Raw genomic sequence first — 55879 nt, forward strand, 5'->3', positions numbered from 1 at the left:
GTACGCCACCGTGCAGGTGGAGAACACCGGCCCGGTCGTGCCCGCCTACGAGGTGGACCGCCTGTTCGAGCCGTTCCGCAGGCTCAACGCCGACCGGGTCGAGTCGGCCAAGGGCGCCGGGCTGGGGCTGTCGATCGTGCGCTCGGTGGTGCTGGCCCACCGCGGCACGGTGTACGCCGCGCCGCGCACGGGCGGCGGCCTCATCGTGACGGTGCGCCTGCCGCTCGGCTGACCGGCCCCGCCCGCGACGGCCCCGTTTCCGCGGCGGGGCCTATGGCCGAGACGGGGCCCGCTACTTGCGGGCGGCGGTGGCCACGGTCGGGTCGCCGTCGGGGTCGAGGCCCAGGCCGGTGAACCTGTCGGACACCAGGGCCCCGTCCATGTCCGTCAGCACCGGGATGATGGCCATGTCGTCCAGGGCGCGCTTCTCGGAGGCCAGCATGCCGCGCGTGCGGCTGGCCTCGTCGCGGGTGGTGATGGCCCTGGCCAGGGTGGCGTCGAACGTCGCGTCCTTCCAGCCGCCGTAGTTGGTCCGGCCGTTGTCGGCGGTGGCGATCTGGTCGCCGCCCAGCAGCGGCTGCAGCATCGTGTACGCCGACGGGTAGTCGGGCTGCCAGCCCAGCGCGATCAGGCCCTCGGCGTCCTTGGCCGTGATCTCCTTGGTGAACTGCCGGTAGTCCTCGATCGGGACGGCCCGCAGGGTCACCTCCCAGCCCAGCACCTGCTTGAGCTGCTCGGCGACCGCCTGCGTCCAGACCCGGTAGGTGCCGGTCTCGCGGAAATAGATGTTCAGTTCGGTGCCCGGCCCCAGCCCCGCCGCCTCGGCCAGGCGCCTGGCCTCAGCGGTGTTCTGGCGCTCGCACGCCGGGCAGCGGCCGCTCTCCGCGAACCCGGGGACGGCGGGCGACACCAGCCCGATCGCCGGGCGGCCGAGCCCGTGCATCGCGGTGTCGCCGATCCGCTTGCGGTCGAGCGCGTACGAGACGGCCTGGCGCGCCCGGCGGTCGCGCATCGGCCCGCGCGTGGTGATCGGGATCAGCAGCCGCTGGGACATGGCGGGGCGGACCTGGAGGTTCCGCTCGGTCCGGGCCGAACGCGTCGTGTCGGTGCCGACGGGGATCCAGTCGACCGAGCCCGCCGCGAACGAGGAGATCCGCAGCGCCGGGTTCGCCGACAACTGCACCCGCACGCCGTCGAGTTTCGTCCTGCCGAACGCCCACCGTTCGTTGCGGACCAGAACCGCCTCCTGGTTCGCCCGGTAGGACTGCAGCTTGAACGGGCCGTTGCCGATCGGGTTGAGGTTGTAGGACCGGTTGTCCTGCTTGCCCGCGTCCTTCGGCGCCGGCGCGAAGACGGGGTCGGCCAGGCGCTCGTCGAACTCGCAGTCGGCCCCGTCGAGCTCCACCTGCAGCAGGTTGCCCGACGCCCGCACGCCCTCGAAGGTCTGCGACCGGCCCCCCGACACCGCCACGTACCCCTTGATGCCGGACATCAGGAACCCGTTGGCCTGAACGCTCCTGGCGTTACGGGCCCAGCCGCGGGCGAACGCCTCGGCGTCCACCGGCTCCCCGTCGGAGAACGTGGTGCCCGGCTTGATCTCGATCTTCCACTGGCGGCACGCGTCGTCGGGGGTGATGCTGCGGGCCAGGCGCAGCCGGCTCGTGCCGTCCCGGGTGACCTCGGTGAGCCCGGTGAACAGCTGCTTGGACAGGAAGCGCTCGGTGCCGAGCCCGGCGTGGGAGGGGTCGATCTCGCCGTTGGTGGACGTCGGCGTGGCCAGCGCCAGCCGCGCCTCGCCGCCCTCCTGGGGCGCCGGGGGCCGGTTCTCGTCGCCGTTCATCTGCGTGAGGACCACGCTCGCGCCGACGACCAGCGCGACGAGCGCCGCGCCGCCGCCCGCGGCCAGCACGCCGATGCCGCGCCGCCGGGACCGGCCGCCGGAGCCGCCTGGGGACGTCGCCGACGGCAGCTGCTGCCAGGAGGGATGGGCGACCGGGCCGTTGCCCGGCCGGCCGGGCGCGGGCGGCGGCGTCCACGCACCGCCCGGCGTGCCCGGTGCCCGCGGCCCCGGACCCGCCGGAGCGCCTTGCGGGAACCCCTGCGGCAGCGCAGGCGGCGCGAAGGCGCCCTGCGCGGGCTGAGGCGTCGCCTGCGGGCCGCCCGGAGCGTACGCGGAGTCCGGCGGCGCCAGGCCCAGACGGGTGTCGGTGGCGGCCGCCTCGGCGCCCTGGTTGAGCATCGCGGCCGGCGCCTCGGGCGCCGCCTCGGCGGCGGGCCCCGGCAGGCTGCCGGCCAGCACCAGCAGCTGCATCAGCACCTGCTGCGACGACGGCCGCGCGGCCGGGTCCTTGCTCAGGCAACGGGCGACCAGGCCGCGCAGCGGCTCGGTCAGCGCGCCCAGGTCCGGCGGCAGGTTGAGGATGCGGTGCATGACCGCGGGGATGGAGTCCTGGCCGAACGCGGCATGGCCGGAGGCGGCGTACACCATCGTGGCGCCCCAGGCCCACACGTCGGCCTGCGGGCCGATGCGGCCGCCGGTGATCTGCTCGGGCGCCATGTAGGCGGGGGTGCCGACAGCGGTGCTGGACATGGTGCCGGTGGCGTCCAGCGCCCGGGCGATCCCGAAGTCGATCACGCGCGGCCCGTCCGGGGCGACCAGCACGTTGGCGGGCTTGAAGTCGCGGTGCACCACCCCGGCCTGGTGGATGGCGGCCAGCGCGGTCATCGTGCCGATCGCCAGCCGGTCCAGGTCGCCGCCCGAACGCGGACCCTTGGTGGCCAGCACCTTCGACAGCGACGGCCCGTCGATGTACTCGCTGACGATGTAGGGCCGGTCGCCCTCCACGTCGGCGTCCAGGATGCGCGCGGTGCAGAACGGCGACACCCGCCGCGCCACCTGGAGTTCGGCGGCGAACCGGGACCGGGCCTTGGCGTCGCCGCTGAACCGGGCGTGCAGCAGCTTGATCGCCACACGGTCGCCGCCGTCGCCCTCGGCCAGGTACACCGAGCCCTGGCCGCCCTCGCCGAGCAGCCCCGTCAGCCGGTAGGCGCCCAGCCGTTCGGGATCGCCCGGGCGCAGCGGGGCGATTTCCGCCATCGCGGACCTACTGCCGGAACACGGTGCCGTACGCCGCCGCGTTGTCGCTGGTGTCCGACGTCTCGCGCCACTCCCAGCGCAGGTACACGCCGGTCGACGACGGCTGGAACGTCACGTAGCCCGCCGCGCACTCGGTCGCCGACTGCCCGCTGATGGGCGACTCCCGGTAGACGATCTTGCTGTCGGTGCTGATGCTGCGCTGCAGCGACAGCATGGTGCGGCAGGTGTTCGAGCCGTTGCTGTAGGTGTAGGTGGCGTTGCCCGCGCTGCGGATCAGGAAGAACCGGGTCTGGAAGGTGGTGCGTCCCGAGCCCGCGCCGGGCTGGTACCCGGTGCCGGTGTAGGTGCCGGTGATGCCGTTCTCGGCGCTGATCGACGCCGACGAGCTCGGCGACGGCAGCGAGTAGGTCGGCGGCGTGTAGGTCGGCGTCGGGTCCGGGTCGTCGTCACCGCTGGACGCCAGCGCCACGATCACCACCACCACGACCACCAGCAGCACCAGCACCACGCAGCCGACACCGATGATCACCGGCGCGGACGACGAGGACGACCGGGGGGCGGGCGGCGGGTAAGGCCCTCCCGGCCCCTGCGGCCGGGGCGGCGCCCCCGGGCCGGCGGCCGGCTGGTACATCGGCATCGGCGGCGGGGTGATCGGCTGCGGCGGCGGCGTGGTCGGCCCCGCGTGCCCGGGCCCCGCGTTCATCGGCATCGGCGGCGGCGTGATCGGCTGCGGCGGCGGGCTGTGCCGCGGCGGGGCGGGCGGCACCGGCGGCGGCGCCGGCAGCTGCGCGGCGATCCGGGTGCCCTGGTCCAGCAGGTCCTGGCGGCCCGCCGCCGCGCCCGACGGCGCCGCGCCCACGTGCCCCAGCAGGTTCAGCAGCAGCTGCGCCGCCGGGGGACGCAGCCCCGCGTCCTTGGACAGGCAGCGGCCCACCAGGTCGCGCAGCGGCCCGGCGGGCAGCGCCGACAGGTCGGGATCGTCGTTGAGGATCCGGTTGATGATCACCGGCAGCGTGTCGGCCTCGAAGGGCGACTGGCCGGTGGCCGCGAACACCATCGTCGCGCCCCAGGCGAAGATGTCGACCGCGGGCGTCAGCGGCGCCCCGGTGAGCTGCTCGGGCGCCAGGTAGCCGGGGGTGCCCACCACCATGCCGGTGGCGGTGACGGCGCTCTCCTGGGAGTTGACGGTGCGGGCGATGCCGAAGTCGACCACCCGCGGGCCGTCCGGCGCCAGCATGACGTTGTTGGGCTTGAAGTCGCGGTGCACGATGCCGGCCTCGTGGATGGCCGCCAGCGCGGTCGCGGTGCCGATCGCCAGCCGCTCCAGCTCCTCCGGCCCGCGCGGGCCGTTGTGCGCCACCACGTCGTGCAGGGACGGGCCGTCGATGAACTCGCTGACCACGTACGGCTGGTCGCCGTGCAGATCGGCCTCCAGCACCCGGGCGGTGCAGAACGGCTCGACCTTCTGCGCGGCCGACACCTCCCGGGTGAAGCGGGCCCGCGCGGACGGGTCGCCGGCCATCGCGGCGTGCAGCAGCTTGACCGCCACGTACTCGCCGCCCGGGGCGCGGCCGAGGAAGACCGACCCCTGTCCGCCCGCGCCGAGGCGCCCGACGACCTCGTACCGTCCCAGTACCCGGGGATCGCCTGGCTCCAGGGGAGCGGCATCCGGCATCTGACCCTCCAGTGACCCGCAGTGATGTGCCGCGTGGTGAACGCCGGCCCCGTACCGGCCCTCCCGACGGTGGCCGGGCGGCCCGCGACGCGGCGCGCCCCAACCTCGGCGGGCACGATATCGCGTTAGGTCAGACGTTTCACCGCAGCTTCCGGTTCGCTCCGGACCGATCAAGATGCCACGTCCGGCGCGGACGGCCGGACACGGCCGCGCGCCGCGCGGTGCGGCCGGTGCGCACAAGCCCTACGGGACAGGTATGATCCGGCCGCCGCGGGGTGCCCCGCCGGGGGTCCCGGTACTGATGGACGCCGTGACGCCCGGCCGGACATGTGACCGACGACACACATATGGGATCGATCCCGGTGACCGGTGTCACGACTGGGACCGGTCGCGTCTTGCGTGTCAGGGGTCACTACCCGTGACAGAATTTCCCGCCCGGATCGGGCACAAGACGAGTCCCCCGAGCGTTAGATCCGCGCGACGGGGCGCATAAAGGACTGAGGGGGATGGAGATAGAAGATGGCGACCGACTACGACAGCCCGCGTAAGACAGACGACGAACTGGGCGAGGACAGCCTGCAGGAGCTCCAGGCCCGCCGCGCCGACAAGGCCGCGAGCATCATCGACGAGGACCTGGACGCCGGCGAGGTCGCCGAGCTTCCCGGTGCCGACCTGTCGAACGAGGAGCTCACCTTCCGGGTGGTGCCGCGCCAGGCCGACGAGTTCACCTGCAGCCGGTGCTTCCTGGTGCACCACCGCAGCCAGCTGGCCACCGAGAAGAACGGCCAGCCCGTCTGCCGCGAGTGCGCCGCCTGAGGTGTTCCGGCGGCGTGATGGGCAGGAGCGGCCGGTGACGGGAGACCGCGGGCGCGAGCACGACGACGATCGCGCGGCGCACGAGGCGCCGCGCGACGACGCCGTCGCGCCGAGCGACGGGGCGGCCGTCCCGCCGGGCGACCCGGATGGCGGCGGCGAGGCCGCCGGGCCGGGCGACCGCGCCCCCGTCCGGCCGGGCGAGGCCGGTGCCGAGCGCGCCACCGACTCCTCCGCCGAGATCGGCACGCTGATCGGCCGCCTGTCGGCCGACGAGGACATGGACGGCGAGACCCGCGGCCGCCTGCTGGCGCGGCTGACCCACCTGCTGGCGGGCAGCGTGCGCAGGGCGGGTGCCGCGGGTCTGGCGCGCGGCCGGCTGCTGGCCGACGCGCTCACCGCGGCGGCGCCGCACATCCCCGTCCGCGACCTGGAGACCCTGCGCGCCCACCACAGGGGGCTGGAGGGCGAGGAACTGGCCGACAGCCTGGTCCGGGTGGCGTGCAACGCCACCACGGCGGTGGGCGCGGCCGGCGGCGCGCTGGCCGCGGTCGAGTTCGCCGCCCCGCCCCTGCTGCTCACCGCCCCCGCACAGCTGGCCGCCGAGACGCTCGTGGTCGCGGCGATCGAGGTCAAGCTGATCGCCGAACTGCACGAGGTGTACGGGCTGCGCGTGCAGGGCTCGGGCGCCACGCGGGCCGCGGCGTTCCTGACCGCCTGGGGCAGGCAGCGCGGCATCCATCCCATGGAGAGCGGGTCGTTCACCAACGCGCTGGGCTCGGCCGCCAAGGTGGCCCTGCGCAAACGGCTGATGCGCTCCTTCGGCCGCAGCATGAGCACGCTGGGGCCGTTCCTCACCGGCGCCGCCGCCGGGGCCGCCCTCAACCGGACCGCCACCAGGCGTGTCGCCGAGGCCGTGCGCGCCGACCTGCGACGCCACACCCCCGCCCAGCCGCCCGCGTCGCCGTTCACGCGGTCCGTGCCGCCCCCGCGGGCCGGGCTGGACGCCCCCGCCCGGCAGGCGGCGGACGACGGCTCCCCCGGCCGGTTGCCGCCGCCCGGCCCCGCGCCCGGCTCCGGGCAGCTCCCGCCGCCCGCTCCGCCTCCGCCCGGCGACTGACCCCCTCCCCGCCGGGCCGGCCCGCCGAGGCTGGTGACCGAACGGGCCGACCCTGGTCGTGATGCGGTGGTTCCCGCCATCGGCCGCCGCACCGCCAGGGTCCACGGCCCGGTCGGCGCCGCCGTTGACCGGCCGGGCGCCGCCGCTGACCGGTAGGGCGGCGCCTGTGACCGGCCGGGCCGGAGCCGCGGGCCGCGGGCCGGTCAGACGAACTCCAGTTCCCCCTTCACCGAGTCGCGTCCGGCCAGCCACATTCCCAGCGCCTCCCGCGTGCCGCGCACCTCCGGGCCCCGCCCCACGGGACGGTGGCCGTCGGTGGGCACGAGGCGGTGGCGCAGCACGCGACGGTTCAGCCACAGGCTCAGCTGCAGCCCCTCACGGAAGATGGCGGTGGCGACCGTGTCGGGCACGGTCCGTTCGTGGCCCAGTCCGCGCAGGACGTCCTGGTGGTGCATGCCGAGGTCGCCGAGCAGGAACGCGGCGCCGGCGCGGCTGGTGACGCTGGGCCGGTCGGCCCAGTGCGCGGCCCACTCCATCAGCCGGTCCCGCGACAGCCGGCGGGCGCGTTCGACCTGGGCCTGGTTGGCGGCGTTGATGCGCGGGCCGTGCGGCAGGTAGGACGCCAGAGGGTAGTCCAGCAAGATCACGTGGGCGAGGACGTCGCGAGGCGCCCACCGGGAGCACAGCGTCCGCCCCGACTGGAACTCCTCGTCCGACAGCTCCGCCATCGTCTCGATCATCCTGCGGCGCTCGGCGCGCAGTTCGTCCTCGTGCGGGAAGCTGATCGCGTCCAGAAAAGGCATCGTGGCCGGTCCCTTCCGACGGTGCGGGACCGACCACGATACGCGGGCGCTGGACCCCCTATCCAATAGGGGTGCGTCAGACGTCCACCTTCAGGTGGGAGGGCAGCTCGCCGGTGCCCTTGGCCCACTGCCGCGCCGCGGCCCGGGTGGCCAGCAGCCGGGCCACCTCCATGCCCACGCCCATGATCACGGCCCAGCCGACGGCCTCGCTCAGCGCGACCTCGGGGGACTCGGGATTGGTCGGCGGCTCCTTGCCGGTGGTCTTCTTCCAGGCCAGCGTGATCACCTTTCTGGCGGCGAAGCCGCCGGCGAAGGCGGCGGCCCCCGCCACGATCCGCCAGCCGATGTCGCCCTTCTCGGCCATGCTCGTCCTCCCGTTGTCCTGACTCGCCCCGACGCTACCGGAAGCCCCCTACCGGGCACGGGAAGTCCGTCCTGCGACCGGGAGCGTCCCCCGGGACGGGGCGTTAATTCACGCGCGGACCAGCGGCGTTGTTCCTACCATTGGTGCATGACCGGACAGCCGCGCATCCCCGACGTTCCCGCCAGGCCCTCACTGGACGGCCTGGAGGACAAGTGGGTACGCCGCTGGGACGCCGACGGCGTCTACCGGTTCGACCGCGACCGCCCCCGCGACGAGGTCTACGCGATCGACACCCCGCCGCCCACCGTCAGCGGGTCCCTGCACGTCGGCCACGTCTTCTCCTACACCCACACCGACACGATCGCGCGGTACCAGCGCATGCGCGGCCGCGCGGTGTTCTACCCGATGGGGTGGGACGACAACGGCCTGCCCACCGAACGCCGCGTCCAGAACCACTTCGGGGTGCGCTGCGAGCCCTCGCTGCCGTACGAGCCCGACTTCGAGCCGCCCGCCGAGCCCGACCCCCGCCGCCCGATCCCGGTCAGCCGCCGCAACTTCATCGAGCTGTGCGAGCGGCTCACCGCGATCGACGAGCGGGTGTTCGAGGAGGTCTGGCGCCGGGTCGGCCTGTCGGTCGACTGGAGCCTGCTCTACACCACCATCGGCGACCGCGCCCGCGCCGCGTCGCAGCGCGCCTTCCTGCGCAACCTGGCGCGCGGCGAGGCCTACCGGGCCGAGGCCCCCACGCTGTGGGACGTCACGTTCCGCACCGCCGTCGCGCAGGCCGAACTGGAGGACCGCGACCACCCCGGCGAGTTCCACCGCCTGCGCTTCCACGGCGGCGACCGGCCCGTGTACGTGGAGACGACGCGTCCCGAACTGCTGCCCGCCTGCGTCGCGCTGGTCGCGCACCCCGACGACGAGCGCTACCGGGAGCTGTTCGGGGGCACCGTCCGCACGCCGGTCTTCGGCGTCGAGGTCCCCGTCGTGGCGCACCGGCTGGCCGACCCCGGCAAGGGCTCGGGCATCGCGATGATCTGCACGTTCGGCGACGTCACCGACGTCACCTGGTGGCGCGAGCTCGACCTGCCCACCCGGGCGATCATCGGGTGGGACGGCCGGCTGGCCGCCGACCCGCCGGCCGGGGTGCCCGCCGCGCCGTACGCCCGGCTGGCGGGCCGCACGGTCGCCGCGGCCAGGCAGGAGATCGTCGGGATGCTGCGCGAGTCCGGCGACCTGGACGGCGAGCCGCGCCGCGTCGTGCGCCCGGTCAAGTTCTACGAGCGGGGCACCCGGCCGCTGGAGATCGTCACGACCCGGCAGTGGTACCTGCGCAACGGCGGCCGCGACGCGGCGCTGCGCGAGCGGCTGCTGGCACGCGGCCGGGAGCTGAACTGGCATCCGCCGCACATGCGCGTCCGCTACGAGAACTGGGTCGAGGGGCTCGCCGGCGACTGGCTGGTCTCCCGGCAGCGGTTCTTCGGCGTGCCGGTCCCCGTCTGGTATCCGCTGGACGGCGACGGCGAGCCCGTCCCCGGCGAGGTGATCACGCCGCCCGAGGACGCCCTGCCGGTCGACCCGTCCGCCCAGGCCCCGCCCGGCTACACCGAGGACCAGCGGGGGAAGCCCGGGGGCTTCGCCGGCGATCCGGACGTCATGGACACCTGGGCCACCTCCTCGCTCACCCCGCAGATCGCCGGCGGCTGGGAGGACGACCCGGAGCTGTTCGCCCGCGTCTTCCCCTACGACCTGCGCCCGCAGGCGCACGAGATCATCCGTACCTGGCTGTTCTCCACGGTCGTGCGCGCGCATCTGGAGCACGACTCGCTGCCGTGGACCGACACCACGCTGTCGGGCTGGATCCTGGACCCGGACCGCAAGAAGATGTCCAAGTCCAAGGGCAACGTCGTCACGCCCCTGGGGCTGCTGGAGCAGCACGGGTCGGACGCGGTGCGCTACTGGGCGGCGAGCGGGCGCCTGGGCACCGACACCGCGTTCGACACCGGCCAGATCAAGGTGGGCCGCCGCCTCGCCATCAAGATCCTCAACGCGTCCCGGTTCGTGCTGGGCCTGGGCGAGCCGGGCGGGCACGCCGTGAGCGAGCCGCTCGACCTGGCGATGCTGGCCGCGCTCGCCGACGTCGTCGAGGACGCCACCGCCGCGTTCGAGGACCACGACTACACCCGCGCGCTGGAGCGCACCGAGCGCTTCTTCTGGGAGTTCTGCGACGACTACCTGGAGCTGGTCAAGGCCCGCGCCTACGGTGACGGCGCCGCGGCCGGGTCCGCGCGCGCGGCGCTGCGCACCGCCCTGTCGGTGCTGCTGCGGCTGTTCGCGCCGATCCTGCCGTTCGTGACCGAGGAGGTCTGGTCGTGGTGGCGGGACGGGTCGGTGCACCGCGCCGCCTGGCCGGTCGCCGCCGAGCTGCCCGGGGGCGGCGACCCGTCGGTCCTGGCGGCCACCGCCGCGGCGCTGCGGCAGATCCGCAAGGCCAAGTCGGAGGCCAAGGCGTCCATGCGCGCCGACGTGGCCCGCGCGGTCGTGCGCGGTGCCGCCGCGTCCGCGATCGCCGCCGCCGACCTGGCCGCCGCGGGCCGCATCGCCGACCTGACCGTCGAGGACGGCACCTCCCCCCTCACCGTCGACGTCGACCTGGCCCCCGCTCCTTGACCCGCGCCGCACGGGGTACACCGAATGGCGTTCCGTTTCGGAGGGGCACGCGCTAGCGTAAGTGAGCGCTGACAACCTTGGGAGGAGCCGCCCTGTGACGGACCTGCAGGAGTACGGCCGCCGGGCGCGTGCCTGGCTGGAGGCCAACACCCGCGAGCTGCCGCCCGATCCGGACCTGGCCACGGCCCGCGCGTTCATGGCGCGGCTGTACGACGCGGGGTACTCGGGCATCACCTGGCCCGCCGCGTACGGCGGGCAGGGCCTGTCGGCGGCCGAGGAGCGGGCCTTCCAGCAGGCCGCCCGCGACTTCACGCTGCCGATCGGGGTGTTCGGCATCGGCCTCGGCATGTGCGGGCCGACGATCCTGTCGCTCGGTACCGAGGAGCAGAAACGGCGTCACCTGCCGCCGCTGCTGCGCGGCGAGGAGATCTGGTGCCAGCTGTTCTCCGAGCCGGGCGCCGGGTCGGACGTGGCGTCGCTGCAGACCCGGGCCGTCCGCGACGGCGACGGCTGGGTCGTCAACGGGCAGAAGGTGTGGACGTCGGTGGCGCGGCAGGCCGACTTCGGGCTGCTCATCGCGCGGACGGACCCGGACGCCACCAAGCACCGGGGCATCACGATGTTCATCGTGGACATGCACGACCCCGGCGTGACCGTCCGGCCGCTGCGCGACATGACCGGCGAGGCGCACTTCAACGAGGTGTACTTCGACGACGTGCGGGTCCCCGCCGACCGGGTGGTGGGGGAGGTGAACGGCGGCTGGCAGGCGGCCGTCACCACGCTGCTGCACGAGCGGGTGTCCATCGGGATGGGCGCCGCCCGCACCGAACGGCCCGCCTCGTTCGACGCGATGTCGGCGGCGGCGCGCGACCGGGGGCTGCTCGCCGACCCGGCCGTCCGCGACCTGCTCGTCGACCTGTACGTGCGGGAACGGGCGTTCGACCTGTTCAGCGCGCGGCTGTCGCAGGAGGTCAAGGCCGGGATCGACCCGGGGGCGCGCGGGTCGGTCGCCAAGCTGCTGCTGGCCGAGCTGACGCTGTCGGCCGCCGACACGGCCAGTGAGATCCTCGGCCCGGAGACGGTCGCCTACGCCGGGCCCGGCGAGGGCAGGATCGCGCGGGCGCTGTCGTGGGCGCCCGGCATGGCGCTGGGCGGCGGCACCAACGAGATCATGCGCAACATCATCGGGGACCGGGTGCTGGGGCTGCCGCGCGAGCCGCAGGTGGACCGGGACGTGCCGTTCCGCGAGCTGAAGGTCGGCACGCAGGCGAAGGTGGCGGGCCGATGAGGCTGATCCCGTCCGAGGAGCAGAGGGAACTGGCGGCGTCGGTGCGGGCGTTCCTGGCCGACACCGCGCCGATGGCCCGCGTCCGCGAGATCGCCGAGTCCGACGAGCCCTACGACCGGGACGTGTGGCGGCGGATGACCGGAGAGCTGGGCCTGGCCGGGCTGGCGATCCCCGAGGCGTACGGCGGCGCGGGCGCGGGGCACGCCGAGGTCGCCGTGGTCATGGAGGAACTGGGCGCCGCCCTCACCCCCGCCCCCTATCTCGCCTCGGCCGTCCTGGCGGCGAACGTGCTGCTCGCGGCGGGGGACGAGCAGGCCGCCAAGGACCTGCTGCCGGGCATCGCGAGCGGGCAGACGATCGCCACGTTCGCCGTGCCGCAGCCCGGTGAACGACTGCCGTCGTGGGACGGGCGGGGGCTGACCGGCACCCTGCCGCGCGTCCTCGACGGCGCCGACGCCGACCTGATCATCATCGCGGCCGAGGCCGACGGCGCCACCGCGCTGTTCGCCGTCGAGGGCGGCGAGCGGACGCCGCTGACGACGCTCGACCTCACCCGCCCGCAGGCCCGCGTCGACCTCGCCGGCACACCCGGGCGCCGCATCGCCGCGGCCGACGCCGACGCCGCGATCGGCCGCGCCCTGGACCTGGCCGCGGTCGCGCTGGCCGCCGAGCAGCTCGGCGGCATGCGCCGCTGCCTGGACACGATCGTCGAGTACGCCAAGCTGCGCGTGCAGTTCGGCCGGTACGTGGGGTCGTTCCAGGGCGTCAAGCACCGGCTGGCCGACATGCACTGCACGCTGGAGCAGGCCGAGTCGATCGTCCGGTACGCGGCGTGGACGGCCGACGAAGACCCCGAGGAGCTGCCCGTGGCGGCGGCGCTCGCCCAGGCGTTCCTCGGCCCGGCGTACTTCCGCGTCGCCAAGGACCACCTGCTGCTGCACGGCGGCATCGGCTTCACCTGGGAGCACGACGCGCACCTGTACTACAAGCGCGCCAAGACCGACGAGCTGCTGCTGGGCGCGCCCCGCGACCACCGCTCCCGGCTCGCCGGACGCCTCGGCCTGCTGCCCTGAACGCCGCTCAGTACGTGAACGGCAGGTGCTTGATCCCGTTGATGAAGTTGGAGTAGAGCCGGTCGGGCTCCCCGGCGGCGCGGATGCCGGGGAGCCGCCCGAACAGCTCCCGGAACATCACGGTGATCTCGCGGCGGGCCAGGTTGGCGCCCAGGCAGAAGTGCGGTCCGGGCCCGCCGAAGCCGACGTGCGGGTTGGGGGACCGGGTGATGTCGAAGACGTCCGGGTTCGCGAAGACCGTCTCGTCGCGGTTGGCGGAGTTGTAGAACAGCAGCACCTTGTCGCCCGCGCGGAAGCGGTGACCGTTCAGCTCGTGGTCGCGGGTGAGCGTGCGGCGGAACTGGATGACCGGGGTGGCCATCCGCACGATCTCCTCCACCGCGCCGCCGATGCGGCCCTCGAAGTCCTCCAGCAGCAGGGCCCGCTGCCCGGGGTTGTCGGTGAGCAGCTTCAGCCCGTGCGCGATGGCGTTGCGGGTCGTCTCGTTGCCCGCCACCACGAGCAGGATGAAGAACGAGCCGATCTCCTGGTCGGTCAGCGCCTCCCCGTCGACGTTCGCCCGGACCAGCGCGGAGACGAGGTCGTCGCCGGGGTCGCGGCGGCGCCGCCGGGCCAGCTTCATGGCCAGGTGGTTCAGCTCGTACCCGGCGGTCATCACCTTGGCGAGGCCGTACAGGACGCCGGTGCGGGTGATGCCGTCGCGGGCGAACCGGCGTCCGCCGGTGTACTCGGGATCGCCCAGGCCGAGGATGATGTTCGTCCGGTCGTACACCATGGGCCGGTCGTGCTCGGGGATGCCCATCATGTCGCAGATCACCCGGACCGGGAGCCGGGCGGCGACGTCGGTGACGAAGTCCCCCGGTCCGTCGGCCAGCACGTCGTCGACGATGCGGACGGCCTCGGCCCGCAGGTCCTCCTCCAGCTTGGCCAGGACGCGGGGGGTGAACGCCCGCGACACGATGCGGCGCAGCCGCGCGTGCCGCGGGTCGTCCATGTTGATCATCGAGCCGAAGTAGCGGGCCAGGTAGCCGGGCAGGTCGGCGATGCTGTTGGAGCACGGCTCGCTGCTGAAGATCTCGGGCGCCCGGCTGGCCGCCACCACGTCGGCGTGCCGCACCAGCGCGTGGTAGCCGGGCCCGGTGCGGATGAACGGCAGCTTCAGCTCGGGGAAGAACGCCGGATGCTCGCGGGCGCGCAGGGCGGCGAACGCGGCCTCCCGCTCGTGCGGCGGGCGGGACCAGAAGTTCAGGTCCGACAGGTCGATGTCGCGTGCCGTGCGCGCCGTGGTCGCCGCCATGACCGCATCCCTCGATCAGAATGATGTTCGGTTTCCATGGAAACCCGCGCCCGGTGAGGCGTCAAGCCATGACGATCCGGCGGCGCAGCACGGCGCGCTCGGCGGCCGTCCAGGTCGTGGACGCCAACAGGTACACCCCGGCGGCCAGCGGCAGGAACGCCGCCACCACGACCGTGCCGAACGGCAGCAGCCGCAGCGGCCCTTCGGCGTGCCGGGACGTCCACCACGCCACGGCCGCCAGCAGCGTGAACAGCCCGAGGAACACCAGCGACGGCGGCGCGAGGATCCCGGCGCCCCCGGCGACGCCGATCCAGTTCTGGCCGAGCGGAGTGCCCAGCAGGGTGTGCGCCAGAAGCAGGTTCTGGTGCCCGTTCACGGTGGCCGACACGAACAGCCGGTACATCACGGCGAGCACCGGCATCTGCGCGAGCGCCGGCCCGATTCCGGCGAACGGCGACGCGCCCTCCTCGGCGTACAGCGCCTGCAGTTCGCGGCGCAGCCGCATGGGGTCCTTGCCGTGCCTGTCCCGCAGTGCCTTGATCTTGGGCAGCAGCCGGACGCGGGCCCGTTCCCCGCGCGCCTGCGCGACGGCCAGCGGCACGAGCAGCCCCCGGACGAGCACGGTGACGACGACGATCGCCGCCGCCACGGACGGCCCGTCGCCCAGGAAGCCCAGCGCGTCCGCCGTGGCGGTGACCAGATCATGGGCGAGCGACACCGGAGCGTCGAGAACGAACATGAGTGAAAGCCCTTCGGGAGTCGGAGATCAGCGGATCGAGGTCGCGATCTCCGCCCCGGGGGCTCTGGGACGGGGCCGTCCCGCCGCGTCCGGGTCGCGCTGCGGCAGGAAGGCCGTGCGGAGCGTCCGTTCCCGCAGCGTCGTGCGGACCCGTGCGGGCGACACGCGCGGCTCCGCCCGGACGGCCGCGGTCGCCGCGACGGCCACCAGCAGCCCGGCCAGCGCGAAGGCCAGCGCCGCGCCCTGCCCGCCGTCGGCGGTCACCAGCGAGGACAGCAGCGTCAGGAGTGGCGCCCAGATCCACGCGATCTCGTGCACGTCCGGCCCCTCCTGCGAACAAACCCGCTCATTCCGACGCCCCATCCCGCCCGATGGTTCCCGCTCCGTCGCCCCGCGCGCCGTCGTTCCCGCCGAGTGCTCTAGCCGAGATAGAGCCATGTGAGGGCGGTGAGCGCGGCCAGGGCGGTCGTCTTGACCAGGACCGGGAGGCGGAGGGCGATGAGGGCGGCGCGGGAGGGGGAGCGGGACAGATAGGTGAGGGCGGCGCTGAGGGCGCGGCCCGCGCCGAAGGCCGCCCCGGTCAGCAGCGTCGCCGCCGGGCCCTGGTGGCTGAGCGGCAGGCCGAGCGCCAGCACGTACGGGGTGGTCGCCGGCACGTAGGTGCGGACGCCCGTCCCGAGTTCGAAGCCGAACTGGAGCGCGCCCGCGCGAAGGCGGCCGAGGAGCACCTCCTGCGGGATCTGGCGGGCGTTCTGCGGCAGCCGCAGCGACACCAGCCCCAAGTCACGGGCCGCACCCAGGGCCGCGATCACCAGGATCGCGGCCGTGCGCCCGGGCGGCGGCAGGGGCGCCGCCAGGCCGGACAGCAGCCACACCACCGCCGCGCTGAGCGTCCCCCCGAGCACAAGACCGAGGGTGAAGACGGCGAGGACCTCGCCCTGCCGTACCGGAGCCCGCCAACCTGGCGAGAACAGCGTCGACTCGCTGTTACGCGTTCAGACCGAGCCCGACAGCGCGTACCCGGCCAGCGCGCCCACCGACGCCCAGCACAGGACGGTCGCGTCCCGCGCCGCCGCGGCCACCGCGAGCAGTGCCAGCGCGGCGACCGGCAGGAGCGGCTCGGTCAGGCCGCGACGCAACCGCCCGGTCGCGGCGGGCGCGTCCGAGGCGACCGTCATTTCTTCACCCAGTCGAAGTCGTCGTCGTCCCACTCGACGTCGGGCACGGGGGCCTCCTTCGGGGAGGGGGTGGTGCGGCACGACATCGCCTTACGGCAGATGGTCCTGTACCAGTTGCCGCGCCTGGACTTCTTCCAGCCGTCGTGGCACCGCCAGGTGACGCCGCCGCTGCAGTTGCCGCACTTGCCGGCGTACGCCCACAGCCAGCCGTCGTACCCGCCGCCGTAGCACTGGTTGGGACGCAGCTTGTACTTGCCCGGGTGGGACGCGCCCGACTTGTGAAAGCCCTTGTGCCCGCCGCTGGTACGGCAGCAGGTCGGGCACACCAGGCTCGGCCCGCAGCCGGGGGAGCAGTTGTGGTCGTGCGCGTAGGAGGGGCAGCGCGGATAGATGTCGTAGTAGCCGGCCAGGCTGAAACCGGCGGCCAGGGCCTGCCGGGCGGGCGGGAACACGCCGAGCGCGTGCAGCCCGGCGGTCGCCCCGGCGGCGGCCAGCCCCGCCAGCAGCCCGCGCCGCCCGAGCAGGGGCGGGCGCTCGCCGGGCACGCGGCGGCGGACGCGTCCGGCGCCCGGCGGGCGGGGGCCGCGCAGGGGCGGCACGTCCTCCAGGCTGATCACCGTGCCGCCTCCCGCGCCGCCAGCTCGCGCAGGGCCTCGGGTGAGCCCACGGGTTCGGCGGCGCGCACGTGCCCGGTGTCGTCCACGAGCACCGCGAACGGCGTGGCGGGGATGCGGTACGCGGCGAACAGGCCGTCGTGCTCGTCGGCCAGGACGGTCGCCGCGGCCGGCGCCGCGTCGGCCGGCGCCGGGCCGGAGAAGATCGCCCGAACCGGGCGGCCGAGCGTCCCGGCGGCCGCCAGGACCTGCGCGCACACGCCGCAGTCGCGGTCCAGGAACAGCAGCAGGCCGGGGCCGAGGCGGTCGAACCCGGGCGCGGGCGACCCCGGGGCGGGGCCGAGCGGCGTGGTGCGCGGGGCGCCCCGGCCCAGGGCGTGCACCTGCCGGACGAGCCCGGCCACCACCAGGGCCAGCAGAAGCAGCGCCGCCCACGTCACCAGCAGCGCACTGGTCTCGAAGCTCATCCGGCCGGGCTCCTCTCCCGCTCCTGCGCCATGGCGGGCGGAAGCGACCACAGCAGCACCGCCCACACCAGCCCCATGGCGACGACGATCAACGACTCGGCCGGGGGACGGGAGGCGGGCGGCCCCCAGACGGCACCGGCCAGCGCCAGGACCGCCAGCGCGCCCGCGCGGACGGCGACCCAGCCGGTCATGGGCGTCGAGGCGTCTCCCGCGCACCCGCAGGGCACCGCGTGCGGGCGGGTCCTCGCCACGTGCGTCCCATAGAGCGCGTAGGCCCCCAGCAGGACGGCGGCCAGAGCGAGGCAGGCGCGCAGCAGATCGTCCAGGCCCAGCAGCAGCCCCGCCGCGGCCCCCGCGCCGGTGACCGCCTCCGCCGCCACCGCCAGCGCCGCCACCGGCCGCACCAGCGGACCCGGCACCGTCCCGTGCGCCCGGACCGCAGCGACGAGCACCCCGGGACGCCGCGCGTGCCCCCACAGCGAGACGGCCAGCACCACCGGAACCGTGACCGCCGCGATCCCGGCCGCCAGCCCGGCCGTCACCGGACCGCCTCGACCGCCAGCCCGGCCAGCCGTCCGGGGATCCGCTCGGCCAGATGCTCCTCCGGCAGCACCGTGACCAGCAGCGACCGCAGCGCCAGCAGGAAGTACAGGCCCTGCCCGGGCACGGTGTCCTGGAACAGCTCCCCGCCCGCGACCGACGCGCCCCGCCACGGCGGCAGGCGCCGCCGGGTCCGCGCGTCCAGCGCGGTGATCTCCAGCAGCCCGAGACCCGGCACCTCCTTCACCAGCATGGCGTCGGTGATGGCGGAGGCCGCCGGTGACGACGGGACCGAGGACTCGCGGCGGCGGGCGCGGCCGCGCGGCACGGCGATGATCCCGTCGTCGTGCTCGGTGAGCCGCAGCGCGTCGAAGAACGCCACCGCGTCGGCCGGGCGCGCGTGGTACAGGTGCGTGAACACCGCGTGGCGGCGTCCCTCCCATATCGCGGCCAGCACCGGCTCGCGCACGCCGGTGCCGGGGTCGCGGGTCGCGGTGCGGCCCGTGCGCAGCCGTCCGCCCTGGATGCGGAACTCCTGGTCGAGCCGCCGCACGCCGATGTCCTCGGCCCAGGCCAGCGCGTCGGCGCGGGTGCCGGCGGAGAACTCGTGCAGCCGGTCGGCGACGGCGACCCGCGCCACCGAGGTGACCGGACGGCCCAGGTCGTGCCGGCCCGACAGCCGGACCCGGACGCCGTCGAGCGACCGGTGGACGGCGACCTGGCGCCTCACTGCGGCCCCCTCTCCCGCGACCACGGAAGCGAAACACGACGAAAGTGACACTACGCGATCGAGGCGTCACACGGTGCAATGTCCCCGGAAGTGGTCATCAGGCTGTAGGTAAAGTCCTTTCGGCGTTCCGGCGCGGCGTGCTCGGCACCGTTCACCGCGCCGCCCTCGGTACGCTCGGACGGTTCCCGGCGGCGCCCGACCGACCAGCGAGGTGACTTCGTGAGCAAGGTGGACGTGCTCATCCAGCGGCTCGACCCCGACCTGCCGCTGCCCGCGTACGCCCATCCCGGAGACGCCGGCGCCGACCTGGTCGCCGCGGTCGACGTCGAACTGGCCCCCGGAGAGCGCGCGATGGTGCCCACCGGCATGGCGATCGCGCTGCCGGACGGCTATGCCGCGTTCATTCACCCGCGTTCCGGTTTGGGCGCTAGGTTGGGGGTGACCATTGTGAACGCACCGGGTACGGTCGATGCCGGCTATCGCGGTGAGATCAAGGTGACCCTGCTGAACACCGACCCACGCGCCACCGTCCGGCTGCGGCGCGGCGACCGCATCGCCCAGATGGTCGTGCAGCGGGTCGAACACGCGGTCTTCCACGAGGTCGCCCAGCTTCCCGGGTCCGCCCGTGGGGACAACGGTTTCGGCTCCACGGGCGGGTTCGCGGATAATCGGTACGGTAACGAAGGAGCGTGAGTCGTGGCTTTTGGACGTCGCCGGCAGGCCGACAAGCCCGCCGAGGAGCCCGAGCGGACAGCCGACGAGCGGGCGGAGGCGGCGGACGCCGAGACCGAGGCCGAGACCGAGGCTCCCGCGCAGGAGGCCCTCTCCGACAGCGGGCCGTGGGACTCCCAGGACTCCTACCCCGAGATGCAGCGGCTGGACTTCGGGTCCCTGCTGGTCCCCGTGGCGCAGGGGCTGGGTTTCCAGGTGAACTTCGAGGCGACCCAGGTCGACGAGGAGGGCAACCCGCTGGACGCCCGGCCGGTCGCGGTGCTCGTCCAGTACGGCGAGAGCGCCATGCAGTTGCAGGCCTTCGCCGCGCCCAAGCGCAGCGGCATCTGGGACGACGTGCGCCGTGAGACCGCCACGGACATCCAGGAACAGGCCAACGGCCAGGTCCAGGAGGGCGAGGGCCCGTTCGGTCCCGAGATGGTGGCCATGGTGCCCGCCGCGCTGACCGAGGAGGTCCTGGCGGAGATGCCGCAGGAGGTGCGCGAGCAGATCCCTCAGGAGTTCATCGACCAGGGCTGGGCGCCGCAGCTGATCCGCTTCCTGGGCGTCGACGGGCCGCGCTGGTTCCTGCAGGCCGTGGTGCAGGGCGCCGCGGTGCAGGACGAGGAGCAGTGGCAGGTCCTGGAGGACGTGCTGCGCAACGTGGTGGTGATCCGCGGCGAGCACCCCATGCCCCCGCGCGAGCTGCTGGAGCTGCGCGTTCCCAAGGAGTTCAACGAGGCCGACGAGCAGGAGCAGGAGGAGGAGAAGGTGCAGACCTTCGACCCCTTCGAACGCGGCCCGGAGATCACCGAGGTCCGCTGACCCCGCCGTCGCCCGCGGATCGGCCCCCGCGGCCCCCGCGGGCGGAGCAGGACCGGGCCCATCGACCATGGGCCCGTCCTGCGCTCAGCCGTCCTGCGCTCAGCCGTCCTGCGGGGTGGCGGACGCGGGCAGCAGCCGCCCGAGCAGGTCGGACACGGTGATGGCGCCGATCAGGCGGGCCCGCCCGCGCTCGTGGCCGTCCACGACCGCCACCACCGGGCTGTGCGCGTCGGCCATCAGCGCGGCGATCTCCATCGCCTGCGCGTCGCCGGGCACCACCGGCAGGTGCGGCGCCCTCTCGGGGATCAGCACGTCCCGCACCTTCCGGCCGCCGAGCCGCTGGCACATGCGGTCGGCGTGGCCCTCGTCGTAGACGCGGGCCAGGGTCGGGTCGTCCTGGACATAGCGCGGGACGACGAACCGCAGGATCTGCGACCCGGGCAGCACCGCCACCGGGTGCTCCTCGTCGTCCACCACGATCAGCCCGGGCAGTCGCTGCTCGGCCAGCATCCGGGCCGCCTCCAGCGCGTCGGCGTCCAGCCGCGTGACGGGGAAGGGCCTCGCCAGTTCATGAGCCTGCACAACCTGGACGGTACTCCGCCGTGGCGGAGTCGGCACGGGGCGCTCCGATCATCCAGACTGGGGCCGGACCGGCCGTGTGGAGGAAAGGGAGGCGTGCGGTGCCGCAGAGCGGTGACGAGCCCGCGGACGTGATCGAGGCGGGGACGGATGACGAGCGCGACGGGCGGCGCGGCGGCCCGCTCGCGCGCCTGTTCGGCGGGCGGTCCCGCCCGGCCGTCGCCGTCGCCGCCGCGATCGTCGTGCTGGGGGTGATGGCGTTCGCCGCGCTGACCCGCGACGGTGACCGGACGTCCGACCGCGCCGACGGGCAGGCCGGCATTCCCGAGGTGGAGGCGCCCTCGTCCCCGAGCCCCAACCCCACCCCGACGGTGACGTGGGCCGGGCCCACCCCGCCGCCCGCCGACCCCGCCCTGTTCAAGGGCAGCGACAACGCGCCGGTCACGATCGTGGAGTTCGGCGACTTCCAGTGCCCCAAGTGCGGCACGTTCGCCCGCCGCACCAAGCCCGAGCTGACCCGCCGCTACATCGACACCGGGGTGGTCCGGCTGATCTGGCGCGACTTCCCCACGTTCGGCAAGGAGTCCATGCGGGCGGCGGTGGCGTCCCGCGCGGCGGCCCGGCAGGGCCGGTTCTGGCAGTTCCACGACGCGCTGTACGCGCGGCAGCCCCGCATGAACAGCGGCGAGATCGACGACGCGTTCCTGCGCGACGTGGCCCGCCGCGCCGGACTGGACCTGGCCCGCTTCGACGCCGACCGCCGCGACAAGAAGGTCCGCGGGGCCGTCGAGGACGACTTCGCGTTCGGCCAGCGGCTCGGCGTCCCCGGCACCCCGGCGTTCCTGATCAACGGCGAGCCGTTCTTCGGCGCGCAGCCGCTGTCGGCGTTCGAGCAGGCCATCCAGAAGGCCCGCGCCGCCCGCTGACCCGCGCGGCCGTCACAGGCGCGAGGGCCGGACGGGGTGTTTCAGCGCGCTGCCCGCCCGCCACACCGACCACGGAAGCTGCCAGTACCCCCAGCCGTTGTGCCACTCCAGGGGACGGTCGGTGCCGAGGATGGTGACGACGTCGCCCCGCAGCGACTGCCCGTAGAACCAGCGGGCGAACTCCGGGGAGGCGTTCACGCACCCGTGGCTGACGTTCGCCCGCCCCTGCGAGCGGACCGACCAGGGCGCGGAGTGGACGTACTCGCCGCTGGAGGAGATCTGCACCGCGTGGCGGACCGTCTTCTTGTAGTAGCGGGGGTCCTTGCGGTCGGTGACGCCCATCCACGCCGACGACATCACCACCGGGTCGGCCTTGCCCATGGTCAGGTGGACGCCGCTGGTGGTGGTGTACTTGCGGACCCCGCCCTTGCCCGCGCTGATCCCCGCCCACCGCACGGCACGGCCGTTCACCCGCACGGTCATGCGGTGCCGCGGCACGTCCACGGTGCTGATCCGGGACGGGCCCACGTGGAAGCCGGTCGCGTGGTCGGACCTGCCGTACACGCCCGGCGCCGCCCGCACCCCCGCGGTGTGCGCCACCAGCGCCACCCGCTGCCCGGCGGGCCAGAACCGGCGCGGCCGGAACACCACCTGGCGGCCGTCCAGCCAGCGCCACGCGCCCGGCACGGGACGGCTCATGCGCAGCTCCAGGGACCGCTCCACGGCCGCGCGGTCGAGCACCGGCCGGTCGAAGACGACGATGACCGGCATGCCGACCCCGACCGCCTCGCCCGCGCGGGGCGTCACGTCGGCGATCCCGAACGTGGCCTGGGGGCGCAGCGTGCTGAACCGGGCGGTCGCGGCCGTGGGGCGGTCCCGTTCGACGCCGGCGGAGTCGACGGTGTAGGCGGTGCCGGGACGCAGCGTCCAGCGCGTCCGCCAGGTGCGGCGGTCGCGCGACATGCGTCCGGGCGCGCGGGTGCCGTCGGCGGCGCGCACGACGACGCGGCGCAGCGTCCCGCGCCGCGCGGTGACCACGACCCGGCGGTCGGGCCGCACCCCGCGCGTCCCGTGCGCGGGCGTGATCAGGATGGGCGGCGGCACGGACGGCGCGGCCGCCGCCCCGAACGCGCGGGCCGCCCGTCCGTCCCCGCCGGTCTCGTCTCCACCTCCGCCGCACGTGGCCAGGGCGGTGAGGGCGGCCGCGAGCGTCGCGGCCGCGCCCCCGGCCGTCCAGTTCCTCCAAGTCGGTGCGTTGCCCCTGCGCAGCATCCTGTCCCCGTACCGTCTGCCGTGACCTGCGATGAGAATCCCTCCGTGGCGATCCGCCTACCGAGGGTGACGTCCACCAAAAACTAGACGTCGAGCGGCCCGGGCGGGGGGAGGCCGCCGAAGTCGCGCGTCTCGATTGGGTGACGGAACGGGCCGCCGCGCCGCGGCACCGGCGCCGCCCGCCCGACTCGTCGAACGTCGCCCCGGTTTCCACGGGTTCACCCCTGTCACCCCCGACAGTTCCTCCTTGGGATGCCTTACGCTTCGAACATGGACGAGGTGCCGGCCGACACGCGGGCCGAGACACGCAGGACCCCCGAGTCCGACCGCGGACGCGGCGGACTGCGACGCTTCCTGCGCCGCATGACGTCGAGCAAGGCCGAGATGGAGGCCGAGGAGCTGCAGAAGACCAGCGGGGCGGAGGGCGCCACCCCCATCACCGCCTGCGCGGCGCGCAAGCGCGCCTGCGTGGCGGGTACGCTACGTACGGTGACCCTGCGGCCCCGTGGCGGAGCGCCGGCCCTGGAGGCCGAGCTCTACGACGGCACCGACGTGATCAACCTGGTCTGGCTGGGCCGCCGCAAGATCGCCGGGATCGACCCGGGGCGGCGGCTGCGCGCCGAGGGCCTGGTGAGCGTGCAGGACGGTCGCAAGGTCATGTTCAACCCCCGCTACGAGCTGCGTGGGTCCGCGTGACCGTGCCGCGGGCGGGGGCGACCCGGTGAACGAGCGCGAGGCGAACGGGGGCGGCGTGGCCGCGGACGACGAGAGCGCGACCGGCGGGGCGGGGACCTCCGCCCCGGCGGCCGGCGAGGGCACGGCGCGTGGCGAGGGCGCCGCGCACGACACGGTCGAGGCGGCGGTGCGGGCGCAGCTGTCCAAGGCCCTGGGCGGCGTCCGCGGCATGATCGAGGCCGCCGTGCCCACCATCGCCTTCACCACCGCCTACGTGGCGAGCAAGGACGTCAAGCTGGCCGCGAGCATCGGGGTGGGCGCGGCGGTGCTGCTGCTCGTCGTGCGGATCGCGCAGCGCTCCACGCCGCAGTTCGTGCTCAACAGCCTGGTGGGCATCGCGATCGCGGCGTTCTTCGCGCTGCGCTCGGGCCGGGCCGAGGACGCGTTCGTCCCCGGCATCCTGCTCAACGCCGCCTACGCGGTCGGCATGATCTTCTCGATCGCGGTGCGCTGGCCGGTGGTGGGGTTCATCATCGGCTCGGTCACCGGCGACCCCACCGGCTGGCGGTCCGACCCGGGCGTGGTGCGGCTGTGCACGCGGCTGACCTGGCTGCTGGCGGTGCCCAACGTGCTGCGCGTGGCCGTGCAGTACCCGATCTACCTGGCCGACGGCGACCAGAGCGCCCTGCTGGGCCCCGCCAAGATCGTGATGGGGTGGCCGCTCCAGGTCGCCGCCCTGGCCACCATGGTCTGGCTGCTCGCCCGCGGCCGCACCCCCCTCACCCCGCCCCGTCCCTCCGCTTAGGCCAAGCGCGCCGAGGAGCACAGGGGCGGTGTGCCCGCGGAGAGCGCGGGCCGTTTGCTCCTCGTGATTTCGCCCAGGGGGACCCCCTGGAACCCCCGAGGAGCACAGGGGCGGTGTGCCCGTAGAGCGCGGGCCGTTGCTCCTCGTCATTTCGCGCAGGGGAGCGACCCCCTGGAACCCCCGTGTTGCCCTGCGGGCGCTCGGCGCCCGCAGGGCGGGGTCAGCGGGCGCCGAGGAGTTCGGCGAGTTCCTCTTCCACGTCCTGGCTGGCGACGAACATCAGCTCGTCGCCCGGTTCGAGGGTGTCGTCGCCGCTGGGGACCAGCACGCGGCCCTCCCGCAGGATCGCCACCAGCGCGGTGTCGCGCGGCCAGGACACCGAGCCGACGCGCTCGCCGCCCAGCGGGGCGTCCTCGGGCAGCGTCAGCTCGACCAGGTTGGCCTCGCCCTGCCGGAACGTCATCAGCCGGACCAGGTCGCCGACGCTGACCGCCTCCTCGACCAGGGCCGACAGCAGCCGCGGCGTCGAGACCGCCACGTCCACGCCCCACGACTCGTTGAACAGCCACTCGTTCTTGGGGTGGTTGATACGGGCCACCACGCGCGGCACCCCGTACTCGGTCTTGGCCAGCAGCGACACCACCAGGTTGACCTTGTCGTCCCCGGAGGCGGCGACGACGACCTGGCAGCGTTCCAGCGCCGCGTCGTCCAGCGAGGCGATCTCGCAGGCGTCGGCCAGCAGCCACTCGGCCCGCGGCACCGTCTCCACCTTGATGGCGCGCGGGCTCTTGTCGATGAGCAGCACCTCGTGGCCGTTCTCCAGCAGCTCCTGGGCGATGGAACGGCCCACCGCCCCGGCTCCGGCGATCGCGACCCGCATCACACGTCCTCCTCGCTGCGCGTGGCCACCGCCGCGTTGACCCGCTCCAGGTCGTCGGCGCGGGTCATGATGTGGACGATGTCGCCGTCCTGGATCACGGTGTCGGCCTCGGGCACCAGGGCCTCGCCCATCCGTGACAGAAATGCCACCCGCGTGCGGGCGGCCTCTTCCAGTGCGGCCACCTTGTCGCCGACCCAGGCGGGGCCGAGGTCCAGTTCGGCCAGCACGACCTCGCCGGTCGGGTCCCGCCACAGCGGCTCGGCGCCCTCGGGCAGCAGCCGGCGCAGGATCTGGTCGGCCGTCCACCGCACGGTCGCGACCGTCGGGATGCCGAGCCGCTGGTACACCTCGGCGCGGCGCGGGTCGTAGATGCGGGCGACGACGTTGTCGACGCCGAAGGTCTCCCTGGCCACCCGGGCGGAGATGATGTTGGAGTTGTCGCCGCTGCTGACCGCCACGAAGGCCGACGCCTGCTCGATCCCCGCCTCGGCGATGACGTCGCGGTCGAACCCGAACCCGGTGATGCGCCGGCCCTTGAAGCCGCTGCGCAACCGGCGGAACGCCTCGGGATTCTGGTCGATGATGGCCACCGAGTGGCCCTTGTCCTCCAGGATGTGGGCGAGCGTCGACCCCACCCGCCCGCAGCCCATGATCACGATATGCACGGCCGTTCCTTCTCCGGTTACCCCCAGGATCGGTCCCGCTCGGACGATCCATGCCGGGCTGCAAAACTACACATCCGCCCAGGCAAGTACTACCCAACCGGGCGGACCTCCAGCCACCGGAACGCCCGGGACGGGCCGGTGCGAACGGCGCGGCACCGGCGGCTAGAGTCTCATCCGTGTCGAAGGCTTCCGACCTCGTCAAGCGGCTGGTCGTTGGCAGGGCCCTGCGCAGCACGCAGCTGCACGAACAGCTGCTGCCCAAGCGCATCGCGCTGCCGATCTTCGCCAGCGACCCGCTGTCCTCGGTCGCGTACGCGCCGCAGGAACTGCTCATGATGCTGGCGGTCGCCGGAGCGTCATTCTACGCCTACGGGCCGTGGATCGCCCTGGCGATCGTCTTCCTGATGGCGGTCGTCGTCGCGTCGTACCGGCAGAACGTCCACGCCTACCCCAGCGGCGGCGGCGACTACGAGGTCGCCACCGTCAACCTGGGGCCCAACGCCGGGCTCACCGTGGCCAGTGCCCTGCTGGTCGACTACGTGCTGACCGTCGCGGTGTCGGTGTCGTCGGGGGTGGACAACATCGGCTCGGCCGTCCCGATCATCGGGGAGAACCCGGTGATCGCCGCGCTGGCCATCATCACGCTGCTGACCGTGATGAACCTGCGGGGCGTCCGCGAGTCCGGGACGTTCTTCGCGATCCCCACCTACGCGTTCGTCGTCGGCGTGCTGTGCATGGTCGTCTACGGGCTGTTCCGGCTGGGCGTGCTCGGCGACCACCTGCGCGCGCCGACCGCCGACCTGGAGGTGCGCGCCGAGCAGAGCGACCTGGCCGGGTTCGCCGTGCTGTTCCTGCTGCTGCGGGCGTTCTCGTCCGGCTGCGCCGCGCTGACCGGCGTGGAGGCGATCAGCAACGGGGTGCCGGCGTTCCGCAAGCCCAAGAGCCGCAACGCCGCCACCACGCTGCTGATGATGGGCATGATCGCGGTCACCATGTTCTGCGGCGTGATCGTGCTGGCGCTGGAGTCGCACGTGCGGGTGGCCGAGAACCCCGCCCACGACCTGCTGCGCAACGGGCAGCCGGTGGGGGCCGGCTACATCCAGGAGCCGATCCTCACCCAGGTCGCCTCGGCGGTGTTCGGCGGCGACTCGCTGCCGTTCTTCTACATCGCGGTGGTCACCGCGCTGATCCTGTTCCTGGCCGCCAACACCGCCTACAACGGCTTCCCGGTGCTCGGCTCGATCCTGGCGCGCGACGGCTACCTGCCGCGCCAGCTGCACACCCGCGGCGACCGGCTGGCGTTCAGCAACGGCATCATCATCCTGGCGACCATGGCCGGGCTGCTGGTGTACGCCTTCCAGGCCGAGGTCACCAAGCTGATCCAGCTCTACATCGTGGGCGTGTTCGTGTCGTTCACGCTCAGCCAGATCGGCATGGTGCGGCACTGGAACCGGCACCTGGTCACCGAGACCGACCCGGCCAAGCGCCGGCACATGAAGCGCTCGCGGATCATCAACGCGGTCGGCGGCTCCACGACCGGGTTCGTGCTGGTGGTCGTGCTGCTGACCAAGTTCACGCACGGCGCGTGGATCGTGTGCATCGCCATGCCGGTGCTGTTCCTGATCATGAAGGGCATCCGGCGGCACTACGACCGGGTGCGCGAGGAGCTGACCCCCACCGGCGAGGACGTGGCGCTGCCCGCCCGCAACCACGCGATCGTGCTGGTGTCCAAGCTGCACAAGCCGACGCTGCGGGCGCTGGCGTACGCGCGGGCGACCCGGCCCTCCACCCTGGAGGCGGTCACCGTGGCCGTCGACTCGGAGGAGTCGCAGCGGCTTCAGGGCGAGTGGGACGCCCTCGACCTGCCCGTCCCGCTGAAGATCCTGGACTCGCCGTACCGGGAGGTCACCCGGCCGGTGCTGGAGTACGTCAAGAGCGTGCGGCGCAAGAGCCCGCGCGACGTGGTGACGGTGTTCCTGCCCGAGTACGTGGTGGGGCACTGGTGGGAGCACCTGCTGCACAACCAGAGCGCGCTGCGGCTCAAGGGGCGGCTGCTGTTCGTGCCGGGCGTGATGGTGACCAGCGTGCCGTGGCAGCTGGCCTCGTCCGACCGGCTCAAGGGGCGCCCGGAGCCGCCCGGCCCGGGGTCGGTGCGGCGGCCGTACCGCGAGGCCCCGCGAGGGGACGGGCTGCACGCCGGCGGCGGTATCGTGTCCAAGCGTGACTGATCTGGGGGCGGACCCGGGCATGGACCCGGAAGCGGACGAACTCCTCGAACTGGAAGTGGGCGGCGTCGGCAACGGCGGCGTCTGCGTGGCCCGCCACGAGGGGCGGGTGGTGTTCGTCCGGCACGCCCTGCCGGGGGAGCGCGTGCGGGCGCGGGTGACCGAGCGCACCAAGCGGTTCATGCGCGCCGACGCCGTGGACATCCTGGAGGCGTCCCCCGACCGGGTGCAGGCGCCGTGCCCGTTCGCCGGGCCGGGCCGCTGCGGCGGCTGCGACTGGCAGCACGCGTCGCTGCCCGCGCAGCGCCGGCTCAAGGCCGCCGTCGTGGAGGAGCAGCTGCGGCGGGTGGCGGGCATCGAACGCACGGTCGTCGTCGAGGAGCTGCCGCACGCGCCGGACGGCCTGGGCTGGCGCACGCGGGTGCAGTTCGCCGTCCGCCGCGACGGCGCCGTCGGCCTGCACCGGCACCGTTCCCACGACATCGAGCCGATCGACGAGTGCCTGATCGCCCACCCCGGGGTCGAGGTGATGGGCATCGAGCGCAAGCCCTGGCGCGGCGCCGCGTCCGTCGAGGGCGTCGTGTCCGCCGCGACCGGTGACCGGGTGGTGGTCGTCCGCGGCGGCGCGAAGGCGCGCGTGCCCCGCCTGGACGTGCCCGTCCGGCTGGTGCGCGGCCGTCCCGCGCCCGGGACGCAGATCCCGTACGTGCGCGAGGAGGTGTCCGGGCGCCTGTTCCAGGTCAGCGGCAGCGGCTTCTGGCAGGTGCACCCGGGCGCCGCGCAGGTGCTCACCGACGCGGTGATGGACGCCCTGCAGCCCCGGCCCGGGGAGATCGCCCTCGACCTGTACAGCGGCGCCGGGCTGTTCGCCGCCGCCCTCGGCGAACGCGTCGGCCCGGACGGGCTGGTGGTGGCCGTCGAGTCCGACGCCCAGGCCGTCCGGGACGCCAAGTTCAACCTGCGCGACCTGCCCCAGGTGGCCGTCGAGCGCGGCCAGGTCGCCGACGTGATCGCCGAGCTGGAGTTCGGCCGTGCCGACGGCGGCTCCGACCGCGCCCAGCCCAAGCGCGGCGACCACCGGCGCGGCGCCCGGGTGCGGGGCGCCGACGTTATCGTCCTGGACCCGCCCCGTGCCGGGGCGGGTCGCGAGGTGGTCGAGCACGTCGCCCGCCTGGGCGGCCGCCGGATCGCCTACGTCTCGTGCGACCCGGCCACCCTGGCCCGCGACCTGTCCTACTTCGCCGACCGCGGCTGGACGCTGGCGAACCTGCGCGCCTTCGACGCCTTCCCCATGACCCACCATGTGGAGATCCTGGCGGTGCTGACCAGGGGCTAGAGCGCGGCCGGGTTGGGCCGGCTCTGGGCAGGCCTGGGTCAGGCGTGGGTGAGGCGGAGCTTGGACTGGCGGTGGCCGGTCCGGTCCCAGTCGTCCATGGGCCGGGCGGACAGGCCGTGCCGGGCGGCGAGCGCGACGAGCGTGCCGGTGCGGTAGTAGAAGTCCTCCCGCAGGACGTGGTGCTCCTCGCCGTCGGTGCGGTTGAAGGTGAAGTCGAAGAAGCCGCCCGGGGCCAGCACTCGCCCCACGTTCGCCAGGCACTCCTCGATGACCTGGACGGGGGAGTGGGAGAACACGCTGTGGGCGTGCACGACGGTGAAGTAGGCCGCGGGCAGGAACTCCAGGCGCAGGTCGCGCACCAGTGTCAGGTGCGGTAGGCGGTCCTGCAGCCCGTCCCGGACGATGGTGTCCTGGGCGGCCAGCAGGATGTCGGGGGAGATGTCCACCCCGTAATAGTGGCCGGGCTCCAGGAACCGGACGAACAGCCGTCCCGCGCGCAGGTTGCCGCAGCCGATCTCCAGCATCCGGTCGCCGGGGGACAGCCCGTGCCCGGTCAGGTAGTCGAACTGGAGCCTGCCGAGCCGCTCCCAGTGCTCGGGCGACGGCGTGCCGACCGCGCCGTTCGGGCTGCGCGCCGCGTCCGAGCGCATCACGGCCCGGTAGTAGCTCACGTGGTCGCGGGCCCGCGTCCGCAGCCAGGCGTCGCGGGCCAGCCTGCGCGCGTACGGCACGACGCGCCGCGGATTGCGGACGGCGTATCCCACCTTGTACGACAGGCGGGCGCGATTCTTGGCCTCCATGGGCAGAGCATGCCCAACCCGGACGAAACGGAACGCCCGGAGCGTCCGCCGTCGTGCCGCACGCGATGCGACACCGCGGCCGTCAGCGGCCGAGGAGGGCGACGGCGGCGCCCACCACGGTCGAGGCGACGGCCGCCAGCAGGGACAGCAGCGCCACGGTGTGGCGGAAGCGGTTGTCCAGATGGCCGCGGGTCACCTGCTCGCGTTCGATGGCGACCAGCCGGTCGCCGAGCTCCTCCAGCAGCCGCGCCTGGTCCTCGGCGCGGCGCTCCTGCACGTCGGCGCGCTGGTGCAGCAGCGCCATCCGGCCCTCCAACCCGGCCAGCCGGACGTCGACGCCGCGGCGCAGTTCGGCCAGTGCCAGTTCCATGGTGATCGGTCCAGTGATCGGTCCGTCGTCGGTCACGTCGAACCCGCCCCTTCGTTGGTGTTCGTGCGGGCCGCGCCGGGGACCGGGTCTGTGCCGGGGGACCGGAGACGCGCGTCTCGGCGGACCCGTCTCCACACTAGGAACCTATCGGTAACACTGCAAGAAGGAACCGGTAATTAATGGAAAGGATGATGAAGAAAACCTTCGCCGTTCGGTTACTGGATGTTCCTGAATGTTTCCGTCATGCTGAAACGCATGGGTGGTGAGCTGGACCGGGGTCGGGTCGCCAAGTACGTGGTGGCCCGCCGGGGAGCGCTCGGCCTGACGCAGGAGCGCCTGGCCGAACGCGCGGGGGTCACCGTCAAGACGGTCTACAACCTGGAGTCGGCCGAGCGCTGGCCGCAGGCGCGCACCCGCGCCGCCATCGAGGAGGCGCTGGAGTGGCGGCCGGGCGACCTGGTGCGCATCGCCGAGGGCGGCGAGCCGGCCCCGGGCCGGGACGGGACGCCGGACGAGATGGCCGTGGCGCTGCGCGAGCTGGAGGAGCTCAACGCCTACTTCGCCGACCTGCAGGCCGACTCGGGGGACAAGCGCCGGATGGCCCTGGCCTTCCTGCGCGCCCTGTACGGGGAGCCGGAGGGGCGCTGACCGGCGGCTCCGCCCGGGATTTTCCGTGATCTGAAAAGATTTCCGGAACTGACCGGTTGTTGCGCCCCTGACAGCCGGGCACACTGGGGGTGCCGGTTCAGGTCAGGATCCTCCGGCCTGGGCCCTCCCCGCGGTGAAGGAAGTGGTCGCCCATGCGCGCAGTCGGACGCGCGTCGGCTGTCCGGTGCGCCCTTTTCCGGTATGCGCTCGCCCGGTATGCGCTCGTCCGGTGCGCGCTCGCCGCCGCGGCGGCCGGCGCGGGGGCCGCCGCCGTCGCCGTGCCGCTGCGCGGCCTCGCCGAGGTGCTGCTGATCGCGGTGAACGCCGCGCTGGCCGTCGTGGTCCTGGGCACGGGGCTGTGGACGGTCCGGCTCGCGCGGGAGCTGCGCGAGGGGCAGGCCGAGCTGATCCGCCACGTCGAGCTGCAGACGCGCGTGCTGCACAACGCCGCCCGGCTCGCCGCCGCGGCCGCCCGCTCCGACGAGCGCGGCCCGGGTGTCGGCCCGGGCGCCGGCCCGCAGGGGCCGGACGTCACGCTGCCCGAGCCGCGACGTCCGCCGGACGAGCGGTAGGCCCCCCACGTGACCGGGCGCGGCGCGGACGCCCGGTCACGTGCGCCAGAAGAGCAGTTTCGCGCTGCCGCCGGTGACGGCGGCCTCGGCGCCGCCGTGCTGGACGACCTGGAAGCGCACCCGGTGGCCGTCGTTGACGGTGTCGGCCGACACCCCGTACAGCACGTTGGTCTCGTCGCCGGAGGACACGAAGTCCTGCACCGGTCCGACGTCGAACCGCGCGGTGTCGCCGGCGTCGACCTCGATCAGCCGCGCCTGGACGCGCGTGCCCGCCGGGACGCCGCGCAGCCTCACCGCCGCGGTGAGGCTGTACCGGGCGGGGCCGTTGAGCAGGCTCGGGCCGCCCTCGTCGGCGTGCTGGTGCTCGCTGTCGGCGTACTCCCTGTCCCACCGGATCGTCGTCCACGTGCCGGGGGCGAGCGTCTGCTCGCCGGTGACGCCGACGGACACGTAGTCGGGCATGTCGTCCTCCCCGGGCGAGACGCCGACGCGCCACTGCCCGTAGTCGTCCTTCATGGCGCGGTCGTAGTCGACGCCCACACCGTTGATCTTGTGGTCGTTGGAGTACTGCTGGATGTGGGCGCGCGCGTCCCACTTCCCGCCCGACCAGGCGTAGGTCTGCCACGCCCAGCGGGCCTTGCCCGCGTCCAGCGCGCGCTTGGTGGGGCCGTAGCCCGCGTACAGGCCGACCCGGTCGCGGCCGATCACCGACGCCGCGCCGTCCAGGTAGGCGTTGACGGCGGCCTGCTGGCTCGCGGACGCGTCGAAGTCGACGGCGAAGTAGATCGGCCGGTCCTCGGGCATGCCGCAGTTCGCGGCCTGCTTGGCGGCGTCCCGGGCGTCGGCGGCGCCGCCCGAGCGGCCCGACAGCGCCCGCCGCGCCGTGGTCTCCCACACGACGACGAGCCACAGGCCGGCCCGCGACAGCTGGTCGGCCTCGGCCCGGGTCAGGTTCTTGCCCGAGGTGTCGTGCGACAGGTAGCGGCACACGAACCTGGCCCCGGCCTTCTTCAGGGCGTCCGGGCCCGGACGCCCCCAGGCGTAGTCGACGCCGAACACGCTCATGCTCACTCCACGTGGCGACAGCGGTCGTTGTGTAGTCGATTCAACCTGCCCAGATGGGGCGTCCGCAGAGAATCGCTCATATTTCGGGGCGTCCTGGCCGCCTCGACAGGCCGACCGTTACTTGACGAAAGGTTGACGTGACCGCCGGTGCGACACGCCGCCGCCGCGCTAGTAACTCGTCCGGGCCCCGGCTACAACTGATCTGCTCTGATCGGCCGGGGTCACGGGGGGACCATCATGATCGAGAAGGTGGGCGTGCGCGCCGTCGCGCGCGGCCTCGTCGTACCGCTGACCGCGGTGCCGCTGCTGGCGACGGCCCAGGCGGCCGGGCCCGCGGGCGCCGCCGAGACGCGGCCCTGGCCGCCCACGGGCACCGCGACGTCGGCCTGGCCGCCCGGCGTGTACGGCGCGCCGTCGCTCGCGGGGTCCCGCGGCGGCAGGTCCAAGGCGGCCCGGGGGATCATCATCACCACGGCCGCTCCGCGGGGGCCGCTGCTGCCGGGACGCACCTACAGCTGGCCGTTCGCCGTGACCAACAAGAACCGCAAGCGGGTCGGCCCGCTGGTGCTGCGGATGCGGATGTCCAGGCCGCTGATCTACGTGTCCGGGCAGCGTCACTGCGCGTTCGGCCGCGGTGTGGCGGCCTGCCGGCTCGGGACGCTCAGGCCGGAGCAGACGGTCGTGGGCGTGCTGACCGCCCGGGTCGCCCGGACGGCCAGGCCGGGCCAGGCGGTCGGCGGCAGGCTCACGGTGACGTGGGGACGGCCGTCCACGGTCAGCCACGCGTTCCCGCTGGTGAAGGTCGCCCGGACCGCCGACCTGTCGGTGCTCCACCGGGCGTCGGCCCGCGTCCGCTCCGGCCGGGCCATCACCTACCTGGTGCGGGTGCACAACGCGGGGCCGTCGCCGGCGCGGGGCGTCGTCGTCGCGGCCAGGGTGCCGGGCGGCCGCAGGAACGTGGTGCGGATGGTGCGCGGAGGCTGCCGCCGCCACGAGTACTTCCTGATGTGCCACCTCGGGACGATCGCGCCCGGAGGGGACAGGACGCTCCGCTACAGGCTCATGCCGCGCCGCGCCGGCTGGGGGCCGCGTCCGGGTGCCGTGGTGCGCTCCGGCGCCAAGGTCACCGCGTCGACCCCCGACCTCAACCTCCGCAACAACGCCGCCGTCGCCGCCACCAGGGTCCTGCCCGCGCGCCGCGGCCCGTGGTGACCGCCTCGCCGCGATCTCGCCGTCCGCGCTGACCGTGCCCCGGTTTCCGGGGCCCGGTGGCGTGCGCAGTGTCGGTTTGGTACCAGGATGGACCCATGCGTCTTCGGATCTTCACCGAGCCCCAGCAGGGGGCGAGCTACGAGACACTGCTGTCGGTGGCCAAGGCCACCGAGGACCTGGGGTTCGACGCCTTTTTCCGCTCGGACCACTATCTGAAGATGGGCGAGGTGACCGGGGAGCCGGGCCCGACCGACGCCTGGATCACGCTGGCCGCGCTGGCCCGCGAGACGTCCCGGATCCGGCTGGGCACGCTGATGACCGCGGCCACGTTCCGCTACCCGGGGCCGCTGGCCATCGCGGTGGCGCAGGTCGACCAGATGAGCGGCGGCCGGGTGGACTTCGGCATCGGCACCGGCTGGTTCGACGCCGAGCACACCGCCTACGGCATCCCGTTCCCGAGCCTGAAGGAGCGGTTCGACCGGCTGGAGGAGCAGCTCGAGATCATCACCGGGCTGTGGCGGACCCCCGCCGGTGAGACCTACTCCTTCGAGGGCAGCCACTACGCGCTGACCGACTCCCCGGCGCTGCCCAAGCCGGCCCGGCCGGACGGCCCGCCGATCCTGCTCGGCGGTCTCGGCGCCAAGCGCACCCCGCGGCTGGCGGCCCGGTACGCCGACGAGTTCAACGTGCCGTTCGCCAAGGTGGACGACACCGGTGCCGCCTACGAGCGGGTCCGCGCGGCCTGCCGGGAGGCGGGACGGACCAGGCCGATGGTGTACTCGGCCGCCCAGGTGGTGTGCGTCGGCCGCGACGAGGCCGAGATCAGGCGGCGGGCCGACGCGATCGGCCGCCAGGTGCCGGAGCTGCGCGAGAACGGCCTGGCCGGCACGCCCGGCGAGGTCGTCGACAAGCTCGGCAGGCTCGGTGAGATCGGCACCGAGTGCGTCTACCTCCAGGTCCTCGACCTCGGCGACCTGGAGCACCTGGAGCTGATCGCCGCCGAGGTCCTCGGCAAGGTCTGACACCCCGTGCCGTCACGGGCCGCCGCCCCGCGCCGCCGAGCGGCGCGGGGCGGCGCGGGGCGGCGGCCCGTCCCGTGTCAGGCGGTCGCCGGGACGACCGGGTCGGCGGTGCCGCCGCCGGGTGCGTCCTCCTGCGGGCGGGCGTGCCGGGGGAGCAGGAAGGTCACCAGGAACGTCAGCCCGAGCATCCCGACCACGACCCACAGCGTCACGGTCATCGCGTCGCTGAAGCCCTCCTTGGCCGAGCGTTCCGCGGCCGTGCCGACCGCCTGGCGGACGGCGGGGGCCGAGGCCGGAGCGGCGGACGCGGCCGCCGTCACGTCGCGTTCCAGCCGGACGCAGGATTCGGGGACCCCGGCGCCGTCCTCGGCCGAGGCGCGGTCGCGTCCGCAGGCGCGCAGGTCGTCGACGATGAGGTCGCGTTGCGGGGCGGCGACGGAGGCGGCGGCGAGCCGGTCGCGCAGGGCGGGCGCGGCGTGCTCGGCCTCGGTGGCGACCTGCCCGCCGAGCAGGCCGAAGAAGACGGTGCCGAGCACGGCGGCGCCGAGCGCGCTGCCGAACTGCTGGACGGCGGTGAGCGTGCCGCTCGCGGACCCGGTCTCGTGCGGCTCCACGCCCGACACCACGATGTCGAAGAACGGGGCCATCAGCAGGCCCATGCCGATGCCGCAGACGAGCAGGGCGGGGGTGAGCTGCCACGGCCCGACCCCGGTGCCCGCGATGTTCAGGGTGAGCGCGACGGCGGCGACCCCGGCGGCCATGATGGCGGTGCCGCCGTGGATGACGGGGCGTCCGAACCGCTGCACGGCCTGCGCGACGCCGAACCCGGCGATGATGCCGAGCGACCACGGCACCTGGGACAGCCCCGCCTTCAGCGGCGAGTAGCCGAGCCCCATCTGCAGATAGAGGCTGAACACCAGCGCGAAGCCGGTCATGCCGGCGAAGAACACGACGCCGACCAGCAGCCCGGCGGTGAAGCCCCGCTTGCGGAACAGGCCCGGGATGACCAGCGGGTCGCGGCCCGCGCGCTGGCGGCGCGTCTCGTACCAGGAGAAGACGCCGAACACCGCGACCGACAGGGCGAGCAGCGCGAAGATCCAGGCGGGCCAGTCCAGCTCGCGGCCCTGGACGAGCGGGTAGACCAGCAGGCCCGCGCCGAGCGCCGCCAGCGCCGCGCCGGGCAGGTCCAGGCGCGTGGTGTCCCCGCCGCCGTCCCGGGGCAGGTAGCGCAGGCCCGCCAGGACGGCCGCCAGGCCCAGCGGCAGGTTGATCAGGAAGATCATGCGCCAGCCGGTGCCGAACAGGTCGGCGCCGGTCAGCCAGCCCGCCAGCACCGGACCGCCCACCGACGACAGCCCCATGACCGGGCCGAAGGCGGCGAACGCCGTGCCGACCTCCTTCGGCGGGAACATCCGCTTGATCATGCCGAGGCCCTGCGGCAGCATCAGCGCGCCGAACAGGCCCTGGGCGACCCGCGAGCCGACCAGCATGCCGGGCGACTGGGCGAGCCCGCACAGCAGCGAGGCCGCGGTGAAGCCGGCCGCGCCGACCAGGAACATGCGGCGGCGCCCGTACAGGTCGCCGAGCCGCCCGCCGGTGATCAGGCCGATCGCCATGGCCAGCGTGTAGCCGGCGGTCAGCCACTGGACGGTGCCGGCCGAGCCGCCGAGGTCGGCGCGGATGGTGGGCGCCGCGATCGCGGTGATCAGCGCGTCCAGCATGTCCATGATCTCGCCGGCGAGGATCACTATCAGGGCCGCCCAGCGCCACCGGTAGGCGGGGGCGGCGTCCGTGTGGGACATCGATTCTCCAGAGGGGTTCGGGGGCGGGGGGAGCCACCCGCGAAGAACACTGTTCGTCGTTACGAACACTGTTCTATGCTGGGAACGTCGTTCGTGTCAAGTACGCTGTTCGTCATCTGTGGAGACGAGGGGCGGCCGCAATCTCTCTCCGATAGAGAAGATATATCGCGTTAGCGGCCCGTCAAGATGTATCGCGAAAACGGGAGGTTCCGTGTCGGACACCGGCGCCCCGGAGATGCCCGCACCACCGTGGCGCAGCAGGCGCAGGCCGGCCGCGCCGCCGCGCCAGCCGCTCAGCCAGGAGCGCATCGTCGACGTCGCGTTGCGTCTGCTGGACGCCGAGGGGCTGGAGGCGGTCAGCATGCGCCGCGTCGCGCAGGAGCTGGGCACCGGCCCGGCCTCGCTCTACGCGCACGTCGCCAACAAGGACGAGCTGTTCGAACTGATGCGGGAACGGGTCGCGGGGGAGGTGCGCCTCCCCGAGCCGGACCCGGCGCGCTGGAGTGAGCAGATCCGGGAGACGGCCCGGGAGATGCACCGGGTGCTGAGCGCGCACGCCGACATCGCCCGCGTGTCGATGGCCACCATCCCCACCGGGCCCAACGCGATGCGCATCGGCGAGGGACTGCTGTCGATCATGCTGGCGGGCGGAGTGCCGCCCCAGATCGCGGCCTGGACGATCGACCAGATCTCGTTGTACGTGACGGCCCACGTGTACGAGGGCTCGCTGCACCTGGCCCGCCAGCGCGCCAGCGGCGAGAGCGTCGAGGAGTACATGACGGGGTTCCTCGGCCAGGTCCGCGACTACTTCGCCAGCCTGCCGCCCGACCGGTTCCCCAGCATGGTGCGGCACGTCGGGGAGCTGATGAACGGCGACGGCGACGACCGGTTCGAGTTCGGCCTCGACCTGCTGATCCGCGGCCTGGAGTCCTACGTCGGCGCCCGCCCGGCCGGCGCCGGCCCCTGACGCGGACGTCAGGCGGTCAGGGGCGCGAGGACGCGTTCGAAGGCGACCTGGCGGGGCGCGCCCTTGGCCGTGTCCCACACGGCGAACACCACGTGGTCGAAGCGTCCGGCGAACTCGCCGCCCGCGGCCAGCGGCTCGGCGAACGCCTGGGCGACCTCGGCCGGGTCGTTGCGGAACACGCCGCAGCCCCACGCGCCCAGCACCAGCCTCCGGTGGCCGTGGTGCGCCGCCACCGCGAGGATCTTGCGGGCGCGCAGACGCAGCACCTCGGGGATCCGCGCGGCCACCCGCTCGTCGCGGATCGCGCCGCGGTTGGGCGCCGGGGAGGTGAGGAACGCGACGTCGTACGGCTCCTCCAGCAGCCGCCCGGCGTCGTCGCGGAACACCGGGACGTCCGGGGAGTAGATCATGTGGTCGCTGTAGAGCAGGTCGCCCTGGGCGCGGTGGAAGTCGTAGTACTCGCGGGCGGCCGTCAGCGAGGCGTACAGCGCCGACGAGCGGGCGAGCCCCTCCTCCTGGGCGTGCGCGCCGTTGAGGAAGCCGCCGCCGGGGTTCTTGGCGGACGCGAAGTTGAGCGCCAGCGGCGTGTGACCGGGTTCGCGCAGGCGGCGGGCGGCCGCGAGGGTGGTCTCCCCGGTCACCTCGACGCGCGTGCCGCCGCCCGTCCCGGCCGCGGGCGCGTCCGGCAGCCGGGCGAGCAGCCCGTCGAGCTCGGCGGGGCGGTGCAGCACGGTGCCGCGCACCGCGGCCTCGATCCGATCGGCGACGGCCACGGTACGGCCGGACGGCGCGGTATAGTCGCCGCGCTCGATGATGGCCACGGTCTGCTGGGCGGTCTGCCGCCGGGGATGTCTGCTCATGGCGGCACGAGTCTGCCGGGGCGGGGCGGACGCCGCCAACCGGTTTTCCCCGCCTTGATCAGCGATAAGTCGTGATTTTGCAACATTTAGGGTGCTTTCTGGCATCCTGGGCGGGCCATGGAGCCACCAAGATCACGAAGCGTGCCGTCCCCGCCGGACACCCGCGAACCCGGCATCGACCCAGGCGCCCGCGGCGTCCCCGCGGCCTTCGACGAACAGCTCGAACAGTCGCTGGGAGCCGGACGGCGGCGCCGCGCCGGCACGATCGCCCTGGGCGCCCTCGCCACGCTGCTGGTCACGGCGGCCATCGTCGGCATCGGCGCGTTCGTCTTCCAGGGCGGGCTGATGGGCGGCGGCGCCTCCAGCGCCCACGTGCGGAAGACGACCGCCCCGCCCGCCACCGGCGACGCGCGGCCCCGCATGGAGGCCGAGCCGTCGGCCCCGCCCAGCATCAAGCCCACGCGCGAGACGTACATACCGAAACGCGGCACCGGCAAGTTCTCCCGCCCCAAGGGCGCGAACAAGACGGTCGGGCGCGGCGGACGCCTCATGCGCTACATGGTCGAGGTGGAGGGCGGCCTGCGGCAGGACCCCACGGAGTTCGCCCGCAGCGTCGACCGCATCCTGGCGGACCCGCGCGGCTGGACCGCCGCGGGACGGGTGTCGTTCCGCCGCGTGGACTCCGCCCCCTACGACTTCGTGGTGCGCCTGGCCTCACCCGGCACCACCGACAAGCTGTGCGCCGCCTACGGCCTGGACACCGAGGGCAAGGTGAACTGCGCCGGAGGCAAGGAGGTCGTGGTCAACCTGCGGCGCTGGCTGCTGCTCACCCCCTACTACAAGGGCAAGCCGGACGACTACCACGCGCTGACCATCAACCACGAGGTCGGCCACCGGCTCGGGTACGACCACGTCACCTGCCCTGGCAAGGGCCGTCCCGCGCCCGTCATGCAGCAGCAGATCTTCGGGCTGAAGGGCTGCGTCATCAACCCCTGGCCCTACGACCGCAAGGGCCGCTACATCACCGGCCCGTCGGTGCCCTGACCCGAAAACCCGTGGGGCCGGACGACGGGGCTCCGCCACACTGGCACGGTGCTTCTGACGATCACCACGACGATGGCGCCCGCCACGGACCTCGGCTACCTGCTGCACAAGCACCCCGACCGCGCGCAGGCGTTCGAGCAGTCCTTCGGCACCGCGCACGTCTTCTACCCCGACGCCGGCGAGCGGCGTTGCACCGCCGCGCTGCTGCTGGACGTCGACCCGGTGAAGCTGGTGCGCACGCGCGGCAAGGGCACCCCGGACTTCTCCCTCGGCCAGTACGTCAACGACCGCCCCTACGCGGCGTCGTCCCTGCTGGCGTCCGCCATGGCCAACGTGTTCCGCAGCGCGATGCGGGGCCGCTGCGACTCGCGTCCCGAACTGGCCGCCGGGCGGCTGCCGCTGGAGATCCGGCTGCCCGCCCTGCCGTGCCGGGGCGGCGCGGAACGGGCCGAACGCTGCTTCGCGCCGCTCGGCTGGAACGTCGAGGCCGTCCCGCTGCCCCTGGACCCCGGGTTCCCCGAGTGGGGCGACTCGCGCTACGTGTCCCTCACGCTGACCGGCGAGCTGCGGCTCGCCGACGCCCTCAACCAGGTCTACGTGCTGCTGCCCGTGCTGGACGACGCCAAGCACTACTGGATCGCCCCCGACGAGGTCGACAAGCTCGTCCGCGCCGGCGAGGGCTGGCTGGCCTCCCACCCCGACCGGGCCGCGATCACCCGCCGGTATCTGGCCGGCCGGCGCGGGCTGGTACGGGCCGCGCTGGGCCGGCTCGCCGACGCCGACGACGCCCCCGAGGACGCCCTCGACCGCGACCCGATCGAGGAGGAGCCGCCCGCCGCCGACCCCACCGCCGCCGAGCCGGGCGCCCCCGAGCCGGACGACGCGGCCGGGGCCGCCGCGCCGCCGGTGCCGCTGGCCGAGCGCAGGATGCAGGCGGTGCTGGAGACCCTGCACGCCGAACGCGCCCCGCGCGTCATCGACCTGGGCTGCGGCACCGGCCGCCTGCTGGCGCGGCTCAAGCAGGACCGCTACTTCGAGAAGATCACCGGGGTGGACGTCTCGCACCGCGCCGTGCAGATCATGCACCGCCGCGGCCTGCCCGACGAGCACGGCCCCGACCGCGAACCGCGCGTCGAGGTGTTCCAGGGCGCGCTCACCTACGCCGACGAGCGGTTCGCCGGGTACGACGCGGCCGTGCTCATGGAGGTGATCGAGCACGTCGACCCGCCCCGGCTGCCCGCCGTCGAGCAGGTGGTGTTCGGCGGGGCGCGGCCGCGGCTGGTCATCGTCACCACCCCGAACGTGGAGTACAACGTGCGCTACGAGGGCCTGGCGCCGGGCGCCGCGCGCCACCCCGACCACCGGTTCGAATGGACGCGCGCCGAGTTCGCGTCCTGGGCCGGCCGGGTCGCCGAGACGTTCGGCTACCAGGTGCGGTACGTCCCGGTGGGCGACGACGACCCGCAGGTCGGCCCGCCGACCCAGATGGCGGTGTTCTCGCTCGGCGCGGGGACCGCGGCGCGGAAGACGAACGGGGGAGACGCGTGACCGAGATCAGGGTTCCCGAGATGGGGCTGGTGGTGCTGGTCGGCGTGTCCGGCTCGGGCAAGTCGCACTTCGCGGCCCGGCACTTCAGGCCCACCCAGGTGGTGTCGTCGGACTACTGCCGGGGCGTGGTCGCCGACGACGAGAACGACCAGTCCGCCTCCGGCGACGCGTTCGACCTGCTGCACTACATCGTCCGCAAGCGGCTGCGGCGCGGGCTGCTGACCGTCGTGGACGCCACCAACGTCCAGCAGAAGTCGCGCGAGCAGCTCGTCCGCATCGCCAAGGAGCACGACGTGCTGTCGGTGGCGATCGTGTTCGACGTGCCCGAGCAGGTCGCGGTCGAACGCAACGCCGCGCGCGCCGACCGGCGGCTGCCCGACCACGTCGTCCCGCGGCAGCGCCGCGAGCTGCGGCGCGGCCTGCGCTCGCTCGGCCGCGAGTTCAAACGCGTGTACGTCCTGCGCGACGTCGCCGAGATCGACGCGGCGACCATCGTCCACGAGAAGGCCTGGACCGACAAACGTGAGCTGACCGGCCCGTTCGACGTCATCGGCGACGTGCACGGCTGCCGCGCCGAACTGGAGGACCTGCTCGGCGACCTCGGCTACCAGATCGAGCGCGACCCGCTCGGCCGGGCCGCCGGCGCCCGCCACCCCGGCGGCCGCACCGCCGTGTTCGTCGGCGACCTGGTCGACCGCGGCCCGGACACGCCCGGAGTGCTGCGCCTGGTCATGGGCATGGTCGAGGCCGGCACGGCCCTGTGCGTGTCCGGCAACCACGAGGCCAAGCTGGTGCGGGCACTGCGCGGCCGCAAGGTGCGGGTCGCCCACGGGCTCGCCGAGTCGCTGGAGCAGCTCGCCGCCGAACCCGACGACTTCCGCGCCGCCGCGCTGGCGTTCATGGACGGCCTGATCAGCCACTACGTGCTCGACGAGGGACGACTCGTCGTGGCGCACGCCGGGCTCAAGGAGTCCTACCACGGCCGGGCGTCCGGGCGGGTGCGGTCGTTCGCGCTGTACGGCGACACCACCGGCGAGACCGACGAGTACGGACTGCCCGTCCGCTACCCGTGGGCCAGGGACTACCGGGGCAAGGCCATGGTCGTGTACGGGCACACGCCCGTGCCCGAACCCGAGTGGATCAACAACACCATCTGCCTGGACACCGGCGTGGTGTTCGGCGGGAAGCTGACCGCGCTGCGCTACCCCGAACGGGAACTGGTGCAGCGTCCGGCGCGCCGGGTCTGGTACGAGCCGGTGCGCCCGCTGCACCCCGGCCCGGGCCACGCCGCCCCGGGCGGGCACCGCGAGAACACGGCGCTGAAGATCGAGGACGTGCTCGGCAACGGCGGCGTGGAGACCCGGCTCATGGGCCGCGTCGCCGTCCGTGAGGAGAACGCGCTGACCGCGCTGGAGGTGATGAGCCGGTTCGCGGTCGACCCGCGCTGGCTGGTCTACCTGCCGCCGACGATGGCGCCGTCCGCCACCTCCGCGCTGCCCGGCTTCCTGGAACACCCGGCCGAGGCGCTGGCCGCGTACCGCGACGCGGGCCTGAACCGCGTCATCTGCCAGGAGAAGCACATGGGCTCGCGCGCCGTCGCGGTCGTCTGCCGGGACGCGTCGGTGGCCGCCGCCCGGTTCGGCGTGGACGACGGCACGACCGGCGCCGTCTACACCCGCACCGGACGGGCGTTCTTCAACGATCCCGCGCTGACCGGCGCGCTCCTGGACCGGCTGCGCACCGCGATCGGCGCCGCCGGGCTGTGGGACGAGCTGCGGACCGGCTGGCTGGTGCTCGACTGCGAGCTGCTGCCCTGGTCGGCCAAGGCCATGGAGCTGATCAGGACCCAGTACGCGGCGACCGGCGCGGCCGCGCGGGCCGCCCTGCCGGCCGCCGCCGAGGCGCTCGCCCGCGCGTCCGCGCGCGGCCTGGACGTCGCTGACCTGCGTGGACGCGTCGACCGGCGGCTCGCCAACGCCGCGCTGTTCCGCGACGCCTACGCCCGCTACTGCTGGACGGTGGACGGCTTGGACGGCATGCGGCTGGCCCCGTTCCAGATCCTGGCGGGCGAGGGCCGCGCCTGGGCCACGGCCCGTGAGCACGACTGGCACATGCGGATCGCGGCCCGGCTCGCCGAGGCCGACCCGTCCGGACTGCTCCTGGCGACCGAGTCGCGCGTCGTCGACCTGGCCTCGCCGGAGTCGGAGAGGGACGTCACCGGCTGGTGGGAGGGGCACACCGGACGCGGCGGCGAGGGCATGGTCGTCAAGCCGCTCGGGCCGTTCCCGGAGGACCGGAAGATCCAGCCCGGGATCAAGTGCCGGGGCCGGGAGTACCTGAGGATCATCTACGGACCGGACTACACCGAGCCGGGCACCCTGGAGCGGCTGCGGGGGCGGTCGCTCGGCCGCAAGCGCTCGCTGGCGATGCGCGAGCACGCCCTCGGCGTGGAGGCGCTCGACCGGCTCACCTCGGGAGAGCCGATGTGGCGGATCCACCAGGCGGTGTTCGCCGTCCTCGCCCTGGAGTCCGAACCCGTCGACCCCCGCCTGTAGGCCGGGGGCGTCCGCCGCGCGGCAGGGCGGCGCGCCGATGCCTCGGGTGTCGGCACGCCGCCGGGACGAGACGTCCGCTCAGGTCGTGAACAGCATGTGGAACAGGCCGCCGTGGTGCGGGCGGTGGTAGTGCCCGCCACCGTGGTGATGGTGGTGCACCTGCCCGGGCGCACCCCACGCCGGCGCGGCCGGGGCCGCGGGCGGCGGGGCGGCGTGGGCCTGGCCCTCCAGGCGGCTCAGCGCCTCCAGTTCCCCGTAGTCGAGGAAGATCCCGCGGCAGTTGTCGCATTGCTCGATGTGGACGCCGCTACGGGTGTAGGTGCGCATCACGCCGTGACACTTGGGGCAGTGCATCGCCTCATCGTCCTTCCGTAAAAATCCCCAGGTGGGCTAAATGTAGGGCAGCTCGAACGCTACGTCATTCCTGGTCCCGCCTCGGAGATGCGCCTGCAGGTGTCGACGAGCGCCCGCTCGGGCCCGTCGAGCGGACGGCCGTCCGCCCGCGCCGATATGACGCACGTGGCGGCGATCTGGATCGCCAGAGTTCGCGCGGGCAGGTCCAGGGCCCGCCACGGGTCGCCGTCCGCGGGCACCGCCGGGCCCCCGGCCTCCCGGTAGGCGCTCAGGAGACGGGCCCAGTCGCCGGGCGGCAGCACCCCCGCCGAGAACAGCGCCGCGGGCCGCGCCAGGTCCCAGGCGGGGTCGCCGCGTCCCAGGTCCTCCACGTCGATGAGCCGCCAGCCGCCCTCCCCGGTGCGCACCATCTGCCCCAGATGCCAGTCCCCGTGGATCAGCCGGTGCGGCGTGGCGCCCTCCGCGCCGCGGTCGTCTCCCCCCGCGCGGATCCACGACGGGAGGGTGGCGAACGCCCGGCGCACCTCGGCGGCCTCCGGACCGTCCGGCAGGCGCCGCACCAGCCGCCCCACCCGGGCGGGACGCCCCCACCGCGGCGCGTCGGCCGGAACCGGACACGTGTGCAGCGCGGCCAGCAGCCGGCCGGCCTCCTCCCACGGCACCGCGTCCGGGCTGACCGGCTCCCCGTACGGCCACACGGTCACCACCCGGCCGTCCACCCGCAGCGGCCCGTCCAGCGGAGGCAGCAGCAGCGCCGGCAGCGACGCCGCCACCCGCATCCGCCGCTCCAGCGGCGGCCCGCCGTCACGGTCCGCCTGGTGCGCCTTGACGACCACGTCACCGACCCGCACCACCAGCACCCCGTGCCGGTCGTACAGCACCACCGCCTCGTCGCCGCCCGCGGCCCGGGCACGGCCGACCTCGGCGAGCCGCTCGAACAACGCCGGAGACGACGAATGGGGGGAACGGGCGACGGGGGGACGCATCCGCTCAGTCAACCACTCACCAGGAGGTCCCGGGCGAGAACTTCCGGGTCAGCGGGTGGCGGCGGCGTCGCGCAACTGCCGGCGGACCACCTTGCCCAGGACGTTGCGCGGCAGATCCTGACGGGGCCGGAACTCGGCCGGCACCTTGTAGTGCGACAGGTACCTCGCGCAGTGGCGGCGCAGCTCCTCCGCCGAGAACGGGTAGGCGGGGTGCTCGACGACGTAGGCGACGACGCGTTCGCCGCGCCGCTCGTCCGGCAGGCCGACGACCGCGCAGTCGAACACCGCCAGATGGCGGCGCAGGACCTGCTCCACCTCGCCGGGGAAGACGCTGAACCCGCTCACCTTGATCATGTCCTGGCGGCGTTCCAGCAGCGTGATCCAGCCGTCCGGGCTCATCACCGCGATGTCGCCGGTGCGCAGCCAGCCCTTGGACAGCACGCGCGCGGTGGCCAGCGGCTGGTTCCAGTACCCCGCGAACACCTGGGGGCCGCGCACCACCAGCTCGCCCGGCTCGCCCGGCGGCAGCGGCCGGGTCGGGTCCCCGTGGTCGACGATCACCGCGTCGGTCAGCGGCAGCGGCAGGCCCACGGTGTCGTTGCGGGCGCCGCCGCCGAGCGGGTTGGCGGTCAGCGCGGGCGACGCCTCCGTCTGCCCGTACGCCTGGATCAGCCGGCCGGCGTGCCCCAGCGCGTCCAGCCGCCCCAGCGTCGCGGCGGTCAGCGGGCTGCCGCCCGACAGCAGGATCCGCACCGGGTCCAGGTCGGACGGGCGGAACCGCGGACTGTCGAGCAGTTGGTCGTACAGCGTCGGCACGCCCGGGAACACGGTGGGACGGTGCCGCCGCAGCGCCCGCACCACCCGCTCGCCGTCGAACCGGGGCAGCAGCACGACCGAGCCCGCCTTCAGCACCGGCGCCACCAGGCAGCTGATCATGCCGAACGTGTGGAAGAGCGGCAGCACGGCCAGGGTGACCTCGCCGCCGTCGGTGACCTCCACGTCCCAGGCGTGCTGCTGGCAGGCGTTGGCGACCAGGTTGCGGTGGGTGAGCATGGCGCCCTTGGGACGCGCCTCGGTGCCGCCGGTGTAGGCGATGACGGCCAGGTGCCGCGACGGGTCGAGCCGGAACTGCCGCACGCGCCGGTCCGCCGGCCGCTGCAGCTCGGCGAACGGCACCACGCCCGGCCCCGCGGGAACCTCGGCGGTCAGCGCCGCGCGGCGCCGCCGGGCCTCCGGCAGCGGCAGCCGCAGCGCCGCCCGCGCCGCCGGGGGCAGCGCGTCCCCGATCGAGGTGACGATCAGGTGCTCCAGCGGCGCGGCGTCCCGTGCGGCCCGCACCGCCGGGAGGGAACGATCCAGCACCACCGCGGCGCGCGGCGCGCAGTCGGCGAGCTGGTGGCGCAGCTCCTCCGCGGTGGACAGCGGGTTGTGCGGCACCGCGATCGCGCCGCGCCGCAGCACCCCGAAGAACGCGATGACCAGCTGCGGGCAGTTCGGCAGCACCAGCGCGACCCGGTCGCCGGGCTGCACGCCGAGCCGGTGCAGCCCGGCGGCGAACCGGTCCACGGCCTCGCGCAGCTCCCGGTAGCGGATCCGGGCGCCGTGGAAGATCAGGGCGGGCCGCCGCGGATGCCGCGCGGCGGCGTCGTCCAGCAGCCGGGGCACGGCGACGTCCGGGATCGTCGGCTCGGCCGGCACCCCTGGCTGGTACCACCGCAACCACGGCCGCTCTCTGTGTGACGACTGCCACATATCCGTGGATTCAACCACCTGTCATGCCGGCGTGTCCGCCCACTCGCACATCGTCCCCGCGCCGCCCGAAGGCCCGCGCCCGCCGGGGCGGCGCGTCCCCGGCCCGGCGCGTCCCGGGCCATGATGGGAGGGAACGGCGACGACAGCAGCGAGGTGACCATGACGCCTGAACCGGCGGTGCGCCGGGTGTCCTCCCGCGTGGTCTACGAGAACCGGTGGATGACCGTCCGCGAGGACCTCGTCCAGCGGCTCGACGGGTCGCGCGGCATCTACGGGGTCATCGAGAAGGACGACTACGCCCTGGTCATCCCGGCGGAGCGGGACGGGTTCCACATGGTCGAGGAGTACCGCTACCCGATCGGGCGGCGGACGTGGAACTTCCCGCAGGGCTCCCACCCGGACCACCGCGGCGGCGACCCCGAGGCGCTGGCCCGGCGGGAGCTGGCCGAGGAGACCGGGCTGCGCGCCGGCACGATGACGCCGCTGGGCCGCCTGCACAGCTCGCACGGCACCAGCAGCCAGGGCGTCCACGTGTTCCTGGCGACCGGGCTGACACCGGGCGAGCACGCGCGCGAGCCGGAGGAGCAGGACATGCGGCAGCGGTTCGTGACCCGCGCCGAGTTCAAGCGCCTGGTCCGGGCGGGCGAGATCACCGACGACGCCACCGTGGCCGCATACGCCCTGCTCCTGCTGCACGAGGAGAACGCGCCGGGCTAACCCTGCTCGTCGAGGAGCCGCCGCACCAGGTCGGCGAACGCCTCGTCGCTGAGCAGGCTCGCCCTCGCGTTCTCCTTGTCGATCTCGACGCGGACCGGGCGCAGGTCGGGCACGCCGCCGCCCGCCAGCGCCGCCGCCTCGTCCAGCGCCTCGTAGGCACCCGGACGCCACCAGTAGACCTGCGGGGTGAGCGCCTTCTCGCCGACCTCCACGTGCCGGGCGGCCAGCGCCTGCACGGCCTCCAGCGCGGAGAAGATCTGCGTCTGCCCGATCGGGTGGACGAGCAGCAGCTCGGGGATCGGGAAGGCCACCAGCGCCCCGTGCGGCGACGCGGCCGGGTCGACATAGCGCTTCAGCACGTGCATGTGCGCGCCGACGTAGCGGTGCTCGCCGCTGATGTGCGTCAGCGGCACCCCGTACAGCTCGCGCGTCATGATGTGGTGCGGCTCCCCGTCCACCGACCGCGCCAGCGCCCGCGCGAACGCCTCGTCGGCGCTCGTGCCGCCCAGCGCGGACTTCTGCAGGGGCGAGATGGAGTCGGGATAGTCGACGACCACGGACTCCAGCAGGCCGGGCGCCAGCGGCCGGACGACCAGCGTGTCCCAGACCTCCTGCGGCAGGGCGTCCTCGGTGTAGATCCGCACGCGCAGGTCGTCGGCGGGCAGCGCGTCCTCGCGCACCGCCTGGCGCAGCTCGGCGTCGCGGCGCAGGTTCTTCTCCATCTGCTCGACGAACTCGGCGGCGATGCCGGGCAGCGCCGCCATCGAGTTGCGCCCGGCGTGCCGGCGCCACTCCTGGACGTCGCCCTTCACCTGCGTGCCGTCCGGCAGAGTGACGGCGACGGTGGCGGCGTCGGGAAGGATCGCCTCGTAGCCGCGGTCGGCGAACGCCTTGAGCAGCGCGCGGCCCAGCACGTCGGGCTCGGTCATGTTCTCTCCGTGGGGACATATAGGCATGAAGGCTGACTCGGGGTTCGACTCCCCAACCGCCCCACTGGTTCACGGCGACCGCACCGACGCCCACGCCCCTCCGCCCGCCGAGCCCGCCCGCCCCCGCGTCCCCGCGCACGGGATAAACGTCCCTGAGCGCTTCCTTAAGCCCGCCCCAATATGTGGATCTTGTTGGGCTGCAGGTCAGGGGAGTGATTCACGTTCGGATTAAGGTCCGGGGAGCCATTCTGGGAGCCACGCCTACGCGGACTTGGTTGTCTTGCTTCCGAAGATGTCGTTCATGTGCTCGGCGCCGTCGCGGATCTCCGGCCTGAGCTGGTGGCGGTACACCGTCTCCGTGATCTTGGTGTCCTTGTGTCCGACGAGGAGACTGATCTTCTCGATCGGCACGCCGTGGTCGCTCATGATGGAGACGAACGTGTGGCGGAGTTCGCGGGGACACCACTCTTTGGCGTTGAGCCCTGCGGCCTTGAGGATCTTGCGGAACCACCAGCGAACCGACGGAGCGTCGTAGGGCGCTCCGTTCTCGCGGCAGAACACGAGGTCGTGATCCGCGTACTCCTCGCCAGCACGCAGGCGCTCTGCGGCTTGCCTCGTACGGAGGCTTCTGAGGGCCTCCACGGCGAGATCAGGCATCCCGAGCCCCCGACGGCTTAGCCGCGTCTTGGTCTCGTCCTTGTGCCGCTGAGCGCGTAGGACGTAGAGCGTCGCGGAGTCGAGATCCACGGCGCTCCACTGGAGTTTGCGCAACTCCTCTGGCCGTAGTCCCGTCGTGATCGCGAGGATCACGTACGCGCCCAGTCGATGTTCTGGGTTGCTGGCCTCCTTGAGCACGCTCTTGGCTTCCTCAAGGACGTCCTGCATCCTCGATGGCGCCGTTGAGATCATGATGCCGAACGAAAGCCGGCTGCATCGCTGCCGCGGTCACTGGCCACCACTCCGGGACCTGCTGATAGCACGCGGCCACCTGATGCGCTACACCGACGCCGCGCGACTCCGCCTGCGCCAATGACCACACCCAACCGAGTACGCGTCTCCGCCGGCATCACAGACACGCGTTGCGAGCGCCGAACCTGCCGTTCCCGGCGATGATCTCAGTCCACATCAACGACAGATCGATCAACCGCACCTACGGGATGTGCTGGCTGCATTGGCGCACCCTCGTGGCCCTACACGCAAACGGAGGCGCGTCAGTGCAGTACGACGACAACGCCGTTGCCCTGATCTCCCAGGCGAACTAGCGCCGACCAAGCAACTCCACACAGCAAGTGGCGGGTAGGCCGGCACCCACGGCCTACCCGCCACTTGCTCTTCGCCCGCTCAGAGAGCGGCGAACGCGCTCGGACCCATCACAAAGTCAGGGTCGATCTGCTGTGACAGATCCACTCCGACGCTGCGGTTCCCCCAGCTCTCAGCCGTCTTGAGGTGGAACTCGACGGCCTGCCGGGTGAACTTCGCCCAGTCCTTCGGACGCGCGTCGACCTCCTTCTGAAGCCGCCGCAGTACCTCACGCGCGGACGCGTCGAGCGCCTCCAGTTCGAACGGGCGCCCCTGCTCCATGGCGCGCACGGCCGGCAGGTGCCCGATGCACGTGAGCAGATCGTCTCCCACGTGCTGGCGCAGGAAGGCCATGTCGTCGTTGGACTGGATCTTGTTGCCCACGACCGCGATGTTGATCCCGTAGTCGCCCGCGTAGTCGGTGTACTGCCGGTAGACGGCCACACCCTTCCTCGTCGGCTCGACCACCAGGAACATGACGTCGAACCGCGTGAACAGACCAGAGGCGAACGTGTCGGCCCCTGCGGTCATGTCCGCGACGACGTACTCCCCAGGACCGTCGACGAGGTGGTTGAGGTACAGCTCGACCGCCCCGGTCTTGCCGTGGTAGCAGGACACCCCAAGGTCATCCTCGTCGAACTGCCCCGTAGCCATGAACGTCACGCCACCGACGTCCCGCGCTAGGGCATGGATCGGGTCGTCACCTCCGATGCGCAGGAGCCGAGAGCCACGCTCTGGAGGCGTCGTCTTGACCATCTCGGCCGCAGAGGCGATCCGCGGGTTGTCCCCGCGAAGGTAGTCCTTGATCTCCGTGAGGTGCGCCCCGAGCGCCGGCACGCCTGCCGCATCCTCCTCACCCATGCCGATCGCGACGCCGAGATGCTGGTTGATGTCAGCGTCGATCGCGACGACCGGTACACCCTCGGCCGCCAGGTGCCGGATGAACAGCGAAGACAGCGTGGTCTTGCCGCTCCCACCCTTGCCCACGAACGCAACCTTCACGAAACCTCCCAAAGTGGCGATGAAAACCGTTGTCACTCTATGGTGTCGATGGACAAGAGATCGAAGCAAGCGGAACGCGCAACGTGAGTCGTCCCGCGGTGCCGGACTGTCTGGCTGCCGGAGGTGGAGGGTGTTGACACATTCCGGACCCCTATATAGAGTCCCGATATGGGCAGCCAACCACGCATGACGTTGGCAACTCAAAGCGTGCTCAAGGTTTTCTTGGATGACCCAAGGGAGCCGAGATATGGCTTTGATATTGCTAAAGAGGCAAAATTGGCAACAGGCTCGCTTTATCCAATACTGTCCCGACTGGAGCAAGTTGGCTGGGTAACTTCCTGGTGGGAGGACATCGATACATCGATGGAAGCCCGACCGCGCCGTCGCTACTATCAACTCACGCCCCACGGTGAAGTGGCCGCAAGCGATGCCCTGAGGTCTGCATTGAAGCGCATGACGCCGAAAGCTTGGCGAATTTCTCCAGAGGCGACATGAACACTGCGTTTTGGTTGGGAATTCTTCTGGGTGCGGTTGCCTCTCTGATCGTGGCTGAACTTGCTGATGTGAGTGCATGGATTGCACCTAAGATCGTGCGTCGTGCAGGCAAGTCAGTATCCGTAGAATTCAGAGACAGGTACGTTGAAGAGTGGGCAGCTGAGTTGCAGGCGTATGATGGACTCAAGCTTATAAAACTTTCGAAGGCCATCCATATATGGATGAATCGGCGAAAGTTGAGAATGGTATTGGAAGGTTCGTCTCAGCGCCTCCCTGAATACTTGCGCACAATTTGGATTGCTCGCAAAATGGTTGCTCCCTTCGATTTTCTTCGAGCATATGCAAAAGGGGTTGGAGATCCTCTCCCGGAATTGCTTTGTAGTGTCTATTTTCACCACACCTTCCTTCCGTTTAGTGGGTTGATTGATCTCCAAGGCGGCCCCCATCTGTTTCGTGATAATAGTATTAGGATCAAGCCTCCCGTGAGGGGGTATATTCTCTGGATTCATGATTATCCTGTGAGGTGGTGTTATCAGGTTCGCCTGTTTGTTCTGCTTTGTAGATGCGAACCTTCCATTCGAGGGATTTTGCGCGCTTATGCGTGGTGTAAGTTGCCTCGCGCGCGTGCCGTAAATCTTTCAGATTTGTGAACTTTTATTCTTGTGGTTGATAATCCCGGTGCCAGATATGCAATGGTAGGGATTCGAGATTTCGGCATCGATGTACTCGAACGTTTGCCTGCGGCGATTATGGTCGGGACACAGGACGTGCAGCATCCTCCACCGACGGAAGCGGCTTCCTGGTCCCGAGGTCGTTGACCTTGGCCGTCAGGACGGATTCGCGTTGATCTTGAGGGTCTTGGTTGGTCTCCATGGCCCAGGGGCGAGGGGGGAGCCAGTCCCGGGAGCCAAGGCTTGTCGACCTCAGTCGACACGGCTCGACTGTCCCGGGACGGCTCCTCTGGTGGCCCTCCTTAGTTTGTGCAGGTGAGTGGGCTCCCAGAACGACGGAGCCGGACGGGGCCGGACGTGGTGGGGATAAAGCCTCCTGAGCGCTTCCTTAAGCCCGCCATAAGAGGATCGCCGGGGGTGGCGGGAGATGCGAGGTTCTGGGTGTGGCACTGCGAACCGGCAAGAGCGCGGGCCAGATGGCGCCCGCCCCCATGCACGAGCCCGCCGCGCGGGCGTTCCGGTCGCTGTCGTGGGCGCACCGGGAGATCCTGACCGAGACGTACTTCCGCAGGCGGTCGGTCAACGAGGCGGCCGCGTCGCTCGGGCTTCCGGTGGAGGTCGTCAAGGCCCGCGTCTATCACGCCCTCCGAGCGCTGCGGGAAGCGTGCGAAGCCCCCGGCTGAGACGATCCGCGGACCGGCGCGGGGCGCCCGCGGGGAACCGCCCGCGCCCCGCGCCGGCCATTCGCGCCGCCGCCGGATTCGGCGGCCTGGAAAACGTCTTGCACGCTCGGGAACAATTGCGGCAACCTGATTGTCGTACCAAGCGAGACCGAGAACGGAAGGAGCCGGCGATGCGGCGTCACAGTAGCCGAATGCGCAGCCTGTCCGGTCTTGGCAGCGGACGCGGCGGGACGTGACGGCACCGTCCTGACCTGCGCACCGCCTGGCGACCGGAGTTCGCACAGGCGGTTTTCTCATTTTCTCGGAGGGTTGGCCGAGTGGTAAGGCAGCGGCTTGCTAAGCCGTCGTCAGGGTCCCCCCTGCGCGAGTTCGAATCTCGCACCCTCCGCCCCCGGCGGATAGGAACGCTGGCGCGTTCGGCGGTCTCTTGACGTCCTCCCCTCCCGTAGGGAGGGAATTCCAACCCTCACGGGCTGGGTTTCCTGTTTCGCTGACGACCGCCTCAGCGGGGAGAAGCCCTGTTGAGGTCTTACATCGTCTCCGCAGACTGTCACCGCCCGCCCGGCGGCCAAAAGGTTCTTCGCGGCGTTGACATCCCGGTCATGGCGCGTTCCGCAGCCGACGCACGTCCAGGCACGAACGTCCAGAGGTAGTTCCCCGGCCAAGACGCCGCAGGCCGAGCACAGCTTCGAGGACGGGTACCAGCGGTCGACCACCACCAGATTCCGCCCGTACCATGCGGCCTTGTACTCCAACATCGTCCGGAATTTCCGCCAAGCCGCATCCGAGATCGCACGCGCCAGACGGTGATTCTTGACCATGTTCCGAACAGCCAGATCCTCGATCACAAGCGTTTGGTTCTCACGCACGAGCCGAGTCGACAATTTGTGCAGCACATCTCGGCGCCGATCGGCGATCCGAGCATGGATGCGCGCTACCCTGCGCGCGGCTTTCGCGCGGTTCGCGCTGCCCTTGGTCTTGCGGGCCAGGGCACGTTGCGCGCGGGCCAGCCGGTCCATGTCCCGACGCCCGTGTCGGGGGTTGGCCACCTTCTCCCCAGTGGAAAGGGCGACCAAGTGGTCCAACCCGGCATCGATCCCAACCGCCCCTGTGGCCGGAGGCAACGTCTGCGCGGCGGTCTCAACCAGCAATGACACGAACCACCGGCCGGCGCTGTCGCGTGAGACGGTCACCGTGGTCGGCTCCGCCCCGTCCGGCAGGGGACGTGACCACACGATGTGCAGCGGCTCGGCCATCTTCGCCAGCGTTAGTTCGCCGTTGCGCCAGCGAAACGCCGCACGGGTGTACTCGGCCGATGCTCTGGACTTCTTGCGGCTTTTGAACCGCGGATAGCCTGCATGTTTGTTCCAGAAAGCGATGAAGGCGGCATTCAGGTGCCGCAGCGCCTGCTGCAATGGCACCGACGACACCTCCTTCAGATATGCCAGTTCGGGAGTCTTCTTCCACGCTGTGAGCATGGCTGAGGTGGCGTTATAGCCCACCCGCTCCCGCCGTAGCGTCCACGCCTCGCTACGGGCGTGCAACGCCAGGTTGTAGACCTTGCGCACGCACCCGAATGTGCGCGACAACGCAGTAGCCTGCTCCTCGGTCGGGTAGAAGCGGTACAGGTACGCCCGCTTCACATGCTTGGCCACCACGACCCTCAAGCTAACACTGTCTGTGCTGAAGTGAGCACGATTGGTGAAAATCGCGGGTAAGGGTGCCGAGACATTGCTGGCGGCGTCCGGCGGGTGGGGCGGCCGGTAGTGGACGGGGGGTGGTCGCGGGGGACGGAGGGGCTTAGGTTGCCTGCGATGAGAGGGGAACGCACGGTCCGCTGAGCTGTTGCCCACCCCGGAGGCGAGATGAGTCGCTCCCCGTCCCGTTCCCTGCCCGGCCGCCGGGCGAAGACCGCCGTGCTGGCGGCGGCGCTGCTGGCGTTCACCGGCGCCGGTGCCGCCGTCCCCGCGGCGGCGCAGACCGCCCGTCCCGCGACGGGCCCCGGCTACCTCGACGCGCGGCGGCCCGTGCGCGACCGCGTCGAGGACCTGCTGTCCCGGATGACGCTGGACGAGAAGATCGGCCAGATGACGCAGGCCGAACGCGGCAGCGTCACCCCCGACGACGTCACCCGCCACCGCATCGGGTCGGTGCTGTCGGGCGGCGGGTCGACGCCCACCCCCAACACGGCCGAGGCGTGGGCGGACATGTACGACGGGTTCCAGCGCGCCGCGCTGGCCACCCCCCGGCGCATCCCGATGATCTACGGCGTGGACGCCGTGCACGGCCACAACAACCTGGTCGGTGCGACGATCTTCCCGCACAACATCGGGCTCGGCGCCACCCGCGACCCGGACTTGGTGCGCGAGGTCGGCCGCGCCACCGCCGAGGAGGTCGCGGCCACCGGCGTCGACTGGACGTTCGCGCCGTGCCTGTGCGTGGCCCGTGACGACCGGTGGGGCCGCACGTACGAGTCGTTCGGCGAGGTCCCCGAGCTGCCCGCCGCCATGTCGGTGATCGTGGACGGGTTCCAGGGCAGGCGGCTGGACGGCCCCGCGTCGATCCTGGCCACGGCCAAGCACTACGTCGGCGACGGCGGCACCGCCGGCGGCGACGACCAGGGCGACACCCGGATCTCCGAGGCCGAGCTGCGCCGGATCCACCTGCCGCCGTTCCGGGCGGCGGTGCGGCGCGGCGTCGGCTCGGTGATGATCTCCTTCAGCTCGTGGAACGGCGTGAAGCTGCACGGGCACCGCTACCTGGTCACCGACGTGCTGAAGAAGGAGCTCGGCTTCACCGGCTTCGTCGTCTCCGACTGGAACGGCATCGACCAGATCGACGGGCGGCCCGGGTTCACCCCGCAGGAGGTCGCCACCGCCATCAACGCCGGGATCGACATGGTCATGGTGCCGCAGGACTGGCGCCGCTTCATCGACACGCTGCGCGGCGAGGTGCAGGCCGGGCACGTGTCCATGGCCCGCATCGACGACGCCAACCGGCGCATCCTCACCAAGAAGTTCGAGCTGGGCCTGTTCGAGCGGCCGTTCACCGACCGCCGCCTCCTGCGCACGGTCGGCAGCGACCGGCACCGCGCGCTGGCCCGCCGCGCCGTGGCCGAGTCGCAGGTGCTGCTGAAGAACGACGGCGGCGTGCTGCCGC

General features: G+C 72.9%; 55 protein-coding genes and 1 tRNA gene (2 of these 56 cut by a window edge). 27 read left to right on the plus strand and 29 right to left on the minus strand.

Going from position 1 to position 55879, the window contains the following annotated elements:
- Positions 1-232: the final stretch of a HAMP domain-containing sensor histidine kinase gene (locus tag ABZ801_RS22980; protein WP_360700998.1), read on the plus strand. The gene continues 1082 nt to the left of window position 1, outside the view; only the last 232 of its 1314 coding nucleotides appear in the window; its start codon lies off the left edge, out of view; it ends in the stop codon at positions 230-232.
- 60 nt (positions 233-292) lie between these two features.
- Here the strand turns inward: ABZ801_RS22980 and ABZ801_RS22985 are convergent, their stop codons facing one another.
- Both ABZ801_RS22985 and ABZ801_RS22990 read right to left on the minus strand, forming a co-directional pair.
- Entirely contained in the window at positions 293-3097 is a 2805-nt protein-coding gene (locus ABZ801_RS22985) for an ABC transporter substrate-binding protein (RefSeq protein ID WP_360701000.1), read from the minus strand.
- 7 nt (positions 3098-3104) lie between these two features.
- Positions 3105-4772, minus strand: a complete 1668-nt coding sequence (locus ABZ801_RS22990) for a serine/threonine-protein kinase (RefSeq protein WP_360701003.1) — start codon at positions 4770-4772, stop codon at positions 3105-3107.
- A gap of 519 nt (positions 4773-5291) precedes the next feature.
- On the opposite strand from ABZ801_RS22990, the gene ABZ801_RS22995 reads away from it, so the two are divergent.
- Both ABZ801_RS22995 and ABZ801_RS23000 read left to right on the plus strand, forming a co-directional pair.
- Positions 5292-5588 carry a DUF4193 domain-containing protein gene (locus tag ABZ801_RS22995; RefSeq protein ID WP_360701006.1) on the plus strand — a complete coding sequence of 99 codons (297 nt, stop codon included), beginning with the start codon at positions 5292-5294 and terminating at the stop codon, positions 5586-5588.
- 34 nt (positions 5589-5622) lie between these two features.
- On the plus strand, positions 5623-6705 hold the full coding sequence (locus ABZ801_RS23000) for a hypothetical protein (RefSeq protein ID WP_360701009.1): 1083 nt from the start codon (positions 5623-5625) through the stop codon (positions 6703-6705).
- A 203-nt stretch (positions 6706-6908) separates the two neighbouring features.
- Here the strand turns inward: ABZ801_RS23000 and ABZ801_RS23005 are convergent, their stop codons facing one another.
- Complete coding sequence (locus ABZ801_RS23005) at positions 6909-7508, minus strand: maleylpyruvate isomerase family mycothiol-dependent enzyme (RefSeq protein ID WP_360701012.1); 600 nt, start codon at positions 7506-7508, stop codon at positions 6909-6911.
- Positions 7509-7584: 76 nt separating this feature from the next.
- A complete protein-coding gene (locus ABZ801_RS23010; protein ID WP_344958535.1) occupies positions 7585-7872 on the minus strand; it encodes a DUF4235 domain-containing protein in 288 nt (95 codons plus the stop codon).
- A gap of 147 nt (positions 7873-8019) precedes the next feature.
- Here ABZ801_RS23010 and valS point away from each other — a divergent pair, with 147 nt between their 5' ends.
- The 3 genes from valS to ABZ801_RS23025 all read left to right on the plus strand — a co-directional run bounded on the left by valS (position 8020) and on the right by ABZ801_RS23025 (position 12903).
- Entirely contained in the window at positions 8020-10542 is a 2523-nt protein-coding gene (valS, locus tag ABZ801_RS23015; RefSeq protein WP_360701015.1) for a valine--tRNA ligase, read from the plus strand.
- Between the two features lie 94 nt (positions 10543-10636).
- Entirely contained in the window at positions 10637-11830 is a 1194-nt protein-coding gene (locus tag ABZ801_RS23020) for an acyl-CoA dehydrogenase family protein (RefSeq protein ID WP_360701018.1), read from the plus strand.
- The gene (locus tag ABZ801_RS23025) at positions 11827-12903 is read left to right on the plus strand and encodes an acyl-CoA dehydrogenase family protein (protein WP_360701021.1); all 1077 of its coding nucleotides are present in this window, start codon (positions 11827-11829) and stop codon (positions 12901-12903) included. The genes ABZ801_RS23020 and ABZ801_RS23025 overlap by 4 nt, the downstream gene beginning before the upstream one ends.
- 7 nt (positions 12904-12910) lie before the next feature.
- On the opposite strand, the gene ABZ801_RS23030 is transcribed toward ABZ801_RS23025, so the two are convergent.
- The 9 genes from ABZ801_RS23030 to ABZ801_RS23070 all read right to left on the minus strand — a co-directional run bounded on the left by ABZ801_RS23030 (position 12911) and on the right by ABZ801_RS23070 (position 18468).
- Positions 12911-14200 (minus strand): cytochrome P450, encoded by a 1290-nt coding sequence (locus ABZ801_RS23030; RefSeq protein WP_360701023.1) that lies wholly within the window; start codon positions 14198-14200, stop codon positions 12911-12913.
- 61 nt (positions 14201-14261) lie between these two features.
- Positions 14262-14939: a membrane protein insertase YidC gene (yidC, locus tag ABZ801_RS23035; protein WP_360701026.1), complete on the minus strand. Its 678-nt coding sequence runs from the start codon at positions 14937-14939 to the stop codon at positions 14262-14264.
- Between the two features lie 27 nt (positions 14940-14966).
- Complete coding sequence (locus ABZ801_RS23040) at positions 14967-15257, minus strand: DUF6412 domain-containing protein (protein ID WP_344958523.1); 291 nt, start codon at positions 15255-15257, stop codon at positions 14967-14969.
- 101 nt (positions 15258-15358) lie between these two features.
- On the minus strand, positions 15359-15844 hold the full coding sequence (locus ABZ801_RS23045; RefSeq protein WP_360701031.1) for a hypothetical protein: 486 nt from the start codon (positions 15842-15844) through the stop codon (positions 15359-15361).
- Positions 15845-15934: 90 nt separating this feature from the next.
- Positions 15935-16117: a hypothetical protein gene (locus ABZ801_RS23050; RefSeq protein WP_344958517.1), complete on the minus strand. Its 183-nt coding sequence runs from the start codon at positions 16115-16117 to the stop codon at positions 15935-15937.
- The gene (locus ABZ801_RS23055) at positions 16114-16734 is read right to left on the minus strand and encodes a hypothetical protein (protein WP_360701034.1); all 621 of its coding nucleotides are present in this window, start codon (positions 16732-16734) and stop codon (positions 16114-16116) included. Before ABZ801_RS23055 ends, ABZ801_RS23050 begins: the two co-directional genes overlap by 4 nt.
- Positions 16731-17198, minus strand: coding sequence for a hypothetical protein (locus ABZ801_RS23060; RefSeq protein ID WP_360701037.1), 468 nt, complete (start codon positions 17196-17198; stop codon positions 16731-16733). The genes ABZ801_RS23055 and ABZ801_RS23060 overlap by 4 nt, the downstream gene beginning before the upstream one ends.
- Complete coding sequence (locus tag ABZ801_RS23065; RefSeq protein WP_360701040.1) at positions 17195-17740, minus strand: MauE/DoxX family redox-associated membrane protein; 546 nt, start codon at positions 17738-17740, stop codon at positions 17195-17197. The genes ABZ801_RS23060 and ABZ801_RS23065 overlap by 4 nt, the downstream gene beginning before the upstream one ends.
- Positions 17737-18468, minus strand: a complete 732-nt coding sequence (locus tag ABZ801_RS23070; RefSeq protein ID WP_360701043.1) for a hypothetical protein — start codon at positions 18466-18468, stop codon at positions 17737-17739. The genes ABZ801_RS23065 and ABZ801_RS23070 overlap by 4 nt, the downstream gene beginning before the upstream one ends.
- Positions 18469-18696: 228 nt before the next feature.
- Here ABZ801_RS23070 and dut point away from each other — a divergent pair, with 228 nt between their 5' ends.
- Positions 18697-19161 (plus strand): dUTP diphosphatase, encoded by a 465-nt coding sequence (dut, locus tag ABZ801_RS23075; RefSeq protein WP_344959401.1) that lies wholly within the window; start codon positions 18697-18699, stop codon positions 19159-19161.
- A gap of 3 nt (positions 19162-19164) precedes the next feature.
- Positions 19165-20004, plus strand: coding sequence for a DUF3710 domain-containing protein (locus ABZ801_RS23080; RefSeq protein WP_360701045.1), 840 nt, complete (start codon positions 19165-19167; stop codon positions 20002-20004).
- Positions 20005-20103: 99 nt separating this feature from the next.
- On the opposite strand, the gene ABZ801_RS23085 is transcribed toward ABZ801_RS23080, so the two are convergent.
- Positions 20104-20586 carry a CBS domain-containing protein gene (locus ABZ801_RS23085; protein ID WP_360701048.1) on the minus strand — a complete coding sequence of 161 codons (483 nt, stop codon included), beginning with the start codon at positions 20584-20586 and terminating at the stop codon, positions 20104-20106.
- Between the two features lie 98 nt (positions 20587-20684).
- Here ABZ801_RS23085 and ABZ801_RS23090 point away from each other — a divergent pair, with 98 nt between their 5' ends.
- Entirely contained in the window at positions 20685-21509 is an 825-nt protein-coding gene (locus ABZ801_RS23090) for a thioredoxin domain-containing protein (protein ID WP_360701051.1), read from the plus strand.
- 12 nt (positions 21510-21521) lie between these two features.
- Here ABZ801_RS23090 and ABZ801_RS23095 read toward each other — a convergent pair whose 3' ends face one another.
- Positions 21522-22781, minus strand: a complete 1260-nt coding sequence (locus ABZ801_RS23095; RefSeq protein ID WP_360701054.1) for an Ig-like domain-containing protein — start codon at positions 22779-22781, stop codon at positions 21522-21524.
- 270 nt (positions 22782-23051) lie between these two features.
- On the opposite strand from ABZ801_RS23095, the gene ABZ801_RS23100 reads away from it, so the two are divergent.
- Together ABZ801_RS23100 and ABZ801_RS23105 are read left to right on the plus strand one after the other, a co-directional pair.
- On the plus strand, positions 23052-23477 hold the full coding sequence (locus ABZ801_RS23100) for an OB-fold nucleic acid binding domain-containing protein (protein ID WP_344959291.1): 426 nt from the start codon (positions 23052-23054) through the stop codon (positions 23475-23477).
- A gap of 166 nt (positions 23478-23643) precedes the next feature.
- Positions 23644-24261 (plus strand): DUF3159 domain-containing protein, encoded by a 618-nt coding sequence (locus ABZ801_RS23105; RefSeq protein ID WP_360701204.1) that lies wholly within the window; start codon positions 23644-23646, stop codon positions 24259-24261.
- A 220-nt stretch (positions 24262-24481) separates the two neighbouring features.
- Here the strand turns inward: ABZ801_RS23105 and ABZ801_RS23110 are convergent, their stop codons facing one another.
- Entirely contained in the window at positions 24482-25141 is a 660-nt protein-coding gene (locus ABZ801_RS23110) for a TrkA family potassium uptake protein (RefSeq protein WP_344959293.1), read from the minus strand.
- Positions 25141-25806 (minus strand): TrkA family potassium uptake protein, encoded by a 666-nt coding sequence (locus ABZ801_RS23115; protein ID WP_344959295.1) that lies wholly within the window; start codon positions 25804-25806, stop codon positions 25141-25143. Before ABZ801_RS23115 ends, ABZ801_RS23110 begins: the two co-directional genes overlap by 1 nt.
- 176 nt (positions 25807-25982) lie before the next feature.
- Between ABZ801_RS23115 and ABZ801_RS23120 the strand changes: the two genes are divergently transcribed.
- On the plus strand, positions 25983-28034 hold the full coding sequence (locus ABZ801_RS23120; RefSeq protein ID WP_344959297.1) for an APC family permease: 2052 nt from the start codon (positions 25983-25985) through the stop codon (positions 28032-28034).
- Positions 28035-28053: 19 nt separating this feature from the next.
- Positions 28054-29367 carry a class I SAM-dependent RNA methyltransferase gene (locus tag ABZ801_RS23125; protein ID WP_360701207.1) on the plus strand — a complete coding sequence of 438 codons (1314 nt, stop codon included), beginning with the start codon at positions 28054-28056 and terminating at the stop codon, positions 29365-29367.
- 38 nt (positions 29368-29405) lie between these two features.
- On the opposite strand, the gene ABZ801_RS23130 is transcribed toward ABZ801_RS23125, so the two are convergent.
- Together ABZ801_RS23130 and ABZ801_RS23135 are read right to left on the minus strand one after the other, a co-directional pair.
- On the minus strand, positions 29406-30167 hold the full coding sequence (locus ABZ801_RS23130) for a class I SAM-dependent methyltransferase (protein ID WP_360701058.1): 762 nt from the start codon (positions 30165-30167) through the stop codon (positions 29406-29408).
- Positions 30168-30249: 82 nt separating this feature from the next.
- Positions 30250-30573 carry a hypothetical protein gene (locus tag ABZ801_RS23135; protein WP_344959301.1) on the minus strand — a complete coding sequence of 108 codons (324 nt, stop codon included), beginning with the start codon at positions 30571-30573 and terminating at the stop codon, positions 30250-30252.
- A gap of 207 nt (positions 30574-30780) precedes the next feature.
- Here ABZ801_RS23135 and ABZ801_RS23140 point away from each other — a divergent pair, with 207 nt between their 5' ends.
- The gene (locus tag ABZ801_RS23140; protein ID WP_344959303.1) at positions 30781-31185 is read left to right on the plus strand and encodes a helix-turn-helix transcriptional regulator; all 405 of its coding nucleotides are present in this window, start codon (positions 30781-30783) and stop codon (positions 31183-31185) included.
- Positions 31186-31337: 152 nt separating this feature from the next.
- The gene (locus ABZ801_RS23145) at positions 31338-31757 is read left to right on the plus strand and encodes a hypothetical protein (protein WP_360701061.1); all 420 of its coding nucleotides are present in this window, start codon (positions 31338-31340) and stop codon (positions 31755-31757) included.
- A 36-nt stretch (positions 31758-31793) separates the two neighbouring features.
- Here the strand turns inward: ABZ801_RS23145 and ABZ801_RS23150 are convergent, their stop codons facing one another.
- The gene (locus tag ABZ801_RS23150) at positions 31794-32822 is read right to left on the minus strand and encodes a DUF1906 domain-containing protein (protein ID WP_360701063.1); all 1029 of its coding nucleotides are present in this window, start codon (positions 32820-32822) and stop codon (positions 31794-31796) included.
- Between the two features lie 237 nt (positions 32823-33059).
- Here ABZ801_RS23150 and ABZ801_RS23155 point away from each other — a divergent pair, with 237 nt between their 5' ends.
- Both ABZ801_RS23155 and ABZ801_RS23160 read left to right on the plus strand, forming a co-directional pair.
- On the plus strand, positions 33060-34034 hold the full coding sequence (locus tag ABZ801_RS23155; protein ID WP_360701066.1) for a hypothetical protein: 975 nt from the start codon (positions 33060-33062) through the stop codon (positions 34032-34034).
- Between the two features lie 95 nt (positions 34035-34129).
- Positions 34130-35056, plus strand: coding sequence for an LLM class F420-dependent oxidoreductase (locus tag ABZ801_RS23160; protein WP_344959406.1), 927 nt, complete (start codon positions 34130-34132; stop codon positions 35054-35056).
- A 77-nt stretch (positions 35057-35133) separates the two neighbouring features.
- Here ABZ801_RS23160 and ABZ801_RS23165 read toward each other — a convergent pair whose 3' ends face one another.
- Positions 35134-36858, minus strand: a complete 1725-nt coding sequence (locus ABZ801_RS23165; RefSeq protein WP_360701069.1) for an MFS transporter — start codon at positions 36856-36858, stop codon at positions 35134-35136.
- 211 nt (positions 36859-37069) lie between these two features.
- Here ABZ801_RS23165 and ABZ801_RS23170 point away from each other — a divergent pair, with 211 nt between their 5' ends.
- Positions 37070-37825, plus strand: a complete 756-nt coding sequence (locus ABZ801_RS23170; protein ID WP_344959311.1) for a TetR/AcrR family transcriptional regulator — start codon at positions 37070-37072, stop codon at positions 37823-37825.
- 8 nt (positions 37826-37833) lie between these two features.
- Here ABZ801_RS23170 and ABZ801_RS23175 read toward each other — a convergent pair whose 3' ends face one another.
- Positions 37834-38685 (minus strand): TIGR02452 family protein, encoded by an 852-nt coding sequence (locus tag ABZ801_RS23175; RefSeq protein WP_360701072.1) that lies wholly within the window; start codon positions 38683-38685, stop codon positions 37834-37836.
- Positions 38686-38826: 141 nt separating this feature from the next.
- Here ABZ801_RS23175 and ABZ801_RS23180 point away from each other — a divergent pair, with 141 nt between their 5' ends.
- Genes ABZ801_RS23180 through ABZ801_RS23190 form a run of 3 tightly spaced genes read left to right on the plus strand, consistent with a single transcriptional unit; the run spans position 38827 to position 43832 of the window.
- Positions 38827-39729 carry a DUF3152 domain-containing protein gene (locus tag ABZ801_RS23180; protein WP_360701075.1) on the plus strand — a complete coding sequence of 301 codons (903 nt, stop codon included), beginning with the start codon at positions 38827-38829 and terminating at the stop codon, positions 39727-39729.
- A 48-nt stretch (positions 39730-39777) separates the two neighbouring features.
- Positions 39778-41277, plus strand: a complete 1500-nt coding sequence (locus ABZ801_RS23185) for a 3' terminal RNA ribose 2'-O-methyltransferase Hen1 (protein WP_360701077.1) — start codon at positions 39778-39780, stop codon at positions 41275-41277.
- Positions 41274-43832 carry a polynucleotide kinase-phosphatase gene (locus ABZ801_RS23190; protein ID WP_360701079.1) on the plus strand — a complete coding sequence of 853 codons (2559 nt, stop codon included), beginning with the start codon at positions 41274-41276 and terminating at the stop codon, positions 43830-43832. The genes ABZ801_RS23185 and ABZ801_RS23190 overlap by 4 nt, the downstream gene beginning before the upstream one ends.
- 78 nt (positions 43833-43910) lie before the next feature.
- Here ABZ801_RS23190 and ABZ801_RS23195 read toward each other — a convergent pair whose 3' ends face one another.
- The 3 genes from ABZ801_RS23195 to ABZ801_RS23205 are packed head-to-tail and all read right to left on the minus strand — an operon-like array spanning position 43911 to position 46870.
- The gene (locus ABZ801_RS23195) at positions 43911-44186 is read right to left on the minus strand and encodes a zf-TFIIB domain-containing protein (RefSeq protein ID WP_360701082.1); all 276 of its coding nucleotides are present in this window, start codon (positions 44184-44186) and stop codon (positions 43911-43913) included.
- A gap of 59 nt (positions 44187-44245) precedes the next feature.
- Complete coding sequence (locus tag ABZ801_RS23200) at positions 44246-45172, minus strand: phosphotransferase (protein WP_360701085.1); 927 nt, start codon at positions 45170-45172, stop codon at positions 44246-44248.
- Positions 45173-45220: 48 nt separating this feature from the next.
- Entirely contained in the window at positions 45221-46870 is a 1650-nt protein-coding gene (locus ABZ801_RS23205; RefSeq protein WP_360701088.1) for a long-chain fatty acid--CoA ligase, read from the minus strand.
- 213 nt (positions 46871-47083) lie between these two features.
- Between ABZ801_RS23205 and ABZ801_RS23210 the strand changes: the two genes are divergently transcribed.
- A complete protein-coding gene (locus ABZ801_RS23210) occupies positions 47084-47641 on the plus strand; it encodes an NUDIX hydrolase (protein ID WP_360701090.1) in 558 nt (185 codons plus the stop codon).
- Here ABZ801_RS23210 and ABZ801_RS23215 read toward each other — a convergent pair.
- The 3 genes from ABZ801_RS23215 to ABZ801_RS23225 form a co-directional block, all read right to left on the minus strand.
- Positions 47638-48570: a hypothetical protein gene (locus tag ABZ801_RS23215; protein WP_360701093.1), complete on the minus strand. Its 933-nt coding sequence runs from the start codon at positions 48568-48570 to the stop codon at positions 47638-47640. The two genes, ABZ801_RS23210 and ABZ801_RS23215, sit on opposite strands and share 4 nt — an antisense overlap.
- 261 nt (positions 48571-48831) lie before the next feature.
- On the minus strand, positions 48832-49479 hold the full coding sequence (locus ABZ801_RS23220; protein ID WP_360701095.1) for a site-specific integrase: 648 nt from the start codon (positions 49477-49479) through the stop codon (positions 48832-48834).
- A 432-nt stretch (positions 49480-49911) separates the two neighbouring features.
- Positions 49912-50871 (minus strand): ATP-binding protein, encoded by a 960-nt coding sequence (locus ABZ801_RS23225; protein WP_360701097.1) that lies wholly within the window; start codon positions 50869-50871, stop codon positions 49912-49914.
- Positions 50872-51039: 168 nt separating this feature from the next.
- Here ABZ801_RS23225 and ABZ801_RS23230 point away from each other — a divergent pair, with 168 nt between their 5' ends.
- The 4 genes from ABZ801_RS23230 to ABZ801_RS23245 all read left to right on the plus strand — a co-directional run bounded on the left by ABZ801_RS23230 (position 51040) and on the right by ABZ801_RS23245 (position 53108).
- Entirely contained in the window at positions 51040-51366 is a 327-nt protein-coding gene (locus ABZ801_RS23230) for a PadR family transcriptional regulator (RefSeq protein ID WP_360701099.1), read from the plus strand.
- Positions 51363-52016, plus strand: a complete 654-nt coding sequence (locus ABZ801_RS23235) for a hypothetical protein (protein WP_360701100.1) — start codon at positions 51363-51365, stop codon at positions 52014-52016. The genes ABZ801_RS23230 and ABZ801_RS23235 overlap by 4 nt, the downstream gene beginning before the upstream one ends.
- A gap of 464 nt (positions 52017-52480) precedes the next feature.
- The gene (locus ABZ801_RS23240) at positions 52481-52720 is read left to right on the plus strand and encodes a sigma factor-like helix-turn-helix DNA-binding protein (RefSeq protein ID WP_344959329.1); all 240 of its coding nucleotides are present in this window, start codon (positions 52481-52483) and stop codon (positions 52718-52720) included.
- A 303-nt stretch (positions 52721-53023) separates the two neighbouring features.
- Positions 53024-53108: transfer RNA gene (locus ABZ801_RS23245), tRNA-Ser, on the plus strand.
- On the opposite strand, the gene ABZ801_RS23250 is transcribed toward ABZ801_RS23245, so the two are convergent.
- The gene (locus ABZ801_RS23250) at positions 53068-54375 is read right to left on the minus strand and encodes an RNA-guided endonuclease TnpB family protein (RefSeq protein WP_360701209.1); all 1308 of its coding nucleotides are present in this window, start codon (positions 54373-54375) and stop codon (positions 53068-53070) included. The genes ABZ801_RS23245 and ABZ801_RS23250 overlap by 41 nt on opposite strands.
- A 210-nt stretch (positions 54376-54585) precedes the next feature.
- Here ABZ801_RS23250 and ABZ801_RS23255 point away from each other — a divergent pair, with 210 nt between their 5' ends.
- Positions 54586-55879, plus strand: partial view of a glycoside hydrolase family 3 N-terminal domain-containing protein gene (locus ABZ801_RS23255; protein WP_360701103.1) — the 5' portion only. It continues 584 nt past the right edge of the window; only the first 1294 of its 1878 coding nucleotides appear in the window; it begins with the start codon at positions 54586-54588; its stop codon lies beyond the right edge, outside the window.

It is taken from the genome of Actinomadura sp. NPDC047616 (assembly GCF_040642915.1).
GTDB lineage: Bacteria > Actinomycetota > Actinomycetes > Streptosporangiales > Streptosporangiaceae > Spirillospora > Spirillospora miaoliensis.

Bases quoted from the DNA above. Each gene is read 5' to 3' on its own strand.
- ABZ801_RS23030 (WP_360701023.1), bottom strand. From the start codon at position 14,200: ATGGCGGCGACCACGGCGCGCACGGCACGCGACATCGACCTGTCGGAC.
- ABZ801_RS23165 (WP_360701069.1), bottom strand. From the start codon at position 36,858: ATGTCCCACACGGACGCCGCCCCCGCCTACCGGTGGCGCTGGGCGGCC.
- ABZ801_RS23235 (WP_360701100.1), top strand. From the start codon at position 51,363: ATGAACACTGCGTTTTGGTTGGGAATTCTTCTGGGTGCGGTTGCCTCT.
- ABZ801_RS23210 (WP_360701090.1), top strand. From the start codon at position 47,084: ATGACGCCTGAACCGGCGGTGCGCCGGGTGTCCTCCCGCGTGGTCTAC.
- ABZ801_RS23145 (WP_360701061.1), top strand. From the start codon at position 31,338: ATGCGCGCAGTCGGACGCGCGTCGGCTGTCCGGTGCGCCCTTTTCCGG.
- ABZ801_RS23195 (WP_360701082.1), bottom strand. From the start codon at position 44,186: ATGCACTGCCCCAAGTGTCACGGCGTGATGCGCACCTACACCCGTAGC.
- ABZ801_RS23130 (WP_360701058.1), bottom strand. From the start codon at position 30,167: ATGGAGGCCAAGAATCGCGCCCGCCTGTCGTACAAGGTGGGATACGCC.
- valS (WP_360701015.1), top strand. From the start codon at position 8,020: ATGACCGGACAGCCGCGCATCCCCGACGTTCCCGCCAGGCCCTCACTG.
- ABZ801_RS23230 (WP_360701099.1), top strand. From the start codon at position 51,040: ATGGGCAGCCAACCACGCATGACGTTGGCAACTCAAAGCGTGCTCAAG.
- ABZ801_RS23095 (WP_360701054.1), bottom strand. From the start codon at position 22,781: ATGCTGCGCAGGGGCAACGCACCGACTTGGAGGAACTGGACGGCCGGG.
- ABZ801_RS23215 (WP_360701093.1), bottom strand. From the start codon at position 48,570: ATGACCGAGCCCGACGTGCTGGGCCGCGCGCTGCTCAAGGCGTTCGCC.
- ABZ801_RS23110 (WP_344959293.1), bottom strand. From the start codon at position 25,141: ATGCGGGTCGCGATCGCCGGAGCCGGGGCGGTGGGCCGTTCCATCGCC.
- ABZ801_RS23125 (WP_360701207.1), top strand. From the start codon at position 28,054: ATGGACCCGGAAGCGGACGAACTCCTCGAACTGGAAGTGGGCGGCGTC.
- ABZ801_RS23150 (WP_360701063.1), bottom strand. From the start codon at position 32,822: ATGAGCGTGTTCGGCGTCGACTACGCCTGGGGGCGTCCGGGCCCGGAC.
- ABZ801_RS23140 (WP_344959303.1), top strand. From the start codon at position 30,781: ATGCTGAAACGCATGGGTGGTGAGCTGGACCGGGGTCGGGTCGCCAAG.
- ABZ801_RS23060 (WP_360701037.1), bottom strand. From the start codon at position 17,198: ATGAGCTTCGAGACCAGTGCGCTGCTGGTGACGTGGGCGGCGCTGCTT.
- ABZ801_RS23160 (WP_344959406.1), top strand. From the start codon at position 34,130: ATGCGTCTTCGGATCTTCACCGAGCCCCAGCAGGGGGCGAGCTACGAG.
- ABZ801_RS22995 (WP_360701006.1), top strand. From the start codon at position 5,292: ATGGCGACCGACTACGACAGCCCGCGTAAGACAGACGACGAACTGGGC.
- ABZ801_RS23175 (WP_360701072.1), bottom strand. From the start codon at position 38,685: ATGAGCAGACATCCCCGGCGGCAGACCGCCCAGCAGACCGTGGCCATC.
- ABZ801_RS23100 (WP_344959291.1), top strand. From the start codon at position 23,052: ATGGACGAGGTGCCGGCCGACACGCGGGCCGAGACACGCAGGACCCCC.
- yidC (WP_360701026.1), bottom strand. From the start codon at position 14,939: ATGTTCGTTCTCGACGCTCCGGTGTCGCTCGCCCATGATCTGGTCACC.
- ABZ801_RS23005 (WP_360701012.1), bottom strand. From the start codon at position 7,508: ATGCCTTTTCTGGACGCGATCAGCTTCCCGCACGAGGACGAACTGCGC.
- ABZ801_RS23155 (WP_360701066.1), top strand. From the start codon at position 33,060: ATGATCGAGAAGGTGGGCGTGCGCGCCGTCGCGCGCGGCCTCGTCGTA.
- ABZ801_RS23200 (WP_360701085.1), bottom strand. From the start codon at position 45,172: ATGCGTCCCCCCGTCGCCCGTTCCCCCCATTCGTCGTCTCCGGCGTTG.
- ABZ801_RS23050 (WP_344958517.1), bottom strand. From the start codon at position 16,117: ATGACGGTCGCCTCGGACGCGCCCGCCGCGACCGGGCGGTTGCGTCGC.
- ABZ801_RS22990 (WP_360701003.1), bottom strand. From the start codon at position 4,772: ATGCCGGATGCCGCTCCCCTGGAGCCAGGCGATCCCCGGGTACTGGGA.
- ABZ801_RS23010 (WP_344958535.1), bottom strand. From the start codon at position 7,872: ATGGCCGAGAAGGGCGACATCGGCTGGCGGATCGTGGCGGGGGCCGCC.
- ABZ801_RS23220 (WP_360701095.1), bottom strand. From the start codon at position 49,479: ATGATCTCAACGGCGCCATCGAGGATGCAGGACGTCCTTGAGGAAGCC.
- ABZ801_RS23025 (WP_360701021.1), top strand. From the start codon at position 11,827: ATGAGGCTGATCCCGTCCGAGGAGCAGAGGGAACTGGCGGCGTCGGTG.
- ABZ801_RS22985 (WP_360701000.1), bottom strand. From the start codon at position 3,097: ATGGCGGAAATCGCCCCGCTGCGCCCGGGCGATCCCGAACGGCTGGGC.